Origin of the sequence: Bradyrhizobium sp. Ce-3 (genome assembly GCF_022835695.1) — a bacterium.
Lineage (GTDB): Bacteria > Pseudomonadota > Alphaproteobacteria > Rhizobiales > Xanthobacteraceae > Bradyrhizobium.
On sequence record NZ_BQUV01000016.1, the window covers coordinates 1 to 51,591 of the forward strand.

40 protein-coding genes and 1 tRNA gene are annotated in these 51,591 nt (G+C 65.5%); 21 read left to right on the forward strand and 20 right to left on the reverse strand.

What is annotated here, in order from left to right; genetic code table 11:
* Positions 1-232: 232 nt before the first annotated feature.
* Positions 233-424: a hypothetical protein gene (locus BRSPCE3_RS35300; RefSeq protein WP_244071669.1), complete on the reverse strand. Its 192-nt coding sequence runs from the start codon at positions 422-424 to the stop codon at positions 233-235.
* Positions 425-1,356: 932 nt separating this feature from the next.
* Here BRSPCE3_RS35300 and BRSPCE3_RS35305 point away from each other — a divergent pair.
* Positions 1,357-3,486, forward strand: a complete 2,130-nt coding sequence (locus tag BRSPCE3_RS35305; protein WP_244071671.1) for an RDD family protein — start codon at positions 1,357-1,359, stop codon at positions 3,484-3,486.
* 108 nt (positions 3,487-3,594) lie between these two features.
* Here BRSPCE3_RS35305 and rpmB read toward each other — a convergent pair whose 3' ends face one another.
* Positions 3,595-3,903: a 50S ribosomal protein L28 gene (gene rpmB / locus BRSPCE3_RS35310; RefSeq protein WP_095731635.1), complete on the reverse strand. Its 309-nt coding sequence runs from the start codon at positions 3,901-3,903 to the stop codon at positions 3,595-3,597.
* A 355-nt stretch (positions 3,904-4,258) separates the two neighbouring features.
* Between rpmB and BRSPCE3_RS35315 the strand changes: the two genes are divergently transcribed.
* The 5 genes from BRSPCE3_RS35315 to BRSPCE3_RS35335 all read left to right on the forward strand — a co-directional run bounded on the left by BRSPCE3_RS35315 (position 4,259) and on the right by BRSPCE3_RS35335 (position 11,220).
* On the forward strand, positions 4,259-5,089 hold the full coding sequence (locus tag BRSPCE3_RS35315; RefSeq protein WP_375710009.1) for a DUF3108 domain-containing protein: 831 nt from the start codon (positions 4,259-4,261) through the stop codon (positions 5,087-5,089).
* Positions 5,090-5,691: 602 nt separating this feature from the next.
* Positions 5,692-9,246, forward strand: a complete 3,555-nt coding sequence (locus BRSPCE3_RS35320) for a helicase-related protein (RefSeq protein ID WP_244071673.1) — start codon at positions 5,692-5,694, stop codon at positions 9,244-9,246.
* A 71-nt stretch (positions 9,247-9,317) separates the two neighbouring features.
* Positions 9,318-9,587 (forward strand): RNA-binding S4 domain-containing protein, encoded by a 270-nt coding sequence (locus BRSPCE3_RS35325; RefSeq protein WP_244071675.1) that lies wholly within the window; start codon positions 9,318-9,320, stop codon positions 9,585-9,587.
* 84 nt (positions 9,588-9,671) lie between these two features.
* Positions 9,672-10,010 carry a ferredoxin FdxA gene (fdxA, locus tag BRSPCE3_RS35330; protein ID WP_016844914.1) on the forward strand — a complete coding sequence of 113 codons (339 nt, stop codon included), beginning with the start codon at positions 9,672-9,674 and terminating at the stop codon, positions 10,008-10,010.
* Positions 10,011-10,431: 421 nt separating this feature from the next.
* Positions 10,432-11,220, forward strand: coding sequence for a CarD family transcriptional regulator (locus BRSPCE3_RS35335; RefSeq protein WP_375710006.1), 789 nt, complete (start codon positions 10,432-10,434; stop codon positions 11,218-11,220).
* 446 nt (positions 11,221-11,666) lie between these two features.
* Here the strand turns inward: BRSPCE3_RS35335 and BRSPCE3_RS35340 are convergent, their stop codons facing one another.
* The 7 genes from BRSPCE3_RS35340 to cyoA are packed head-to-tail and all read right to left on the reverse strand — an operon-like array spanning position 11,667 to position 18,590.
* Positions 11,667-12,203 carry a response regulator transcription factor gene (locus tag BRSPCE3_RS35340; RefSeq protein WP_244071679.1) on the reverse strand — a complete coding sequence of 179 codons (537 nt, stop codon included), beginning with the start codon at positions 12,201-12,203 and terminating at the stop codon, positions 11,667-11,669.
* Positions 12,193-13,575 carry an ATP-binding protein gene (locus BRSPCE3_RS35345; protein ID WP_375710007.1) on the reverse strand — a complete coding sequence of 461 codons (1,383 nt, stop codon included), beginning with the start codon at positions 13,573-13,575 and terminating at the stop codon, positions 12,193-12,195. The genes BRSPCE3_RS35340 and BRSPCE3_RS35345 overlap by 11 nt, the downstream gene beginning before the upstream one ends.
* Positions 13,547-14,377 carry an SURF1 family protein gene (locus tag BRSPCE3_RS35350; RefSeq protein ID WP_244071735.1) on the reverse strand — a complete coding sequence of 277 codons (831 nt, stop codon included), beginning with the start codon at positions 14,375-14,377 and terminating at the stop codon, positions 13,547-13,549. The genes BRSPCE3_RS35345 and BRSPCE3_RS35350 overlap by 29 nt, the downstream gene beginning before the upstream one ends.
* A 2-nt stretch (positions 14,378-14,379) precedes the next feature.
* The gene (cyoD, locus tag BRSPCE3_RS35355; protein ID WP_244071681.1) at positions 14,380-14,784 is read right to left on the reverse strand and encodes a cytochrome o ubiquinol oxidase subunit IV; all 405 of its coding nucleotides are present in this window, start codon (positions 14,782-14,784) and stop codon (positions 14,380-14,382) included.
* Positions 14,781-15,413: a cytochrome o ubiquinol oxidase subunit III gene (gene cyoC / locus BRSPCE3_RS35360; protein ID WP_244071682.1), complete on the reverse strand. Its 633-nt coding sequence runs from the start codon at positions 15,411-15,413 to the stop codon at positions 14,781-14,783. The genes cyoD and cyoC overlap by 4 nt, the downstream gene beginning before the upstream one ends.
* Positions 15,410-17,413: a cytochrome o ubiquinol oxidase subunit I gene (cyoB, locus tag BRSPCE3_RS35365; RefSeq protein WP_244071684.1), complete on the reverse strand. Its 2,004-nt coding sequence runs from the start codon at positions 17,411-17,413 to the stop codon at positions 15,410-15,412. The genes cyoC and cyoB overlap by 4 nt, the downstream gene beginning before the upstream one ends.
* Before the next feature lie 10 nt (positions 17,414-17,423).
* On the reverse strand, positions 17,424-18,590 hold the full coding sequence (cyoA, locus tag BRSPCE3_RS35370; RefSeq protein WP_244071686.1) for a ubiquinol oxidase subunit II: 1,167 nt from the start codon (positions 18,588-18,590) through the stop codon (positions 17,424-17,426).
* Between the two features lie 242 nt (positions 18,591-18,832).
* Between cyoA and BRSPCE3_RS35375 the strand changes: the two genes are divergently transcribed.
* Positions 18,833-20,125, forward strand: coding sequence for an MFS transporter (locus BRSPCE3_RS35375; RefSeq protein ID WP_244071688.1), 1,293 nt, complete (start codon positions 18,833-18,835; stop codon positions 20,123-20,125).
* 111 nt (positions 20,126-20,236) lie between these two features.
* Here BRSPCE3_RS35375 and BRSPCE3_RS35380 read toward each other — a convergent pair whose 3' ends face one another.
* Positions 20,237-20,995 (reverse strand): transporter, encoded by a 759-nt coding sequence (locus tag BRSPCE3_RS35380; protein WP_244071690.1) that lies wholly within the window; start codon positions 20,993-20,995, stop codon positions 20,237-20,239.
* 277 nt (positions 20,996-21,272) lie between these two features.
* Between BRSPCE3_RS35380 and BRSPCE3_RS35385 the strand changes: the two genes are divergently transcribed.
* Positions 21,273-21,674, forward strand: a complete 402-nt coding sequence (locus BRSPCE3_RS35385) for a cytochrome c family protein (RefSeq protein WP_244071692.1) — start codon at positions 21,273-21,275, stop codon at positions 21,672-21,674.
* Between the two features lie 232 nt (positions 21,675-21,906).
* Here the strand turns inward: BRSPCE3_RS35385 and BRSPCE3_RS35390 are convergent, their stop codons facing one another.
* Complete coding sequence (locus BRSPCE3_RS35390) at positions 21,907-23,400, reverse strand: M48 family metalloprotease (protein WP_244071694.1); 1,494 nt, start codon at positions 23,398-23,400, stop codon at positions 21,907-21,909.
* 56 nt (positions 23,401-23,456) lie between these two features.
* Positions 23,457-24,251, reverse strand: coding sequence for a thermonuclease family protein (locus BRSPCE3_RS35395; RefSeq protein WP_244071696.1), 795 nt, complete (start codon positions 24,249-24,251; stop codon positions 23,457-23,459).
* Between the two features lie 433 nt (positions 24,252-24,684).
* Between BRSPCE3_RS35395 and BRSPCE3_RS36100 the strand changes: the two genes are divergently transcribed.
* The 5 genes from BRSPCE3_RS36100 (at position 24,685) to BRSPCE3_RS35440 (ending at position 37,565) form a co-directional block, all read left to right on the forward strand.
* Positions 24,685-32,181 carry an Ig-like domain-containing protein gene (locus BRSPCE3_RS36100; protein WP_283843192.1) on the forward strand — a complete coding sequence of 2,499 codons (7,497 nt, stop codon included), beginning with the start codon at positions 24,685-24,687 and terminating at the stop codon, positions 32,179-32,181.
* Between the two features lie 137 nt (positions 32,182-32,318).
* The gene (locus tag BRSPCE3_RS35425) at positions 32,319-33,524 is read left to right on the forward strand and encodes an ABC transporter substrate-binding protein (protein ID WP_244071698.1); all 1,206 of its coding nucleotides are present in this window, start codon (positions 32,319-32,321) and stop codon (positions 33,522-33,524) included.
* Positions 33,525-33,661: 137 nt separating this feature from the next.
* Positions 33,662-34,456, forward strand: coding sequence for an enoyl-CoA hydratase (locus BRSPCE3_RS35430; RefSeq protein WP_244071700.1), 795 nt, complete (start codon positions 33,662-33,664; stop codon positions 34,454-34,456).
* A 16-nt stretch (positions 34,457-34,472) separates the two neighbouring features.
* Entirely contained in the window at positions 34,473-35,228 is a 756-nt protein-coding gene (locus BRSPCE3_RS35435) for a hypothetical protein (protein WP_244071738.1), read from the forward strand.
* Positions 35,229-35,450: 222 nt separating this feature from the next.
* Positions 35,451-37,565, forward strand: coding sequence for an acetate--CoA ligase family protein (locus BRSPCE3_RS35440; RefSeq protein WP_244071702.1), 2,115 nt, complete (start codon positions 35,451-35,453; stop codon positions 37,563-37,565).
* A 162-nt stretch (positions 37,566-37,727) separates the two neighbouring features.
* Here the strand turns inward: BRSPCE3_RS35440 and BRSPCE3_RS35445 are convergent, their stop codons facing one another.
* From BRSPCE3_RS35445 to BRSPCE3_RS35455, 3 genes are read right to left on the reverse strand one after another with little or no spacing between them, the layout of a single operon-like run.
* Positions 37,728-38,528, reverse strand: a complete 801-nt coding sequence (locus tag BRSPCE3_RS35445; RefSeq protein ID WP_244071704.1) for an enoyl-CoA hydratase/isomerase family protein — start codon at positions 38,526-38,528, stop codon at positions 37,728-37,730.
* Between the two features lie 18 nt (positions 38,529-38,546).
* Positions 38,547-39,707 (reverse strand): acyl-CoA dehydrogenase family protein, encoded by a 1,161-nt coding sequence (locus BRSPCE3_RS35450; protein WP_244071706.1) that lies wholly within the window; start codon positions 39,705-39,707, stop codon positions 38,547-38,549.
* A 30-nt stretch (positions 39,708-39,737) separates the two neighbouring features.
* Positions 39,738-40,805, reverse strand: coding sequence for an acyl-CoA dehydrogenase family protein (locus BRSPCE3_RS35455; protein ID WP_244071708.1), 1,068 nt, complete (start codon positions 40,803-40,805; stop codon positions 39,738-39,740).
* A gap of 385 nt (positions 40,806-41,190) precedes the next feature.
* Between BRSPCE3_RS35455 and BRSPCE3_RS35460 the strand changes: the two genes are divergently transcribed.
* Positions 41,191-41,952 (forward strand): N-acyl homoserine lactonase family protein, encoded by a 762-nt coding sequence (locus BRSPCE3_RS35460; protein WP_244071710.1) that lies wholly within the window; start codon positions 41,191-41,193, stop codon positions 41,950-41,952.
* A gap of 104 nt (positions 41,953-42,056) precedes the next feature.
* On the forward strand, positions 42,057-42,839 hold the full coding sequence (locus BRSPCE3_RS35465; RefSeq protein ID WP_244071712.1) for an SDR family NAD(P)-dependent oxidoreductase: 783 nt from the start codon (positions 42,057-42,059) through the stop codon (positions 42,837-42,839).
* A 92-nt stretch (positions 42,840-42,931) separates the two neighbouring features.
* On the opposite strand, the gene BRSPCE3_RS35470 is transcribed toward BRSPCE3_RS35465, so the two are convergent.
* Both BRSPCE3_RS35470 and BRSPCE3_RS35475 read right to left on the reverse strand, forming a co-directional pair.
* A complete protein-coding gene (locus BRSPCE3_RS35470) occupies positions 42,932-43,210 on the reverse strand; it encodes a GlsB/YeaQ/YmgE family stress response membrane protein (protein ID WP_244071714.1) in 279 nt (92 codons plus the stop codon).
* 36 nt (positions 43,211-43,246) lie between these two features.
* Positions 43,247-43,852 (reverse strand): YidB family protein, encoded by a 606-nt coding sequence (locus BRSPCE3_RS35475; RefSeq protein ID WP_244071716.1) that lies wholly within the window; start codon positions 43,850-43,852, stop codon positions 43,247-43,249.
* 175 nt (positions 43,853-44,027) lie between these two features.
* On the opposite strand from BRSPCE3_RS35475, the gene BRSPCE3_RS35480 reads away from it, so the two are divergent.
* The 3 genes from BRSPCE3_RS35480 to BRSPCE3_RS35490 are packed head-to-tail and all read left to right on the forward strand — an operon-like array spanning position 44,028 to position 45,704.
* A complete protein-coding gene (locus tag BRSPCE3_RS35480; protein WP_244071718.1) occupies positions 44,028-45,053 on the forward strand; it encodes a 2-dehydropantoate 2-reductase in 1,026 nt (341 codons plus the stop codon).
* Entirely contained in the window at positions 45,050-45,259 is a 210-nt protein-coding gene (locus tag BRSPCE3_RS35485) for a hypothetical protein (protein ID WP_244071720.1), read from the forward strand. The genes BRSPCE3_RS35480 and BRSPCE3_RS35485 overlap by 4 nt, the downstream gene beginning before the upstream one ends.
* Before the next feature lie 22 nt (positions 45,260-45,281).
* Positions 45,282-45,704 (forward strand): CAP domain-containing protein, encoded by a 423-nt coding sequence (locus tag BRSPCE3_RS35490; RefSeq protein WP_244071722.1) that lies wholly within the window; start codon positions 45,282-45,284, stop codon positions 45,702-45,704.
* Between the two features lie 71 nt (positions 45,705-45,775).
* On the opposite strand, the gene BRSPCE3_RS35495 is transcribed toward BRSPCE3_RS35490, so the two are convergent.
* From BRSPCE3_RS35495 to BRSPCE3_RS35505, 3 genes are all read right to left on the reverse strand, one after another.
* A complete protein-coding gene (locus BRSPCE3_RS35495) occupies positions 45,776-46,417 on the reverse strand; it encodes a hypothetical protein (RefSeq protein WP_375710008.1) in 642 nt (213 codons plus the stop codon).
* 207 nt (positions 46,418-46,624) lie between these two features.
* Entirely contained in the window at positions 46,625-47,695 is a 1,071-nt protein-coding gene (locus BRSPCE3_RS35500) for a hypothetical protein (protein WP_244071724.1), read from the reverse strand.
* A gap of 222 nt (positions 47,696-47,917) precedes the next feature.
* Complete coding sequence (locus tag BRSPCE3_RS35505; RefSeq protein ID WP_244071726.1) at positions 47,918-48,568, reverse strand: TetR/AcrR family transcriptional regulator; 651 nt, start codon at positions 48,566-48,568, stop codon at positions 47,918-47,920.
* Positions 48,569-48,653: 85 nt separating this feature from the next.
* Here BRSPCE3_RS35505 and BRSPCE3_RS35510 point away from each other — a divergent pair, with 85 nt between their 5' ends.
* The 3 genes from BRSPCE3_RS35510 (at position 48,654) to BRSPCE3_RS35520 (ending at position 51,337) form a co-directional block, all read left to right on the forward strand.
* A complete protein-coding gene (locus tag BRSPCE3_RS35510) occupies positions 48,654-50,159 on the forward strand; it encodes an NAD(P)/FAD-dependent oxidoreductase (protein WP_244071728.1) in 1,506 nt (501 codons plus the stop codon).
* A gap of 96 nt (positions 50,160-50,255) precedes the next feature.
* Positions 50,256-50,332: transfer RNA gene (locus BRSPCE3_RS35515), tRNA-Arg, on the forward strand.
* A gap of 246 nt (positions 50,333-50,578) precedes the next feature.
* Complete coding sequence (locus BRSPCE3_RS35520) at positions 50,579-51,337, forward strand: lipopolysaccharide assembly protein LapB (RefSeq protein ID WP_244071730.1); 759 nt, start codon at positions 50,579-50,581, stop codon at positions 51,335-51,337.
* Positions 51,338-51,591: the final 254 nt, after the last annotated feature.

The following is a 51,591-nucleotide window of genomic DNA, read 5'->3' on the forward strand; positions in this document are numbered from 1 at the left end:
GGCGGGAGACCGAGCCGGCTCACGGCGTCAAGCGCCAAGGACCCAACGGCTTCCCGCCCACCCCATCATGACAGACTTTCCAGACACAGGGACCCATAACCACTAAAATGTGCCGTTACATGGAATGTTGCCCCAGCGCTCTAACCGATAAATAGCCGGGGTAATGGGTCCCGGCCCCCGTGCGCAACTGCGCACTCCGCCGGGACGACGATGATGGGATAGAGCTCCGGCCTTACCGGTACCGCACGCTGCCGGTCGTGACCGGATCGGTCGGCAGCACCGTGGCGCCGGCGCGGCTGGCGGCGGCTGAGGTGATCATGCCGGGCTGTCCCGCCGCCTGCACATTGCGGGGCGGGCTGAATTCGAGGACGACGAGGGCCGCCGTCGCGAGCACCGCCACGGTGGCGGTTGCAATCGCAGGCACCAGTCTTCCGCGCGTAGCGGCTGCGCGAACTTGCATTGACGTATTCCTTTATCGGGGTCGTTCTTTGGACGTGATGTAGGAACGGCCAGGCTTCTTCCCAAGAGTGCGGCGCACATGCCTCACAATCAGTTGTACCCGCCGTGACGTCCGTCACGGTGATCGAGACGATGCAGGCTTGGCCACATCGAATCGCATTCGTGTCGGACGGCTTGTTTGCACACTAATAGTTGGAAGAGATCGTGGCGTTTTGCATGCGCCTCATGCGCTCGTGATGATGCGCGTGATGTTGTGATTAACGGCGCTACGACAAGCGGTTTTTGCCGTGATTTAGAGGCTTTCTTCGCAGTGCGCCGTGCACGCGTTAAGGCTTTCTTCATGCGCTTTCGACGCATCACGCAATGATTCGCGCGGGATGGAAGCGATGACACCGCTGTCATTGGCAGCAGCTGTCATCGGGTGTGCAAAGAGATCGGCGCGGTAGCTTCAGCGAACGCGGAGAGCAATCTATCTCTCGCTGCGCGAGACGGTGGACGATTTTACTTCACGTGTCATTGCGCGAAGAAGAATCCATTCGGCCTCACTCGCGCGCGCATGGTGATCGGATCAATTCATCTGTCTGGCAGAGGGAGCGTGCGCTCCTGGTCTTGCGGCGCGCCCATCTCGCGCGCCCTCGTGTCCACCCGCAGCCAACGTCTGCGATGATCCCTATGCGCCCCGCTCAGGGGAGGCGGGACGGGCTGTTCGGGCCGTTTTCAGAGATCAGGAATATTTTCTTGGCAAGGGTGCAGTTGATGTATCATATTGAAGATACTAGTTAAATTGCTTCCTTGGCGCATTCGGCCCTAAGGCGGCCACCGCTAAACTACGGGCAGTTGTGACAACTTGCCACGGCAACCGAATTTCGGCACCATGCTGTCGCTGCGTGTCCGGGCATGTTGTGGGATGCGGGCAGGCCCTGCTGGGCCGGTTTTCTTTGGCAGTTTGACTTGAGTGATCCTGCAACCGATCCCTCCCTTGAATTTGCAAAGGGTGTGGCGTGCGAACGCGGTGGCGTCTGGCGCCGCGTGGCGGCGTTCACGATCGATCTCGCCATCGCAACGCTGTTGCTTCAGGTGCTGGCGTTTGCGTTGTATCCCGCGACCGGCGGGCGCGTGCAGTTTGCTGGCGGCTTCATGCTGCTCTATTGCGACAAGCTCGCGGCTCTCCCCGAAGGCTTCACGGTCCCAACCGATTTCGTCCCCACCACGATCGCGGATTGCCGGCAGGGTTTGTTTCAGCTGACTTCGGCGCGCGTGCTGAACGTGATGCAGGTCAGGCAGAACGGCGCTCTCACGACGACGAAGCAGATCACGTTCCTGCGGGATGTCGCGGGCAAGCCGGTCGCGCAACCGATCCTCGGATTGTTGTGGCTGCCGTTGTTGTTCGTGCTGCGTCTGTTGTTCGATCGCCGGAATGGCACGCCCGGACGTCGGCTGCTCGGCGTCCGTCTCGCGGAGGCTGCAACCGGGCGCTATCCACCGGCACCGCCCGACGTGATTAAGCGCTATCTGCTGCAGGCGCTGCCGCTCGGACCCTTCGTCATCCTGCCGGTGCTGCTGAATCTGCTTGACGTCGAGATCAATCCGTTCGGCACTGCCTGGTGGATCATGATGACCGTGCCCGCGATCTGCGCCGGCGTCGGCCTCCTGATTGCGCTTCACGCGGTCATCTATCGCCGCGAGGCGTTCTACGATTCCCGTGCGGGGACAGGTGTGGTGCGGGTCGGCGAACGCAGCATGACGGGGCCGTCAGCGCAGCAGGTGCCGCCGCCGCCGTCACTCGTCGCGGGGGAGCAAGCCGTTGCCGATGCGCTCGGCATTTTGCCCGCCGATCTTCCCGCATCATCGTCCATTGTATTGCCGCCGCCTCTCCCACGGCGAGCCAATTACCTCGTGCGGCACTGGCGCGGCGAGCTGTCGCTGCCGGTCTCCTATTGGGTCAACGGCACCGTGCTCGGCGCCGGCCTCGGCGTTGTGATCGGCGTGCTCGGCCACGTGCTCAACGAGCGCGGCAGCGAGTATCTGGTGTTGTGGCTGGTCTCGGTGATCGCGATCTGGGCGTCGATCGTGCTGCTGCGGATCTGGGTGACTGTCGGCGTCTGGCGTGCGGCCTCGCACTACCAGGCGAGCGGCAAGTCGTTCTGGGGCGGCGCAGCCAAGGTCGTCACCACGCTCGGTGTGGCGTACGTCGCCTATAGCTGCCTGTTCGTGGCGGCCCCACAGATCGCTGGCGTCTATGAGATCGTTACCGGGGATACGCGTGTCGGGCCGCACCAATTTCGCGTGCTGGCAAACGGCAGGGGGCTGGAATTCTCCGGTGGCATCACCTTCGGTGTCGCCCACGAGCTTGAGACCCTTCTCGACGCGATGAGTAGTGTCAGGACGGTGCAGCTCAACTCGATCGGCGGGCGCATGCGCGAGGCGCAAAAGATGGCCGACCTGATCAAAGCACGCGGACTTAACACCTACGTCGCACTGAGCTGCCTCTCAGCCTGCACGGTGGTGTTTCTCGGCGGCAAGGAGCGCGTGCTGCTCGCGAGAAGTGGCAAGCTGGGCTTTCACCAGACCTCGTTTCGCGGCATGACGGCCCTCGACCGCCAGGCTGCGATCGAGACGGAGATCGCGCGGCTGCGGGGCTTCGGCCTCAGCCGCGCATTCGCCGAGCACGTCACCGCGACGCCGCCCAGCAGCATGTGGTATCCCGATCAGAATGAACTGCTGCGCGAAAAGGTAGCCACGCGGCTCTATGTCCCGGCGCCGAGCAAGCCTGCGGGCGGAAGCACGCCGCCGGCGACCGCAGCGCCCGAACCGTCTGCTGCGGAGGGCGGCGCGACACCTGCGGCAGCGGCAAATCCGACCACTCCGTCCTCAACCGGTGCAGATCCTGCGACGCCGGGCCAGCCGACGCAGATACAATCCGGCACATATCAGACTGGTCGTGCGTTTATTCCGGCTGAGCTGATGAAGCGACTGACGGCGAAGCCAGTTGCAAAGGCAACCACGACTGAGACGCCGAAAAACTGAAGGGCCGCGCGTGACTGTGGCTTCACTCGCTCAAAACAAAAACAGCCGGGTCATCGACCCGGCCGTTCAAAACTCTCTTCCCGCGAAATTCCGCTCTCGCGGTCGCGCTCAGCTCGCCTTCTTCACCGGGGCCGGCTTGCCGATCTTCTTCTCGATCGCGCGCTTCAGATCGAGCGCGCGGGGCGAGAGCACGTCGGCCTTGGCCTTGAGCAAATAGGCGTCGAGGCCGCCATTGTGGTCGACGCTCTTCAGCGCGTTGGTCGAGACGCGCAGGCGCACGTTGCGGCCGAGCGCATCCGAGATGAAGGTCACGTTGGCCAGGTTCGGCAGGAAGCGCCGCTTGGTCTTGATGTTGGAGTGGCTCACCTTGTGGCCCGTCTGGGGGCCCTTGGCCGTCAGTTCGCAGCGCCGGGACATCTTACAAAATCCTTATTGCATCCCCGCCTCTCTGCCAGGCGTGCAATCACACGGCCCGCGCGGGGGTTTTGAATTCGCGTCCATTTTCCAGGAACCGCGGGTGTATAGGGGCAGAATGAGAGAGCGTCAAGATTATATCGCCGCATGGGGGTACCGGGAAACGGGTGGTTCATAAGCCGTTCCAGCCACTTAACGGCAGATATGGCAACCATATAAAGGGCGTATTCGGCTGCAAGTCTTGGTTCCATAAGAGATGCGCGCGTTGTCCGGCCGATGTGATTGCCCAAATGGACGACGAACAGAGCGCCGATAGCAGGACCGTCAGGTAGGTTAAGTGACCACCGCAATTGCCATTTTGCCCCCGCTCGGCCGGCTCCTCGGCCTGTGCGCGGGCGCATTGCTGCTGTTCTGTGCCGAGCGTGCCAGCGCGCAGGGTCGGCTCGACGCCCACTATGAGGCGACCTTGGCCGGTATCCCGGTCGGCAAGGGCACCTGGACCATCGAAATCGGCGACGACACCTTCTCGGCCACGGCCCAGGGCGGCACCGCAGGGCTCCTGAAGGCGTTTTCCGGCGGAAGCGGCTCGGGCGCCTCGCAGGGCCGCGTCGTCAACGGGACGCTGGCGGCCTCCTCCTACACCGCGACCACCACCACTTCGAAGAAATCCGAGACGATCCGGATGGTGCTCGCCAATGGCGGCATCAAGGACTCCGCGATCGAGCCGGAGCCGCCTGTCGATGCCGACCGCCTGCCGGTGACCGAGGCGCAGAAGAAGAACGTGTTCGATCCGATGACCGGCTCGTTCCTGCGCGCGCCCGGCAATGCCGAATTGATGAGCCCGGATGTCTGCCGCACCGGCGCCGGCGTGTTCGACGGCCGCATGCGCTACGACCTCAAGCTCGATTTCAAGCGGGTCGAGATCGTCAAGGCCGAGCGCGGCTATCACGGCCCGGCGCTGGTCTGCGCGCTCTATTTCGTGCCGATCTCCGGCTACATCCCGGATCGCCCCGTGATCAAATATCTCGCCGCCCAGCGCAACATCGAGATCGCCTTCGTGCCGATCGCCGGCACCCGTTTGCTGGTGCCGTTCCGCATGACGATCCCGACCCCGCTCGGCCAGGCCATGCTGGAAGCGACCTCCTTCGTCACCACCGCCGCGCCGCCGCGCGTGGCGAAGACGCAGTAGCCTCTCTACCTTCTCCCCTTGTGGGAGAAGGTGGCGTGGACGCAGTCCACGCCGGATGAGGGGTCTCTATCCGCGGAGACAGACCCCTCACCCGGCGCCTGCGGCGCCACCCTCTCCCACAAGGGGAGAGGGTACTTCGGAGGCGCTGCGCGAGCACCAAGGCATGCAACAAACGTCACCGGAATCCAGTTGACTCTTGGTCGCTTCTGATTCGACTCGCCCGCCCCTGGAACTTAAGGAATTCAGTCCGCATATCCCGTGCTTGTGGAGCCCTCTCAAACTTGATCTAGTGCCGCCGCCATGAAGCCTACCCGAGATGTTGCGGTGAACGTTTCAGGCCCGGAATGGAGTCAGCGATTCGGCCGCGATTCGTTCTAGAGTCGTTCCGAAGCTTAAGGGCGGCGCGGAAAGCGTCGCATTGTGAGACAGATTTTGCCGCAGATGGCGTCGATGATCGATCAGTTTCCGGATTTCAGCGTCATTGCGAGGAGCGAAGCGACGAAGCAATCCACTATCGCGGCAAGCGGTCCGAATGGATTGCTTCGCTTCGCTCGCAATGACGGCTGACAGTCAGCTGCCGTAACAAGAAACACCTGCAAAAAATGGTTTTCTCAACTTCGTTCGGAAATGACCGCGTGCCCGGTGCGGGCGTCACTGCGGTGCTGGGGCCGACCAACACCGGCAAGACGCATCTTGCGATCGAGCGCATGCTGGCGCATTCGTCGGGCCTGATCGGGCTGCCGCTGCGGCTGCTCGCGCGCGAGGTCTACAACAAGATCGTCGATCGCGCCGGCGTCGACAACGTCGCCCTGGTCACCGGCGAGGAGAAGATCAAGCCGAAGGCGCCGCGCTTCTGGGTCTCGACCGTGGAAGCGATGCCGCGCGATCTCGACGTCTCGTTCCTCGCGGTCGACGAGATCCAGATCGCCGCCGATCTCGAGCGCGGGCATGTGTTCACCGATCGCATCCTCAACCGCCGCGGCCGCGACGAGACGCTGCTGCTGGGCGCTGCGACGATGCGGCCGATGATCGAGCGGCTGCTGCCTGGCGCCTCGATCGTCACGCGGCCCAGATTGTCGCAGCTCGAATTCGCCGGCGACCGCAAGATCACGCGGCAGCCGCGCAGGACGGCGATCGTCGCGTTCTCGGCGGACGAGGTCTACGCGATCGCCGAATTGATCCGCCGCCAGCATGGCGGGGCGGCCGTGGTGCTGGGCTCGCTGTCGCCCCGCACGCGCAATGCGCAGGTTGCGATGTTCCAGAACGGCGACGTCGATTACCTCGTCGCCACCGATGCGGTCGGCATGGGGCTCAATCTCGACGTCGATCACGTCGCCTTTGCCTCCGACCGCAAATACGACGGCTACCAGTTCCGCCGGCTGACGCCAGCCGAGTTCGCGCAGATCGCCGGCCGCGCCGGGCGCGCCACGCGCAACGGCACCTTCGGCACCACGGGCCGCTGCGCGCCGTTCGAGCCGGAGCTCGTCAACGCGCTGCAGAACCACACCTTCGACAGCGTCAAGATGCTGCAATGGCGCAACGCCAAGCTCGATTTCGCATCGCTCGGCGCGTTGCAGGTGTCGCTGGCGCTGACGCCCAATCATGAGGCACTGACGCGGGCCCCGGTGGCCGAGGATGTGCGGGTGCTCGAACATGTCGCACGCGACGCCGAGGTGCGCGAATGGGCGCATGGCGCCAAGGCCGTGGAGCGGCTGTGGGAGGCCTGCCAGGTTCCGGACTACCGGAAGCTATCGCCGGCGGCCCATGCCGAACTCGTGACCACGCTGTATGGCTTCCTGATGCAAAAGGGGCGTATCCCTGACGCATGGTTTGCCGCCCAGGTCGACCAGGCCAACCGGACCGACGGCGATATCGACACGCTATCGGGCCGGATCGCGCAGATCCGGACCTGGACCTTTGTTGCCAACCGGCCCGACTGGCTCTACGACCCGGACCACTGGCAGGGGATCACGCGCGAGCTCGAAAATAAATTATCCGATGCGCTGCATGAACGGCTCACGGAGCGTTTCGTTGACAGGCGGACCAGTGTATTGATGCGCCGCCTGCGGGAGAACTCAGTTTTGAATACGGAAATTGGCAAGACCGGCGAAGTGATCGTGGAAGGCCACGTGATTGGCCGGCTCGATGGTTTCACCTTTGCACCTGATGCGGCCGAGGCCGGCAGCGACGCCAAGGCGCTGCAAGCCGCCGCCCAGCAGGTGCTGGCGCGCGAGATCGATACGCGTGCCGAGAAGCTGGGCGCCGCCCCCGACGAGCAGTTCGTGCTGACCTCCGACGGCACCATCCGCTGGACCGGCGATGCGGTGGCGAAGCTCGTCGCCGCCGACGCCGCGCTGCATCCGCGGCTGCGCATCATTTCCGACGAGCGGCTGACCGGCGCCTCGCGCGAAGCTGTCCAGACCAGGCTCGATCTCTGGCTCAAGACGCACATCGAGAAGCTGCTCGGGCCGCTGTTCGAACTGTCCAAGGCCGAGGATCTCCAGGGCATCGCGCGCGGCATCGCCTTCCAGCTGGTCGAGGCGCTCGGCGTGCTCGAGCGCAGCAAGATCGCGGCCGAGATGAAGGATCTCGACCAGCCCTCGCGCGCGGCGCTGCGCAAATACGGCGTGCGGTTCGGCGCCTATCACATCTATTTCCCGCAGCTCCTGAAGCCCGCGGCGCGTTCGCTGGCCTCGCTGCTGTGGGCCGAGAAGCAGAGCAATGTCGACATGGCTGCGCTCTCGAATGTGCAGCATCTGGCGTCGAGCGGCCGCACCTCGTTCCCGGTCGACAAGACCTTGCCGCGCGACGGCTATCGCGTGCTCGGCTATCGCCAGTGCGGCGAGCGCGCGGTGCGCGTCGACATCCTGGAGCGGCTCGCCGACCTGATCCGCCCCGCTTTGGCCTGGCGCGAGACCTCACCGGGCGAGAAGCCCGCAGGCGCGTTCGACGGCCGCGGCTTTGTCGTGACGCAAGCGATGACCTCGCTGACCGGCTCCGCCGGCGAGGACTTTGCCTCGATCCTGCGCGCGCTCGGCTACCGCATGGACCGCCGTCCGCCGCTGCCGCCGAAGCCCGTGGAGGCCACACCGGCGGAGACCACGGAGGCCGTGGCCGAGAGCACCGAGACGGTCGCTGCCGAGACGCCGCCGGTCGAGGCGACGTCCGACGCCGCCGTGGATGCGCCGGTGGATGCCGCTGCCGAGGTCACCGCCGACGCGCCGGAGGCCGCCACCGATCAGCCGGTGTCCGGCGATCCCGCGCCGTCGGCTGCCCTATTGCCCGATGTCGGCTTTGCCGAGGTGGTGTCCAGCGAAGCGACCCCGGTCGTGATCGAGACCCATCAGGATGCGGTGGCCGAGCGTGTCGCGCCGGTCGACGCGCCCGCTGTTGCCGAAACGCCCGTCGTTGAGGCCGCTTCTGCTGAAGCTCCTGCTGCTGAAGCTCTCGCCGAGCCCGTGCCGGCCGTGGAAGCCGCTGCCGAGACGCCGGCTGACGCCGCAGAGGCACCGTCAGAGCCCGTTGCCGAAGCGCCTGCGGAGACCGCGATCGCTGACGCCGCGCCCACCGAGGCCGCTCCTGCCGCCGCTGAGGCGCCGGCCGAGCCTCAGATGGTCGAAGTCTGGCGGCCCGGTGGCCGCTCCGACGAGCGCCGTCCGCATCATCGTGGTCACGACCGCAACCGCGGCCGCCATCAGAACAAGCCCGCCGAGGGCGCGCAGGCCGCCGAAGGCGGCGCTGAGGGCGAGAACAAGCGCGAGCAGCATCGCCGTCCGCGCCGTCACCAGGATTTCCGTGTCCCGCGTCCAGGCGCGCCGGCGGATCCGTCGGCTGCGCCCGCTGAGGGCGCGCAGGCCCGCGACAATCGTGACGACAAGGGCCCGCGCCGCGAGCGCTTCGAAGGCAAGGGTCGCGATCGCGACAATGAGCGTCGCCGCGACAACAAGGTCGGTGGCGATCGCAAGGGCGAGCGCGGCGATCGTGACCGCGGCGGCCGCGATTTCGGCAAGGGCGGCCGCGACAAGCGCGAGGGCGGCCCGTCGCATCGGCCCTACGCCTCGAGCGCACCGCGCGAGCGCGACCGTCCGATCGATCCGAATTCGCCGTTTGCCAAGCTCGCTGCGCTGAAAGAGCAGCTCGCGGGCCGGAAGGAATAATCCAACACTGCGTTTTCGAGCGAAGCGGGCACCGCGTCGCGTGAAGACAGCGCGTCAGACATAGAAGTCCTTTGGACAGACAGCGCCTCGACAAATGGCTGTGGCATGCGCGCGTGGTGAAGGCCCGCACCAGCGCGGCCGAGCTCGTCGCATCGGGGCATGTCCGCATCAACGGCACGCGCGAGAAATCGCCGGGCCATGCGGTGAAGGCGGGCGACGTCGTCACCGTCGCGCTCGACAACAGCGTCCGCGTGCTGAAGGTCACGGGCTTTGCCGAGCGGCGCGGCGACGCCGCCTCGGCGCGCGTGCTTTACGAGGATTTGCAAGGAGGCAAGGAATAGCTATTTAGGGCCAGCAATTCCTTGCGGGCCAGGTATTCCTGCGCTACCCAACCCCAGAAAAACTGGATCGTTTCGGAGTTTTGGATGACCTACGTCGTCACTGAAGCCTGCATCAAGTGCAAATATACCGACTGCGTCGAGGTCTGCCCCGTCGATTGCTTCTACGAGGGCGAGAACATGCTGGTCATCCATCCCGACGAATGCATCGATTGCGGCGTGTGCGAGCCGGAATGCCCGGCTGACGCCATCAAGCCGGACACCGAGCCGGGCCTGGAAAAGTGGCTCGAGGTCAACCGCGACTACGCCAAGAGCTGGCCGAACATCACCCAGAAGAAGGACTCGCCCGAGGACGCCAAGGAGTGGGAAGGCAAGGAAGGCAAGTTCGAGAAATATTTTTCTCCGAATCCGGGCAGCGGCGACTGATTCGTCAGTTCCGGCCGGGACTACCCCGATAGGGGCGGGCCTGGGCCCGCCGCGGCTCTGCGTTCGGGCCGCGATTTAACCCTAATGACGGACATATGACCTGAGGATGCCCTGTTATGCCCGGAATCGGGCGTAAACCATTGATTTTTGCGGAAAATGTGCTATATCTGCACCATTACAGGCCAAGAACCCCCTGCCATGCGTACCTTGTGGCTTCGAGGTTCCCGCAAACATCGAACAGGGGCGTGGCAGTTTCCGCGCGCAGGCTGTGTCACAGAAAACGCGTAAAAAGAGTGCTTCAAAGACGACGAAAAAAGCCGCTGTCGTTGCCCGCAGCGCAACCAAGGGCCGTGCCAAGGCGTCCGTGAAGGGGGCCAAGAAGGCGGCGGCTGCAAAGTCCTCAAAGAACAAAAGAAGCGTGATGCCAGAAAAGACTGCCAAGACTGCCGCGAAAGTGGCAGCTGCGAAGCCCGCTGCTGCGAAGGTCGCCCCGAAGACTGTTGCTGCGCCGAAGCCGGCCGCCCCGAAGGCTGCCGTCCCCGCCGCTGCTCCGAAGGTTGCCGCCAAGCCGGCCGCCGCGCCGCCCCCGGCAGAGAAGAAGGTCGTGACCCAGCGCCAGGGCTTCAAGGCCAATGAATTCGTGGTCTATCCCGCCCACGGCGTCGGCCAGATCCTGGCGATCGAGGAGCAGGAGATCGCGGGCGCCAAGCTCGAGCTGTTCGTGATCAACTTCATGAAGGACAAGATGACGCTGCGCGTCCCGACGGCGAAGGTCGCCAATGTCGGCATGCGCAAGCTGTCGGAGCCGGCGCTGGTCAAGAAGGCGCTGGAGACGCTGAAGGGCCGCGCCCGCGTCAAGCGCACCATGTGGTCGCGCCGCGCCCAGGAATACGAAGCGAAGATCAACTCGGGCGACATCGTCGCGATCGCCGAGGTGGTCCGCGACCTCTACCGCTCGGAATCGCAGCCCGAGCAGTCCTACTCTGAACGCCAGCTCTATGAAGCGGCGCTCGACCGCCTGTCGCGCGAGATCGCGGTCGTGCAGCACTCGACCGAGACCGAGGCGATCAAGGAGATCGAAGGCCAGCTCGCCAAGAGCCCGCGCCGCGGCGCCAAGGCCGAAGCCGAGGGTGAAGGCGAGGGCGATGCCGACGGCGAGGATGCCGACAGCGAAGGCGACGACACCTCCGTTGAGGACGAAGCCGCCTGAAAGAGTTCGACGGATTGAAAACAAAAGCCCGGTCGCAAGACCGGGCTTTTTGTTTGTGGCTGCGACTGGATGCAGGCGGCCTTGCCGCGCCGTGCGCTCAGTACGAGCGCTGCTTGATGCCCCAGCGGCCGTTCTCTGACGTCACGATCCACAGATTGCGGTGGCGGCGCGCTTCAATACACCGGCGATGATAGCAGCAGCAACGGCGCGTCGGATCCGTACCCCGTTGCGCTGCGCTTCATCCGGGCTACAGGAGCTATTGTATCCGTCTGAGGTGCGAGCCTTGCAGCGCATTTGCGCTGCTGGGCGAGCCTCGAAGGATGCACGGCCCGGATGTCTCCAAGCGCACGCGGACATAGCGGGCCCGTCGCCCTTCGAGACGCGCTGCACGCTCCTCAGGGTGACGGTGAGGTACTTTCCGGGGCCGGCAATCTCCGTCAGAGCAGCTACTTCACCCGCTGCTTCTCGAGCTTCCTTGCCAGCGTGCGGCGGTGCATGCCGAGGCGGCGGGCGGCCTCTGAGATGTTGAAATCGGTCTCGATCAGGGTCTGGTGGATGCGCTCCCATTCCAGCGTCTTGATCGAGGTCGGCCGCGCGCCGACCTCGATGGCGGCGTTGCCTTGCGCTTTAAGGAATGCGGCCTCGATGTCGTCGGTGTTCGACGGTTTTGCGAGGTAATGGCAGGCCCCGAGCTTGATCGCCTCCACTGCGGTCGCGATGCTGGCGAACCCGGTCAGCACCACGATCAGCATCTCCGGATCGTGCGCATGAAGCGCCTCGACGCAGGCAAGGCCGGAGGCGCCGCCGGCGAGCTTGAGGTCGACGACGGCATAGCCGGGCGATTGCTGCTCCAGCAGCTCACGGACCTCGTCGAGCGAGGCCGACACCGCGACGCCATAGCCGCGGCGCTCGAACGAGCGCTTCAGCGTGCGGGCAAAGCCTGCATCGTCCTCGACGATCAGGAGCTGGCGTTCATCCGTCAAGCGGGTCTCCAATCGCGAGCATCGAGAGCGGCAGCTCGAGCTTGACCGCGGCGCCGATGTCCGGCCGGTTGCGCGCGATCACAACGCCACCCAGCTTGCGCACCACGTTGACCACCAGGAACAGGCCGAGGCCGCTGCCGGGGCTGCCCTTGGTCGATTGATACGGCTTGCCGACATGCGCCAGCATCTCGCGCGAGAAGCCCGGGCCGCGATCGGTCACCGACAGCACGAGCTTGTCGGCATTGCGCTCGGCCATCAGCTCGATCCAGTCGCGCGAGACCTCGGCGGCATTGTCGAGCACGTTGAAGATCGCCTGCTTGAGCGCGACGTCGGAGACGATGGCAAGATCGGTGCCGAACGCGTTGCGGAAATACAGCGTGGCCGACGGCCGCGTCGTCCGCCACTCCTCCACCAGCGCAGTCAGGAACGCCGCCACCGTGGTCGGCGAGGAGCCTTCGCCGCGGGCTTCGCCGGCCGACAGCAGGATGCCTGTCACGATCGACTTGCAGCGCTGCACCGAGATCTCCATCTCGCCGAGGTCCTGTGACATTTCAGGGTCGGAGGCGAGCGCCGGCATCCGCCGCCAGTCGCCCAGGATCACCGAGAGTGAGGCGAGCGGAGTGCCGAGCTCATGCGCGGCGCCGGAGGCCAAGAGGCCGATGCGGACGATGTGGTCCTGCTCGGTGGCGTGCTGGCGCAGGGCGGCTAGGCGGAGGTCGCGGTCGCGCAGGTTGCGGTTGATCCGGGTCATGAACACCACCAGCAGCACGGCGTCGAGCACGAGGCCGATGAAGGTGCCGGCGATATAGAGATTGAAGGCCTCGGCAAAGCCCTGCGGCAGCTCCAGCGGCCGGTAGTAGCTGGTCAGCCAGGCGAAGTTCATGCAGACCAGCGCCACCAGCGACCAGGTCGAGGGCGCATCGAGCAGCACCGCGCCCAGCGTCACCTGCAGCAGATAGAGCGAGGTGAAGGGGTTGGTGGCGCCGCCGCTGAGATAGAGCAGGACGGTGAGCGCCGCGACGTCGAGCGCCAGCGCGACCAGCAGCTCGCGGTTGTTGATGTCGGCGCGGTAGCGCAGCCACAGCAGGCTGACGAGGTTGAGCGCCACAAGCCCCGAGATCACGGCGGCCATCGCCAGCAGCGGCAGCGCGACGCCCATCCAGAACTGGACGAAGCCGATGGTGACGATCTGGCCGATCACCGCGATCCAGCGCAGCTGGACCAATAGGGCCATGTTCTTGCGATTGGTCGCGATGTCGGCGGGGGCTGCGAGATCGAACGGCATGCCGGCAGCCGCGCTCACGGCGGACGGCATCACGGCCGTTCCGGTCGCGGCTTTCTCCTCATGCAGATCCGACGTGCGTTCGAGCATCTGGGCCTGTGTCGCGGGATAAATTGTGGGCTGCGCCGATCAGGCGGCGCACGGCGGCGCGTCGTGGATCCCACCTTGAACTGGAGGCGCCGGCGCGGCCCCTGCCGTTGACGATGCGCAGGAGCGCGCCGGCCAGCATAAAGGCCAGCGCGAACCATGTCAGCGCGTAAATCAGGTGGTTGTTCGGAAACCGCACGATCGTGAGCCCGCCGAGCGGAGTGCCGCCTGGGTTGGGCGTCGCATCGGCGTCGACGAAGAACGGGGCCACCTGCGACAATCCGTGCGTGGCGGCGATCGCGGCGACATCGCGGGAATACCAGCGGCCCGCCGCGGGATCGTTGCTGCGCAGGAAGCCGCCCTCGGGCTCCGAGATCCGCAGCAGTCCGGTGACGCTGACGGCGCCTGACGGGTTGCCATCGCGCCGCGTCGCCGGATCGCGCCGGTCAGGTGGAACGAAGCCGCGGTTGACCAGCACCGTGGTTCCGCCGGCCATTTGCAGCGGGGTCAGCACCCAGAAGCCGGGACCGTCCGTCGTGACGGCCTGCACCAGCGTCTCTTCGGTATTGAGGAAGGTGCCGTGCACGGTGACGCGGCGGTATTCGTCGCTCGCTGCCGTCACCGCCGGCCATGACGCTTGCGGCGGGGGCGCTGTTGGCGCCGCATGCATGCGCTGCTCGACCCGTTCGATCAGCGCCAGCTTCCAGGTTCGGCGTTCGATCTGCCAGATGCCGAGCGCGCTCAGCAGCACCACGCCCAGCATGCCGAGCGTAAGCAGCGCAAGCGATGGTCTGGCAGACCGCATCGTCACGGCATCTGGCTCATGTCGTGGACCGGCATCATGTTGATGTTGAGGTGATGCATGACCCACAGCGAGCCGGTCAGCGCGATCACCACCATGATCACGGTGAAGATCATCGCCATCATGGTCCAGCCGTTCTCGGACCGCGTGTTCATGTGCAGGAAGTAGATCATGTGGACCACGATCTGCACCGCCGCCAGCACCAGCACGATCAGCGCGGTGACCGCCTTGTCGGCGATCGCACCGGTCATCACCAGCCAGAACGGCACCGCAGTGAGGATCACCGAGAGGCCGAAGCCGATCAGATAGCTCTTCAGCGAGCCGTGGGCCGCGCCGCCATGGTCATCATGGCCGTGGCCGCCGGCATTGGCGTCGAGGGTATGAGCGTCGGCGTGAGAATTTGTTGTCATCGCAGCATTCCCAGGAGGTAGACGAAGGTGAAGACGCCGATCCAGACCACGTCGAGGAAGTGCCAGAACATCGACAGGCACATCAGCCGGCGCCGGTTGGCCGTGGTGAGGCCGAAGCGCGCAGTCTGCACCATCAGCGTCACCAGCCAGACCAGGCCGAAGGTGACGTGCAGGCCGTGGGTGCCGACCAGCGTGAAGAACGACGACAGGAAGGCGCTGCGCTGCGGCGTCGCGCCCTCATGGATCATGTGGGCGAACTCGGTGAGCTCGATGCCGAGGAAGGCGAGGCCGAACAGCCCCGTGATCGCGAGCCAGAGCTGCGTCTGTCCGATCCTCGATTTCTCCATCGTCAGCATGGCAAAGCCATAGGTGATCGAGGACAGCAGCAGCATCGTGGTGTTGAGCGCCACCAGCTTGAGGTCGAACAGGTCTTTCGGCGCCGGGCCGGCGGCGTAGTTGCCTCCAAGCACGCCATAGGTCGCAAACAGCATCGCGAAGATGAGGCAGTCGCTCATCAGGTAGATCCAGAAGCCCAGCATGGTGCTGGCGCCTTCCGGATGATCGTGCTCGTCGACGACGTGGAAGACCGGCTCGGAGTCTTGAGTGGTTATGGTTGTCGCTACGCTCATGTCTGGGCTCCCGCGGCGAGAACGCGTGTCCGCGCGTCTTCAGCCCGCACCACCGCATCCGCCGGGATGTGGAAGTCGCGGTGATAGTTGAAGGTGTGGCCGATCGCGACCGCGAGCAGCGCAACGAAGCTGACGGCGGCGAGCCACCAGATGTACCAGATCAGCGCGAACCCCATCACCGTCGCGAAGCCCGCGAGGATGATGCCGGTGCCGGTGTTGGACGGCATGTGGATCGGCCTGAAGCCGGTCAGCGGCCGCTTGTAGCCGCGGCGCTTCATGTCCCACCAGGCGTCGTTGTCGTAGACCACGGGCGTGAACGCGAAATTGTAGTCCGGCGGTGGCGACGAGGTGGCCCATTCCAGCGTGCGCGCGTTCCAGGGATCGCCGGTGGTGTCCTTCAGCTGCTCGCGTCTGAGGATGCTGACCGCGAACTGCATCAGCATCGCGCCGATACCGAGCAGGATCAGGAAGGCGCCGAAAGCCGCGATCACGAACCAGATCTGCAAGGACGGATCGTCGAACACGCGGAGCCGGCGGGTCACGCCCATCAGGCCGAGCACGTAGAGCGGCATGAAGGCGAAGTAGAAGCCGGAGACCCAGAACCAGAACGACAGCTTGCCCCAGAACGGATCGAGCCTGAAGCCGAACGCCTTCGGGAACCAGTAGTTGATGCCGGCGAACAGGCCGAACAACACGCCGCCGATGATCACGTTGTGGAAATGCGCGATCAGGAACAGGCTGTTATGCAGCACGAAATCGGCCGGCGGCACCGCGAGCAGCACGCCGGTCATGCCGCCGATCACGAAGGTCAGCATGAACGCCACCGTCCACATCATCGGCAGCTCGAAGCGGATGCGGCCGCGATACATCGTGAACAGCCAGTTGAACATCTTCGCGCCCGTCGGGATCGAGATGATCATCGTGGTGATGCCGAAGAACGAGTTGACGCTGGCGCCGGAGCCCATCGTGAAGAAGTGATGCAGCCAGACCAGGTAGGACAGGATGGTGATGACGACGGTGGCGTAGACCATCGAGGTGTAGCCGAACAGCCGCTTGCCGGAGAACGTCGCGGTCACCTCGGAAAAGATGCCGAACGCGGGCAGCACCAGGATGTAGACCTCGGGATGGCCCCAGATCCAGATCAGGTTCACGTACATCATCGGGTTGCCGCCGAAGTCGTTCGTGAAGAAGTTGGTGCCGACGTAACGGTCGAGCGACAGCAGCGCCAGCACCGCGGTCAACACCGGGAAAGAGGCGACGATCAGGACGTTGGTGCAGAGCGAGGTCCAGGTGAACACCGGCATCTTCATCATCGTCATGCCCGGCGCGCGCAGCTTGACGATGGTGCAGACCAGGTTGATGCCCGATAGCGTCGTGCCGACGCCGGCGACCTGGAGTCCCCATATGTAATAATCGACGCCGACGTCAGGACTGTAGCCGATGTTGGACAGCGGCGGGTAGGCGAGCCAGCCGGTGCGGGCGAATTCGCCGACGAACAGCGACATCATCACCAGCACGGCGCCGCCGACCGTCATCCAGAAGCTGAAATTGTTGAGGAAGGGGAAGGAGACGTCGCGGGCGCCGATCTGCAGCGGCACCACGTAGTTCATCAGGCCGGTGACCAGCGGCATCGCCACGAAGAAGATCATGATCACGCCGTGGGCGGTGAACACCTGGTCGTAGTGATGGGCGGGGAGATAACCGTCGGAGCCGTTGAAGGCGATCGCCTGCTGCAGGCGCATCATCAGCGCGTCCGCGAAGCCGCGCAGCAGCATCACGATGCCGAGGATCATGTACATGATGCCGATGCGCTTGTGGTCCACGGTGGTGAACCATTCGCGCCACAGATAGCCCCAGAGCCGGAAGTAGGTGACGAGGGCGAACAGCGCGAGGCCGCCGGTCGCGACCACCGCGAAGGTGCCGACCAGGATCGGCTCGTGCAGGGGCAGCGCGTCCAGATTGAGACGGCCGAAGATCATCTTGACGAGATCGGGGTTCATGCGGTCCTCCTCAGGACTCTGATTTCGGACGCTGGCCGAGCAGCAAGGATGTCGATGACGGATGCGCCGGCGAGAACGGCGGGCGCTTCAGCCCGACACCACGCAGCGGCGTCAGGTCGAGCGGCGCGAGAACGTCGCGCGACGGCGCGTCCTTGATCTCGTCCATCGAGCAGATGCCGGCGACGAAGGTCGGCTCCGTGCCGAGCGGCGCGCCGCGGCGGGCGTATTTGTCGTAAGTGAGCGGCAGCGTGTTGTTGAGGCCTTCGCGGCCGAGGCCGCCCTTGGCGTCGATCGCCATCATCTCGCTCATGCACATCTTGCCGGGCTCGACGCACATGTTGAGGATCGCCTTGTAGAGATCGCGATCGACGGTGCCGTAGAGCCGGACCGGATCGTTCTGGCTCGGGCGCTCGAGCTGCAGATAGTCGGTGCGGCCGAGCATGTTGGTGCTCGCCTTGGCATTGGCGACCCATTTGTCGAAGCCCGTGGCCGACAGGCTCTTGAAGTCGAAATGCATGCCGGAGAAGCCGGCGCCGCTGTAATTGGCGGAGAAGCCGCGATAGGTGCCTGCCTTGTTGGAGACCGCGTGCAGCTTGGTCTCCATGCCGGGCATGGCGTAGATCTGGCCGGCCAGCGCAGGGATGTAGAACGAGTTCATCACCGACGACGCCGTGATGCGGAAGCGGATCGGGCGATCGACGGGAGCCGCGAGTTCGTTGACGGCGGCGACGCCGTAATCCGGGTAGATGAACAGCCACTTCCAGTCGAGCGCGACCACCTCGACATTGAGCGGGGCGTCCTTGCTCTCGATCGGCTTGTCGGCGGCGATGCGGCCGAGCGAGCGGTAGGGATCGAGCAGGTGGGTGCCCATCCAGGTCAGCGCGCCGAGGCAGATGATGATCAGCAGCGGCGCCGACCAGATCACGAGCTCGAGCTGGGTGGAGTGATCCCAGTCCGGCTCGTAGGGGGCCGCGGTGTTGGACTGGCGGTAGCGCCAGGCGAAGAACACGGTCAGCGCCATCACCGGAAGCACGATGATCAGCATCAGGATGGTGGAGATCACGACGAGGTCGCGCTGCTGGATGGCGACGTCGCCGGCGGGGGCAAGGACGACGAAATCGCACCCGCCAAGGAGCGCCGCGAACGGCAATAAGGCCAATAATTTCAAGGCGCGCACGGCTCACCCCACTTGAATTTTATGAGTTCGGCCAAGGGGTAGCTGCGATGCAGCAATGTTGACATTGGACAATTTGTCCAATGTTGCACTGCGGGATAGGAGGTCAGAAGGTGAGGTGGACCGCGTGGCAAAACCTGCCCGTGGCCTCATCGAGTTCGAGCACGGTCGGTTCGGAAAACCGGTTTCCACGTTTCCGGATCATGCTCCAAAGGACGGTTCTCCGGATGGCACAGGCCCCAGCAATGGCTCACGGCACCCCGACGGCTTCAGGTCGCGGGCACGCGAAACCCGGCGAAATCGCCATCGGCGTCATCATCGGGCGCACCTCGGAATTCTTCGACTTCTTCGTCTACGCGATCGCCTCGGTGATCGTGTTTCCGAAGCTGGTGTTTCCGTTCGTCAACGAGCTGACCGGCACGCTCTATTCATTCGGCATCTTTGCGCTGGCCTTCGCCGCGCGGCCGCTCGGCACCGTGATCTTCATGGCGGTCGACCGCCGCCACGGCAAGGGCGCCAAGCTCGTCATCGCGCTGTTCCTGCTCGGCACCGCCACGGTCGCGCTCGCCTTCCTGCCCGGCTACGACACGATCGGCGCCGCGGCGATCTGGCTCCTGGCCGCCGCGCGCGTCGTGCAGGGCATCGCCTGGGGCGGTGCGTGGGATGGTCTCGCCTCGCTGCTCGCGATGAACGCGCCGGCCAATCGCCGCGGCTGGTACGCGATGGTGCCGCAGCTCGGCGCGCCGCTCGGGTTGATCGTGGCGAGCGCGCTGTTCGCGTTCTTCGCCGGCAACCTGTCGGCGGATGATTTCTTCGATTGGGGCTGGCGCTATCCGTTCTTCGTTGCCTTCGCCATCAACGTGGTGGCGCTGTTCGCGCGGCTGCGCATGGTGGCGACCGATGAATATTCCGAGCTGTTCGAAAGCCGCGACCTCGAGCCGGCGCCGGTCGGCGAGACCGTCGCGCAGGAGGGCCGCAACATCCTGCTCGGCGCCTTCGCACCGCTGGCGAGCTTTGCCCTGTTCCACATGGTCACGGTGTTTCCGCTGTCCTGGGTGTTCCTGTTCACCAAGGAAAGCCCGGTGCGCTTCCTGATCATCGAGATGATCGGCGCCATGGTCGGCGTCGTCGCGATCATCGCCTCCGGCATGATCGCCGATCGCGTCGGCCGCAAGCCGCTGCTCTTGGGCTCGGCGGTCGCGATCGCGGTCTATAGCGGCTTTGCCCCGCAGCTGCTCGATGCCGGCGCGTTTGGTGAGACGGTCTACATGGTGCTCGGCTTCGTGCTGCTCGGCCTCTCGTTCGGCCAGTCGTCGGGCGCGATCGCCTCGAACTTCGCGCGCAGCTATCGCTACACGGCTTCCGCGCTGACCTCGGACTTCGCCTGGCTGTTCGGCGCCGGCTTCGCGCCGCTCGCGGCGCTGTTGCTGGCGACGCATTTCGGCCTGATCTCGGCCGGTGCGTATCTGTTGTCGGGTGCGGTGTGGACGCTCTTGGCGCTGTGGCTGAGCGGCCTGCGCGAAGCGGAAGTCAATTAGATCCTGTAGCCCGGATGCAGCGAAGCGAAATCCGGGACCAGTGCAGCCGCTGATAGTTCTGTCCCGGATTGCGCTGCGCTCCATCCGGGCTACGAAGCGTGATTGGATCGACTAGCGAAACAGCCCGTCGACGCGAAATGAATACCCCAGGCCCACGATATAGTTCGGCGAATTGCGGTTGAGCCCGAACGCGACGTGAATGTCGAGCTGCTGGGTCGGTGTCAGATGGTACATGCCGCCGGAATTGATCAGCTGGGTCGGCCGCGCACCGTCGGGATAGTCGCCGACATATTCGGTGAACACGCTGATCCGTTCGGTCAGCTTCCGCTCGATCACGAAGGTTGCTTCCGACATGTGCTGGCCGGTCAGCTCGGCGGGACGGAAGAATTCCGTGAACATGCCGCTGACGCCCCAGCCGTCATGCAGCTCCCATGACCATGGCAGCTGGATGTAGGGCTGCGCGCCGCGCCCGGCGATGGCGGCCGCGCCGGTCGGCAGCGCGACGCCGGCGGTGATCGAGAGGTCGATCTTCCCGGGCACCGGGCTGATCTGCCATTTGATGGCAGGCGCGACGTCGGAGAAGCCCGAGGCGCCCGGCGACTTCAGCGTGCCGGCATAGCTCGGCAGGTCGACCAGCACTTCGAGGCAGGGCGCGATGCCGAGCCGCCAGCGGCTGTTGCTGCCGTCGATGCTGCGGCCACTGTTGCGGCCGGTCAGGTTGACGCCGTTCTCGTTCTGCAGGCTCCCGACCGGCACGACGATACTCGAATTGGTGACGTCGGGCCGATCGGTCGCAATTTCGTCGCTCGGCTTGGGACAGCCGTCCGCGCGCGCGGCGGTGGCTGCTGCGAGTGTGAGCGCAGCAAGCACGCACCCGAGTTCGGCAAGTCGAGCGACGGCGCCGTGCCGATTGTGAAACACTGGGGATGCTCCAAAAATCCGGCGCCGCTGCGGAGGTGGCAGCCTAGTCGTAGATCGGCTGACGATGCGGATATTCCTCGCGGGCGGCAAAAAACTTCAACAACGAGTGCGATTGTCGGCGATTGATGCGGCCGGCGTCCAGCGCAAATACGGCCGGCGGAATTTCCGGGAATAGAACGGCGGCCCGGCTGCTCCTGTTGTGGTGGCAAACAGGAGACTCCCGGGAATGACCATTCGTTCGATCGCAGGCGTGCTGGCGCCGCGGCAGGCCAAAATCGCCGCGATGGCGGCCATCGCGATCTTGCTCGCCCTGAATAGTGCCCGCGCGGCGGGCGATCCGGCGCGTGGCGCCACGCTGTACCAGGGTTGCGGCGATTGTCATTCGATCGAGAAGAACGACGTCGGTCCGATGCATAAGGGGGTCGTCGGCCGCCTTGCCGGCTCGGTCGCGGGCTACAATTACTCGCCGGCGCTGAAGAATTCGAAGATCGTGTGGACCGAGGCCAATCTCGACAAATGGCTGACCGGTCCGGACGCGATGGTTCCGGGCACCAAGATGTTTTACGAGGTGCAGGATCCGAAGGATCGCGCCGACATTATCGCCTTCCTCAAGGAGAAGGCGAAGTAGGGTTTCTCGTAGCCCGGATGCAGCGAAGCGAAATCCGGGACTTTCCTCCACGGATGCATTTCCCCGGATTACGCTTCGCTGCATCCGGGCTACGGCTGCGAAAGCAGGGACCCATCACCACAGGATCATGTTGTTGGGGCGCGCTGTGGCCCCGGCTTTTTCCATCAATCGATAACGGTGGTTATGGGTCCCGGCCTTCGCCGGGACGACGGTGGTGAGGGGGCGCGCCGCCTCAATCCACCACGATCTTGACGCGGTCGCGCGGTTTCACCTGGGCGTGGGCGTCGAGGCCGTTGAGCACGCGGAAGCGCTCGGCCGGGTGATCGACGCCGGCCATGCGGTGCGACAGCGATTCCACGGTGTCGCCGGGCTGCACGTTGATGACCTTGATGCGCAGCGGGCGCGCGGCCTGGATCTCATCGAGGGTCAGGCGGCGGAACGAATTGACGGTCTCGCGCGCGTTGCGTTCGCTCTCGGTGCTCTTCTGCTTGGCGGCGAAGATGAAGCGGTAGACGTCGCTGCCGAAGCGCAGCGCGTAGACCTTGAACTGCCACTGGTCGCCATGCGCGGTGGCCGACGCCGCCGGAAAGCCGTTGATGTTGATGTCCTCGGTCGAGGATTTCTCGACGCCTTCCATCCAGCCGGAATTCAGATAATCGCCGAGCGACTGTTCGGCCGGCACCCGCACGACGTCGAAGCGCATCGCCTGGCTGCCGCCCTCGCGCACGCCGATCACCGCCTGCGCGGTGTTGTCGAGCGTGAAATTGTCCGGCGCGGTGAAGGTGAAGCCGAGCTTGGGATGCAGGAAGCGGCGGCCGCGCACGAAGCCTTCGCTGGGGTCCTCGCCATAGACGATGTTGTCGATCGCGGCGAGATAGGTCTCGCGGTCGCGGTCGTTGTTCTCGGGCGATGAGTATTGCCGCGCGGTGGTCTGCGCATTGTTGATGCGCTCCGGTGTTGCCGGATGCGACGAGGTGAAATCCTGCGCCCGCGGATCGAGCGCGGTCTTGCCGATCTTGAGCGCGGCATTGCGCTCCATCGCGGTCAGGAAGCGCGCCGCGCCGTAGGGATCGAAATGCGCGCGCGCCGCAATGCCGACGCCGATGCCGTCGGCTTCGAACTCCTGCTGCCGCGAGAAGCTCGCCATCGTCAGCTTGGTCTTGGCGAGCGCCAGCGCCGTGAGATCGGGATCGGTGCTCATGTCGGTGACGACGCGCGTCACCACCGCCGCCTGGCGCGCCTGGTCCTCGCGCATCGCGGCATGCTTGGCCAGCACATGCGCCATCTCGTGGCTCAGCACCGAAGAGAGCTCGGAGGTGTCGCTGGCGAGCGCGATCAGGCCGCGGGTGACGTAAAGCTGGCCGGTCGGCAGCGCGAAGGCGTTCACCGCGCCGGAATTGAGGATCGTCACCTTGTAGGCCTGGTCGGGCCGCTCGGAGGCGGCGACCAGCCGCTCGACGGTCTTGCTGATCAGCGCCTCGAGCCTCGGGTCGTCATAGGCGCCGCCATAGGACGACAGGATGCGCTCATGCTCGCGCTCGCTATTGGGCGTCTGCTGCACCACCCGGTTCGGCTTCACCGGCGCCGCCGCCGCGGTCGGCGTGGGTTGCTCGAAGCGGCCGATGTTGCCGCAGGCCGACAGCGTCAGGGCCGCGCAGACGAGTACAGGCGCTGCCAAAAGGCTGCGGCCAGTCCCATCTTCACGCCGTCCAGCGCGTTCAATCACGTCAAAAACTCACAAATTGTCCCGCGAAGCGGCTGGGCCGTGGCCTGAAGGCCCCCCTAGTTCCCGCCGAGCACTTCAATCTGCCCCACCCGGAGCAACTCGATTCGTGGCCCACGTCGTGCTTCCACCCAGCCTCGCACACGAATCCTACGATTTTCCAGAGACTTGGGCGAAAGCCCGGCCGCCTCGAACGCAGGGACTATGCGCCTTGAAATAGTCAGAGCAAAGTCCCGTGTCCAGTTTCGGCCGAAATTCAGGTAGGTCGTCGCCCCCGCCTGACGCACGGTCAAAACCCGGCCCTCGACCACTGTAAAGCGCCCGATCCCGGCCAAAATATCGTCGGGACTTTCGGCGTTTTTTATGACCGTGGCCTCGGCCCAGGTTCCCGATCGGGCGGTCCGCGCCGCGCCCTCCGCCGTCATCAGCGCCGTGGCGCAGTCCTTGTCGGCGATCTCGGACGACACCAATGCGAGGCCCTGGCGCAGCAACTCACCCTGCACGGGCAGCTCTTGGCCTTCGAGGAACGCGTAGGCCTGCTGCCGGCCGTAGCGGTCCGGCGTGTCGTCCTGGCCGCGCAGCGTCACGTCACGGCCGACCAGCAGGGCCGTCAGAGCTGCCGTGGCTTTTGTCCGGTCCGCGACCTCGATGCCGGCGAGCTTGACCTCGCGACCATCGTCGAGCCGAAAGCTGCGCGCATCGACCACCGCGGCCACGCGACCCTCGCCCTGAATCTCGAAATTGCATCCGGCGGCTTCGGCGCGTCCGATGCATGCGCCGATCGCGAGCGCGCAGGCTGTCGTTGTCACCGCTCGCAGGCGGCAACGCCATGCTCTATCGCGTGGTGGCGTCATGCTGCACTCGTCGCTCCGGCACGCTCCGGTCGGAGCGTCCTTGCCGAGACAGTCTGACGGAAAGATCGCCTCTGAGCCACAAGCGAAGCGAGGCCGCATCAGCGGGGCCGACCGTGATGCGGCGACGCATGGCCGATCGATTCCTTGCGGCGCTTCTCATCGCGCGCAGCCACCAGAGCCCTGTTTCACATCGATGCATGGCCGCTGCGGGACCAACGCGTCTCGTATGTCCCTTGTCGTGCCGAAAATTGCGGTCCGAGTCGCGTAAGCGCGGCCTTCGCGCGCATCAACCTTACCTTTTGACCATCGCGACTCCGTGCGCGGAATGAGAATTCGTTATTGTTGCCAATGACTTGCGATGAGAGGTAACTAATCAGCAATTTTTTGAAACAGCGACCCATCGTGATCGCTCATTGATATTGCCGAGGGCTTTGTGTCGGACCCCGTTGTTCTCACGCTGTCGATCAGCAATACGCTCGACGAGTATCTCCAGCTCTACGGTGCGATCCACGCCATCAGCGTCGGCGGAAGTTTCGCTGCTGCCGACACCGACTACATCATCAAATTCTCGCTCACGTCAGGCTCGCGCACGGTATCGCTGCTGGACGATCTGCCGGCCATCAACCTGATGAGCGGCTCGACGCTCACCTTCGACGGCAGCAACGACTACAACAACCAGCTCGGCGGACAGGACTATAGCGACGTCATCGACGCGCGCGGCTACCAGGGCTTCGTCGTCACATCCGGCACGGTCACGTTCAAGAATCTCTCGATCATCAACGCGGTTGCGAGCGGCGGCAATGGCGGGGTCGGTGGTGGCGGCGGCGGCGCAGGCCTCGGCGGTGGCCTGTTCGTTGGGCAGAACGCCGACGTCACGCTCAACAACGTCAACTTCGGCAGCAATACCGCCAAAGGCGGCAACGGTGGCGCGGTCGATCCGGCAGGCGGCGGCGGTGGCGGCGGCGGCATCGGCGCCGACGGCGGCAGCGGCAATGGCGGCGGCGGCGGTGGTGGCGGCTTCGGTGGCCAGGACTACTACGGCTACCATGGCATTGGCGGCAACGGGTACAGCGAGGCCGGCTATGACTCGCAGCATCCTTCGCCCGGTTCGCAGACCTCCGGCGGCACACCGGCAACCGTCGTCGGTCCGGGCGGCGGGCAGAGCGCCGATAATTACGGCGGCATCGGCTTCGGCGCGCACGCCGCCGGCGGCGCAGACGGCGGCGGTGGCGCCGGCGGTGTCGGTGGTGGCGGCGGCGGCATTGGCGGTGGCAACTCGGTCGGCGGCGGCCCTTCTGGCAACGTCATCGGCTATGGCGGCGCCGGCGGCATGGGCGGCGGTGGCGGCGGCGGCATCTATGGCGGCGGCAATGGCGGTTTCGCCGGTGGTGGTGGTGGCTCCGGCAACGGCAGCGGATACGCGCATACCGGCGGCAATGGCGGCTTCGGCGGCGGCGGCGGCGGTTCGAACGGCGCGCCCGGCACCGGCGGCTTTGGCGCGGGCAGCGGCTCGCTCGCCGGCGGCGGTGGTGGTGGGTTAGGCGCCGGCGGCAACATCTTCGTTCAGCAGGGCGGCAAGCTCACCGTCATCGGCGGCACGTTGTCGGGCGCGACCGAGACCGGCGGCACCGGCGCCAACGGCGCAGGCGACGGTTCGGCCTACGGCGATATCTTCATCCAGGGCACGATGGTCGTCACCCCGACGCACACCGTCTCCTCCCCATTCGCCGGCGGGCCGACGATATCGACGACGCTGACGATCGCCGATTCGATCGCTGACGAACGAGGCATCAGCGGCAGCGGCACGACCGGCAAACTGGTCGTCTCTGGAGGCGGCACCCTGACGTTGACAGGTGCGAGCAGCTATGTCGGCGGCACGCAGATCGACAGTGGCAACGTCCTGTCGATCACGGCCGACAACAACATCGGCGGCTCGGCCGGCGCGCTGATCCTCAACGGCGGCATGCTGACCACGACCGGCGGCTACACCTTCACGCACGACATTCAGGTCACCGCCAATGGCGGCACCTTCGATATTTCGTCGGGCACAATCGCCGACACCGGCTCGATCAGCGGCTCCGGCACGTTCATTCTGTCCGGTGCAGGCACCTTGCAGCTCGGGATGGGTCAGCTCGCAGGTTTGACCGGGACGTTCGGACTGAGCAGCGCGCATCTGTCGCTGACATCGAACGGCACGTTCGACGACACGCTTTCGCTCAGCGGCAATTCGATCCTGTCGATCGCGAACGGCAAGACCGTCACCGACACCGCCCTCGTAACCGGCAGCGGCAATCTCGGCATCGACGGCGGCGGCACGCTGGTGCTTGGCCATGCCGCCAATAGCTACGGCAGCACGACGATCTATTCCGGCACGGTGTGGCTTACCGCGGCCGGCGCTGCCGGAACCGGCAACATCTCGTTCACGTCAGGCATTGTCGGTACGCTGAAGATCGACAACGCTGCGCTGACCGGCAATGCGTTCACCAACACGATTGTGAACTTCAATCCGGGCCAGTTCATCGACCTGACCGGGTTGCAGTACAACACTCAGACTCCGTCGCTCAACACGGTCAGCCTGTCCGGCAATACGCTCTCGATCTCGAACGGCACCACGACCGATACGCTGACCCTTGCCGGGGTCGGCGCCGGCACCAGTTTTCAGCTCTCGCAGGATGCGAACGGTGGAACGATCGTTCAGGTCGTGTCGACCCGCGTCTTCAATGTCTCCAACGTCGCCGAACTCAACGCCGCCATCCTGCAGATGGATTCCGGCGGGGTTAACGCCGCGGCGAATGCCAACTACACGATCAACATCACCGCGAATTTCAACCTGACGTCGGAGTTGTATGCGCTCAATCTCTTGAGCGGATCGAGCGTCACGGTCAACGGCAGCGATGGCCACGGCGGCACGCACACGATCGACGGCCTCAATGCACAGCGCGGCTTCTTCGTCTATGCCGGCAGCGTCAATCTCGAGAACCTGACCATCCAGAACACGGTGGCTGCCGGTGGCGGCGTCATCCAGGGCGGCGGCGGCGGCGGCGCCGGGCTCGGCGGCGGGCTGTTCGTCTCGTCGAACGGCAGCGTCACGATCGACAATGTCGTGTTTCACAACAGTGCCGCGATCGGCGGTAACGGCGGAACCGGTAGCACCGCGAGCAACGCCAACATCGACGGCTTCGGCGGCGGTGGCGGCATGGGGGGCCAAGGCGGAAACAGCAGCGGTGGCGGCATCGGTCTTCACGCGCAGGGTGCGAACTCCGCCGCATTTCAGAACGGGTCCGCCGGCATCGTCCCCGGCGCCGCGGGGGGCGGCAAGGGAGTCGATGGCTACCTGATCCCATACGGAAGCGGGACCCTTCTTTACTGGTATGGCGGAACGGGCGGCGCCAACGGCGGCGGCGGCGGCGCGGGTGGCTTCTTCGGCAACAATAACCGCGCGCACGGCACCGGCGGCGGCGTCGGCGGCGGTAACGCAATCGACGGCGGCAATGGTGGCTACGGCGGTGGCGGCGGGGCGTTCGGCAATGGTGGTTTCGGTGGCGGCGGCGGCTATGGCGGCAATGGCGGCTTCGGCGGCGGTGGTGGCGTCAGTGGGCTCGGCGGCTTCGGCGGCGGTGATGGCACGGCGGGCGGCGGTGGCGGCCTTGGCGCTGGCGGCACGGTCTTCGTCGAGCAAGGCGGCTCGCTGACCATCAAGGGCGGCTCGCTCTCCAACGATTCCGGCTTCAATGCCGTCAAGGGCGGCACCAATGGCATCGGCCAAGCCAGCGGCTCGGGCATCGGGTCCGGCATCTTCATCCAGGGCAACAACACTCTCAGCTTTGCACCTGGCAGCGGCCAGACGCTGACGGTCGCCAACGACATCGCGGACCAGAGCGGCAATGGCGGCACCGCTGCGAATGCAGGGATGGGCGGCCTCGCGATCAGCGGCGGCGGCACCGTCGTTCTCGGCGGCAACAACAGCTACACCGGCAACACAACCGTCAGCGGCACCGGCACAAGGGTGTCGATTTCGTCCAACGTCAATCTCGGCGCGGTGACCAACGTGCTGAAGCTGGGCGACGGCACCGGCATCAGCTTCACCGACGGCTTCACGCAGACCCGCAACATCACCGTTGCGGGTGATCCGGTCTTCAACGTCGCGGCCGGCGAGACCGTGACCCAAAGCGGCGTGATCTCGGACGGCGCGACGCCGGGCGACGTCGAGGTGACCGGCGGCGGCCGGCTGGTGCTGTCGGCGCACAACACCTATTCGGGCGGCACCGTCATCAAGGGCTCGATCCTCGAACTCGCGGCGAACGGCGCGGCGGGAACGGGATCGATCGCCTTCACCGACGGCTCTACCGAGAAACTCGTGCTCGATGCCGCGGCATTCTCCGGCGCCTCGTTCGGCACGTCGATCACCGGCTTTGCCGGCGGCGATACCATCGACTTCGGCAATCTCGCCTATGACGCGACGGCCACGCTGTCCTATGCGAACGGCGTGCTGCTGGTGAAGAGCGGCAGTGGCACGACGCTCGCCTCGCTGACCCTGAGTTTTGGAACCGGCGCCTCGTTCGGCTCGCTGATGCTGGCGTCCGACGGCTCGGCCTCGCCGCATCTGGAGATCCGGTCGCAGGCGAGCATCGCCTCGGTCACGGCTGACACCACCGGTCATCTCACGACGCTGAACACCGGCAAGGTGGTCACCATATCAGTCAATTTTAGCAACATTGTGAGCGTGGCCGGCGCGCCCGAGTTGCTGCTCAACGACGGCAAGGTCGCGACCTATGTCAGCGGCAGCGGCTCGCAGGTGCTGGTGTTCAGCTACACCGTGCAGGCCGGCGACAGCACGTCGGATCTGCAGGTGCAGAGCCTTTCGCTCAACAGCGGCAGCATCAAGGATCCCGGTGGCCAGGACGCCGACGTCACCCATGCGGCGACCGACCTCCATCTCGTGATCGACGCGGTCGCCCCGACCGTGTCGGTTGCCGCGAGTCAGACCTCGCTGCTGGCCGGGCAGACCTCGACCGTCACTTTCACCTTCTCCGAGGCAGTCACCGGCTTCGCGCTGTCGGACACGACGGTGAGCGGCGGCACGCTGAGCAATCTCGTCCATGTCGGCGTCAATGCCTCGCACCAGGACATCTACACGGCGACCTTCACGCCCGATGTGACCAACACCGAGGCAGGTTCGGTGCAGGTCAACGCATCGAGCTATACCGACACGGCCGGCAACGCCGGTGCGGCGAGCAGCGCGATCAATTTCACCGGCGACACCAAGGCGCCGACGGTGCAGGTCACTGCCGATCATACTGCGCTGACCGCCGGAGATAGCGCGCTCGTCACCTTCACCTTCTCCGAGGCGGTCACCGGCTTCGGGCTCGGCGATGTCACGGTCAGCGGCGGTACGTTGGGCAACCTCACCCATGTCGGCATCGACGGCTCCGGCCATGATGTCTACACCGCAACCTTCACGCCCGACGTGACCAACGCCGAAGCGGGCTCGGTCCAGGTCAACGCCTCAAGCTATGCCGACGTCGCCGGCAATACCGGCGCGTCGAGCAACACGATCAACTTCACCGGCGACACCAAGGCGCCGACGGTGTCGGTCTCGGCCGACCACAGCACGTTGCTGGCCGGCCAGACCGCAGTCGTGACCTTCACCTTCTCCGAGGCCGTGGCGGGCTTCGCGCTCGGCGATGTCAGCGTCAGCGGCGGCACGCTGGGCAGCCTTGTCCATGTCGGCGTCAACGGCGCCGGCCAGGACATCTACACGGCAACCTTCACGCCCGACGTCACCAACGCCGAGGCCGGCTCGGTGCAGGTCAATGCTTCGAGTTACAGCGACACGGCCGGCAATGCCGGTGGGGTCAGCAATACGGTGAGCTTCACCGGCGATACCAAGGCGCCGACGGTCTCCGTCACGCTCAATCCAGACGCGGTGCTGGCCGGCGATGTCTCGGTCGCGACCTTCACCTTCTCCGAGGCCGTCTCCGGCTTCACTCTTGGCGGCACCACCGTTCACGGCGGCGCGCTGAGCAATCTGGTGCATGTCGGGCTCAATGGCGCGGGTCAGGATGTCTACACCGCGACCTTCACGCCCGATGTCAGCGACACCGAAACCGGCTCGGTGAAGGTCAATGCATCGAGCTACACCGATCTGTCCGGCAACGCAGGTGCGGCGAGCAACGCCGCGACGATCGGCGGCGATACGCTGGCGCCGACGGTGTCGATCGCGGCTGACCGTAATGCGCTGCTGGCGGGCCAGACTGCGCTGGTGACATTCACCTTCTCCGAAGAGGTCGCAAGCTTCGCGCTCGGTGACGTCGCCGTACATGGTGGCGCGCTGGGCAATCTGGTCCATGTCGGCGTCAATGGATCGGGCCAGGACGTCTTCACCGCGATCTTCACGCCGGACGAAAGCAACACCGAGGCAGGCTCGGTGCAGGTCGCGGCGTCAAGCTATACCGACGTTGCCGGCAACGCCGGTGCGGCAAGCAACGCCGTCAATTTCACCGGCGACACCAAGGCTCCGACGGTGTCGGTCGTGGCGAGCCCGAGCAGGGTGCTGGCCGGGCAGACGTCGGTTGTCACCTTCACCTTCTCCGAGCACGTCGCGGGCTTTGCGCTCGGCGATACCGCCGTCGCCGGCGGGGCGCTGAGCAGCCTGGTCCATGTCGGGCTCAACGGGTCGGGCCAGGACGTCTACACGGCGCTGTTCACGCCAGATATCAACGATGTGTTGGCGGGCTCGATCCGGATCACGGCCTCCAGTTATACCGATGATGCCGGCAATGTCGGCGCGGCGAGCAACACCGCGACGATCGGCGGCGACACCCATGCGCCGACGGTGTCGGTGGCGGCCGACCATAGCGTGCTGCACGCGGGCGACGCGGCGCTGATGACCTTCACCTTCTCGGAGGCGGTCGCGGGCTTCGGGCTCGGCGATGTCACCGTGCACGGCGGCCTGCTCGGCAGCCTGGTCCATGTCGGCCTCAACGGCGCCGGCCAGGATGTCTACACTGCGATCTTCACGCCTGACGTCACCAACCATCTGTCGGCCAGTTTGTCGGTCACCGGCGCGAGCTACACCGACATCGCCGGCAATGTCGGTGCGGCAAGCAGCTCGGTCAATTTCAGCGGCGACACGAAGGCGCCCTCGGTGCCGGCGCTGTTTCTGCACCAGGACACCGGCTTCTCGGGTGCCGATCACATCACCGGCAATACGCTGATCGACTATTACAAGGCCGATGCGGCCGACACGCTCCGCTTCAAGGCCGACGGTGCGTCGGGCTTCTCGACGGTGGCGCCGACATTCACGACGGATGGCGTCCACTCCGTGACGGTGCAGGAGGTCGATGCCGCCGGCAATGTCAGCGCGTCGTCCAGCCTGACCTTCACCCTCGATACGACCGCACCGCATCTCACCGGGATCACGGCGACGCCGTCAGGCGGCGTTGCGGCGCCGGGCACGCTGGTGCAACTGACGGTCGGCTTCAGCGAGGCGGTTCGCGTCAATGGCGGCACGCCGACACTGACGCTGAACGACGGCGGCAGCGCGATCTACGATGCCGCCGCCACGACGCTGCTCGGCGATCCCTCGAAGCTGGTGTTCGATCACATCGTGTCGTCGACCGATCGCGCATCCTCGCTGGCGGTGACCGGCTTCGCCGCCAACGGCGCAAGCGTGGTCGACCTGGCCGGCAATGCGGCCTCGCTGTCGGCCGTGTCCGCCGCCTTCGATGCGCTGCACGTCAACGAGACCGTGGTGCCGGCCTATACGATCGGCGCCATCACGAGGCCAGAACTGCATCTCGATCTGGGCGGCCACGTCATCATGGACGCGACCGCCACCGCGTTCGCCGGACACTATGGCATGCAGTACCTGTTCCTCGGGCTGCCGGCCGGAACGCCCTGGCAGACCGTGCCCGATTTTCATCTCTAATCGCATCGCGTCATTCCGGCTAGCGGAAAACAGATTGCTGCCGCTGCGGCTTGCTGCACTGCGGGCCATGCGGCATGATCCGGCCCTCGAAACGGACCTTGTGGAACGAGGTCCGCATCTCAAGGGGAGGATTTTGAATGAGACGGGTTTTGGCCGGCGTGTTGGCCTGTGTGTTTGCGATCTCGGCGAATGCGTCGCTGGCGCAGGACAAGCCTCCGCTGAAGCTCGGCGGCATCCTCGACATGTCGAGCCTCTACGCCGACATCACCGGCTCGGGCAGCGAAACCGCGGCCAAGATGGCGGCGGAGGACTTCGGCGGCACGGTGCTCGGCCGCAAGATCGAGATCGTGGTCGGCGACCATCTCAACAAGGCCGACCTTGCCGCCAACATCGCCCGCGACATGATCGACAACCAGGGCGTCGAGATGATTTTTGACGTCGCTGCTTCGGCGACTGCGCTGGCCGCCGGCGAGATCGCCAAGGCACGCGGCAAGATCATCATGTTCAACGGCCCGGGCTCGATCCGGCTCTCCAACGAGGCCTGCGGCCCCTATACCGTGCACTACGTGTTCGACACCTTCGCGCAGGCCAATGTGACCGGCCTTGCCGCGGTGAAATCCGGCCTCGACACCTGGTTCTTCCTGACCGCGGACTATGCGTTTGGCCAGGACCTGGAAAAGGACACCAGCAATGTCGTGGTGAAGTCGGGCGGCAAGGTGCTCGGCAGCGTGCGGCATCCGATCAACACCTCGGATTTCTCCTCCTTCCTGCTGCAGGCGCAGGCCTCGAAAGCCAAGGTGATCGGGCTCGCCAATGCCGGCGGCGACACCATCAACGCGATCAAGCAGGGCGCCGAGTTCGGCATCACCAAGGGCGGCCAGAAGATCTCGCCGCTGCTGGCTTTCGTGACCGACATCGACAGCGTCGGGCTCGAGACCGCGCAGGGGCTGCTGCTCGCGGAGGCGTTCTATTGGGACCTCAATGACGACACCCGCGCCTTCACCAAGCGCTTCATGGAGCGCACCAAGCGGGTGCCGACCTCGGCCCAGGCCGGCGTCTACTCCTCCGTGCTGCACTATCTGCAGGCGGTGAAAGCCGCCGGCACCACGGACGCGGCCGCCGTCATGAAGGTGATGAAGGAGACCCCGATCAACGACATGTTCGCCAAGAACGGCCGGATCCGCGAGGACGGCCGCATGGTGCACGACATGTATTTGTTCGAGGTCAAGAAGCCCTCGGAATCCAAGGGACGCTGGGACGACTACAAGCTGCTCGCGACCGTGCCCGGCGACCAGGCGTTCCAGCCGCTGTCGGAATCGCGCTGCCCGCTCGTGAAAAAATAGGACGATCGGTGTCCCGTCATTGCGAGCGAAGCGAAGCAATCCATCTCGCCAAACCGGAGGCATGGATTGCTTCGTCGCTTCGCTCCTCGCAATGACGACGTAAAGGTCTAACCAACAACAACGAAAGGCAAAATGCCATGAGCGATAATCAGATGGTTCTCCAATCCCTCGAGCAGGGCCTGCTCACCATCACCATGAACCGTCCGGATCGGCGCAATGCGCTCAATCCCGACATGACGCGCGGCCTCGTCGAGGCGGCGCGGCGCGCGCAGGATGATACCGAGGTGCGGGCAGTGCTGATCCGTGGCGCCGGCGGCACCTTCTGCGTCGGCGGCGACGTCAAGTCGATGGCGGAAGGCCGCGCGCCGCTGCCGTTCGAGGCCAAGATGGCCAACCTCCGCCGCGGCATGGAGGTCTCGCGGATCCTGCACACGATGCCGAAGCCGGTGGTGGCGCAGCTCGATGGTGCGGCGGCCGGGGCGGGCCTCTCGATCGCGCTGTCCTGCGACCTGCGCGTCGCCAGCGCCTCCTGCAAGATCACCACCGCGTTTGCCAAGGTCGGCTTCTCCGGCGACTACGGCGGCACCTATTTCCTGACCAAGATGCTCGGCAGCGCCAAGGCGCGCGAGCTCTACATGATGTCGCCGGTGCTGTCGGCGCAGGAAGCCTACAATCTCGGCATGGTCTCCAAGGTGGTGCCCGATGCCGATGTCGAGGCCGAGGCGCTGGAACTGGCGCGCTCGCTGGCGCAGGGACCGTCGGTGGCGCTCGGTTACATCAAGCGCAACATCAACAATGCCGAGACCATGACGCTGGAAGCCTGCTTCGACGGCGAGGCGATCCACCATACCCGCGCCGGCGAGACCACTGACCACAAGGAAGCGGCGAAGGCCTTCGTCGAGAAGCGCAAGCCCACCTTCCAGGGGCAGTAAAGCCGTGACCAATCACATGGCCGAGTACATGCGGTTGCGGCAGATCTGCCTGGTGGCGCCGCAGCTCGCGCCCGTGATCGCTGACATCTCTGCGATCATGGGCCTCGATGTCTGCTACCGCGACGGCAACGTCGCCAAGTACGGGCTGGAGAACGCGCTGCTGCCGGTCGATATCATTCTGCTGGAAGTGGTCGCTCCGTTCCAGCCGGGGCCCGGCACCGCGGCCGGCCGCTTCATCGAGAAGACCGGCGGCCGCGGCGGCTACATGGCGATCTTCGCTTGCGAGGATCCCGACGCGCGCGGCGCCAGGGCCAATGCGATCGGCGTGCGCACTGCCAACGTGATCACCCACGCGCCGTATCACGGCGTGCAACTGCACCCGCGCGACTGCCGCGCCGCCTTCATCGAGTTCAACCACACCGACGGCAGCGACGATGTGCTGGGGCCGTACCCGCCGGCCGGCCCGGACTGGCAGAAGTCGATCCGCAAGGACACGACTTTGGCGCTGACCGAGGTCGAGATGCAGAGCCCCGAGCCGGAGGGGTTGGCGGCGCATTGGGGCAGGATCGTCGGCATTCCCGCCGACGGCACCGTGGTGAAGCTGCCGAATGCGATCTTCCGCTTCGCCAAGGGCGACAGCGAGATCATGGGCGGTCTGACGTTCAAGGTCGCGGACAAAGCCAAGGTGCTGGAGGCCGCGAAAGCAAGGGGCTGTGCTGTTGATGGCGATCAGTTCCAGCTTTGCGGCGTGACGTTCAAGCTGACAGCGTGATCTTCGTAGCCCGGATGAAGCGAAGCGAAATCCGGGACCGCACTCTCCGCGGTTAGAGCGGCCCCGGATTGCGCTGCGCTCCATCCGGGCTACGGCATCTATCAGACCCGTCATCCTTCGAGACGACCGCGTTGCGGCCTCCTCAGGATGACGGACGCAGGATTGAGCCGGCGGCTGCGATCCAATATCGTGGCTCTCAACAAGAACAATTGGAACGCCCCCATGCCGCATCCGCTCGATTCCTTCTTCGCCCCAGAGAGCATCGCGCTGATCGGCGCCTCGCGTGATCACGAGAAGATTCCCGGCCGGCTGCTCGCGATGCTGCGCAAGAACGGCTATCCCGGCGCGCTCTATCCGATCAATCCGAACTATGACGAGATCGACGGCTTGAGATGCTTCAAGTCGATCGCCGAGATCGGCGCGCCGATCGATCTTGCCGTCATCGTGATTCCCGCGCGTGCCGCGCTGCCGGCACTGGAGCAGTGTGCGGCCGCCGGCGTCAGGAACGCGGTCATCATCTCCTCGGGCTTTGCCGAGGAGGGCGGCGACAGCGCAGCGATGCAGGACGCGATCGTGGCGCTGGCAAGGCGAACGGGGATGCGGATCTCCGGTCCGAACGCCGAGGGTTTCTACAGCCAGGTGCAGAAGGTCGCCGCGACCTTCAGCCCGACTGTCGACGTCAAGCCGGATGCGCCTGATCTGGTCGCCAGCCAGCGGCGGATCGGCATCGTCGCGCAGAGCGGCGGCATCGGCTTTGCGATCTATCATCGCGCCAGGGCGCTTGGTGTCGCGCTCAGCTACGTCGTCAGCGCCGGCAATGAGAGCGATCTCGGTGCCGGCGAGTTCCTCGACTACATGGTGCAGGATGCCTCGACCGACGTGATCCTGCTGTTCATCGAGGGCATCCGCGACGTCGACAAGTTCCTGGCGGCGGCGAAGCGCGCGGCGCAGCTCAAGAAGCCCGTCATCGTCACCAAAGTGGGCCGCTCCGGCGCCGGCGAGCGCGCGGCGGCCTCGCACACCGCGAGCATGGCGGGCTGGTCGGCGGCCTATGACGCGGTGTTCGCCAAATACGGCTTCATCGTCTCCAACGATCTCGACGAGGCGGTGACCATCGCCGCGGTTCTCACCACCAACCCGCTGCCGAAGGGCGACCGCGTCGCGGTGCTGACGGTGTCCGGCGGTGCCGGCATCTGGGGCGCCGACACCGTGTCGATGCAGGGCATGCGCGTGCCCGAGCTTTCGGCCGATATTCAGGGCCAGATCAGGCAATGGATGCCGTCCTACGGCGCGGCGGGCAATCCGGTCGACGTGACGGCGCAGGGTGTCTCCTCCGGCGGCCTGCAGAAGAGCATCGAGCTGTTCGACGCGTCCGATGAAGTGGATGCGACGCTGGTCGTGCTGTCGCTGTCGAGCGAGACGCGGATGCCGTTCAAGGAAGCCGAGCTGAAGCCTCTGATCTCGGCGCAGAACAAGCCGGTGGTGTTCTATTCCTACACGCTGCCGTCGCAGTTCGCGCGGCAGGAGCTGGCGAAATCGGGCGTGGTGGTGCTCTCGGGGCTGACCCATGTCGGTGTCGCGATGCGACGGCTGGCGGATTACGCAGCCTTCAAACCCGCGCCTGGCGTGACGGCGTCGGCGGCGCCGGCGCACGATCTCTCCGCCCATCTGAAAGCGAAGACGCTCTCGGAACATGACAGCAAGTCGCTGCTGCGCGCCGCCGGCATCGCGTTGCCGGGCGAGGTGCTGGTGACCGATCGTGACGGGCTCGACGCCGCGATCGAGCGCGCCGGGTTTCCGCTGGTCATGAAGATCCAGTCGCCCGCGATCGCGCACAAGAGCGAGGTCGGCGGCGTCCGCGTCAACATCGCCGCCAAGGGTGCGGCGTTCACCGCCTATCGCGACATGCTGGAGAGCGTGCAGAAGGCGCGGCCGGATGCTGCGATCCAGGGCGTGCTGGTCGGGCCGATGGCGAAGAAGGGCGTGGAAATCATCGTCGGCACCATGACGGATGCGACCTTCGGGCCGATGGTGATGGTGGGGCTCGGCGGCGTCACCACGGAGTTGTTCAAGGACGTGGTCTATCGCCCGGCGCCGGTCAGCCCGGCCGAGGCGACCACGATGCTGGAGACGCTGAAGGCCGCGCCGCTGCTGCACGGTTTTCGCGGTGCGCCGAAGGCGGATGTCGCGGCGCTGGCGCGGCTGATCTCGCAGATTTCGGTGCTGGCGGCGCAGCATGCAAACGAGATCGCCGAGATCGAGGTCAACCCGGTGCTGGTGCACCCGGAGGGGCAGGGCGTCACGATCGTCGATGCGCTGGTGGTGCCGAGGGATTAGCGAGCTATCTCCCGACGTCGTCCCGGCGAAGGCCGGGACCCATACGCCGCGGCCCGCGGAAAGGGCACAAGGGGAGACGGCTTCTCTTCCAACTCAGTTCGGTGGTTATGGGTCCCGGCTTTCGCCGGGACGACCCGTGTTGAGAGAGACGTGCGCGAGAGCTCACCGCCCCTTGAAGTTGGCGACGCGGCGCTCGGCGGTGGCCTTGACGCCTTCCTTGAAGTCTTCGGTCGCGCGCAGCTTGGTCTGCTCTTCCAGCTCGTGGTTCGTCGCGGCGAGCACGCGGTCGGCGAGGCCGGCGCGCATGGTGGCGCGGGTCGAGACCAGGCCGAGCGGCGAGCATTCGGCGATCTCCTGCGCGAGCTTCATCGCTTCAGCCCGCACCTGGTCCTGCGGCACCAGCACGTTGGCGAGGCCCCAGCGATAGGCCTCTTCGCCGGTGACGCGGCGGCTGGTGTAGAACATCAGCTCGGCATTGTTCTTGCCGATCAGCTCCGGCAGCGTCGTGGTCAGGCCGAAGCCCGGGTGGAAGCCGAGCTTGGTGAAATTCGCCGCGAAGCGCGCCTCGGGGCAGGCGACGCGGAAGTCGGCGGAGACCGCAAGGCCGAGCCCGCCGCCGATCGCGGCGCCGTGGATCGCCGCGACGATCGGCTTCTTGTTGCGGAAGATGCGCACCGCCTGGACGTAAAGATGGTTGATCGGCAGGTTGGAGGCCGGGTCGCTCTTGGCGCGCTCCTCCTGCTCCTGGCGGGCCGGATCGCCGAAATTGGCGCCGGCGCAGAACGCCTTGCCCTGGGCTGCGAGCACCGAGGCGCGGATCTCGATGTTGTTGTCGATCTCTTCAAGCGCGTCGGCGATCTGGTTGATCAGCGCGACGTCGAAGAAATTCAGCGGCGGCTTGCGGATTTCGATCAGGCCGACATGGCCGTGGGTCTCGACGCCGATATCCGTGTACTTGGTCATTGATCTGTCCTCGTTGAATTAGCGCAAGCCCAAACCGCGGGCGATGATGCCGCGCAGCACTTCGGTGGTGCCGCCCTGGATCGTCAGCTTGGGCGCGGTCTTGATGGCGAAATCGAGCTGCTTTTCCAGCGTCTCGCGGTTGGTCGCGGTCTCCTCGACGAACGCTGCGAGATCGCGGACGCGATGCGGCAGCTGCTGCTCCCACACCGTGCCGATGTCTTTCACGATCGAGGCCTCCACCACCGGCTCCTTGCCGGCCTGCAACATGCCTGCAACCGACACCGACATGCGGCGCATGGTGTGGACCTGTGCCACCAGCCGGCCGATGCCCTCGGCGCTGCGGGTGTCCGGGTTGTTGCCGACCGCGCGCACCAGTTCAGTGAGCACGTAATAGGTCTCGAGAAAGCGCTCGGGACCGGAGCGCTCATAGGCGAGTTCGGAGGTCGCCTGCTTCCAGGCGCCGTCGACCTCGCCCAGCACGTGATCGTCGGGCACGAAGTAATCGGTGAACACCACCTCGTTGAATTCGAACTGGCCGGTGATCTGACCGATCGGATTCACCTGGATGCCCGGCTGCTTCATCTTGACCAGGAACTGGGTCAGGCCGTGGCGGCGGTTCTCCTTGGTCGGCGGTGACGTCCGGAAGATCGCGATCATGTAGTCGGCGATATGCGCCGACGAGGTCCAGATCTTGGTGCCGTTGATCAGATAGCCGCCGTCGGTCTTGGTGGCGCGGGTTTTCGCCGCGAACAAATCGGAGCCCGAGTTCGGCTCGCTCATCCCGATCGCGAAGCAGACCTCGCCGCGGCAGATGCGCGGCAGGATGTCCATCTTGATGTGCTCGGGCGCGTATTTCAGCAGCACCGGGCCGCTCTGGCGGTCGGCGACGAAGAAGCGCCGGGTCGGCGCGTTCGCCACCCGCATCTCCTCGGTCACGACGTAGCGCTCGAGGAACGAGCGCTCCTGGCCGCCATATTTCTTCGGCCAGGTCATGCCGAGCCAGCCCTTGGCGCCGACGCGGCGAGAGAATTCCGGCGCGTCATTGTCCTCGCGGTTCGGCGCGTGGGGATCGAAGGTGCCGGCGGCGATCTCCTCGGCGAGGAAGGCACGCACCTCCTTGCGGAGCTGCTCGCATTTCTCCGGCAGGCGGATCGGATCGAAACGAAGGGCTGCAGTCATGATGTCCAGTCCTGATCTTTCTGCCTGGTCTCAGCGCGAAGCCACCAGCGGCCACAATTCATCGGCGCCACGATTCGCAACGAGTTTGCCGAGCTCGACCGCCCAGTAGCTCTCCGAGCCGAAATCGTCGCGCCAGGCGAGTGCGCGCAGTGAATAGCGGTGCAGGATGTGCTCGATGGTGAAGCCGATCGCGCCGTGCACCTGATGAGCGATGCCGCTGCCTTTCTCGGCCGCTTCCGAGCAACGGATTTTCGCCGAGGCCGCTTCGAGGAACACCGCGTCATTGTCGAGCGTCTTGGCGTTGGCGATGGTATCGGCCGCGGAAGTCGCAGCGGCCAGCGCCGCGGCGTTTTCACCGGCGAGACGGGCGAGGTTGTGCTGCACCGCCTGGAATTTCGAGATCTTCTTCTCGAACGCGACGCGCTCGTTGGAATAGCGCACGGAGATGTCGAGCATCGCTTCCAGGGAGCCTGCGATCTGGAGTGAGCGCACCACGCCGCCCATCAGCATCAGCGTGGTCTGGTCAAAGCCCTTGGGCGCCGGCTTGATGGTGACCGGCTGCACCTTGTCGAGCGTGACGGTGTCGTTGTGATCGCCGCCAAGCCCGGTGCCGGATTCGATCCGGCACTTCGCGGAATCGACCAGCGCAATCGAGATGCCGTCCTTGCCGCTTGCCAGCACGGCGAAGTGCTTTGCGTCCTTGGCAAACGGCACACCCCGCGCGCGGCCCGAGAGCGAACCGTCGGCGCCAACCGTGACGCGATCCTTCGGGCTTGCAGGGACAACCGTCATCTCGCCTTCCGGTGAGGCGATCCTGGCCTGCGTCAGCAGCCAGCCGGCCAGCATTGTTTCGGCCAGCGGAACAGCGATCGCGTGCCGCCCGGCAACGTTGAGGACGCTGAACCCTTCCGCGAGGCTGGCGCCGGAACCGCCGAGATCGTCGGGCACCCAGGACAACGGCAGGCCGGCTTCGGTCAGCGCCCGCCACAACGGCGCCTTCCATGCGCCCTGTCTGTCGTGGTTGATGGTCTGGGCATCCGCGAGATCGGCGAAAATCTTTTCCGCGGTCTCGGCGACGATGTTTTCACTCTCCGCCACAGCGTTCCTCGTGTTGATTGGCTTGGGCTGGCCGTTCGGCCATGCCCTGCTTGCGATGTTGTCTTGCGCTCAATGATGCGGAAAAGCCATAGCCGTGACAAGCGTTGCCCGCAGGGCCACTTGCGCAGATGGCATGAAGCTGGGCGCGACGCATGAATTCCGCATTGTGAACTTTCGATTGTCCCTGCTTGCATGCCACGCCTGGAGCGAATGGGGAGCAAATGGGCTGGCGGCGCCTGTTCAGTCCGCCAGATGAAACTCGACTGCCGCGACCGGCGATGGGGCATGGCGGCGGCGCTTGCACAGGCGCGACCAGCCTCGCGAGAAGGCATATGCGTTTCCATGACCTCATGGTTAGCTTGCGGCTGAAATGGGAGGTAACGAGATGAAGATGCACATGTTGTCGGGCGGCCGTCTGCAGATGTCGAAGCGGACCTATCTGCCCGATGCGCCGCGCGGCGAGACGATCGACCTTCCGGTGTCCTGCGTGCTGCTGCGGCATACCCAGGGCAATGTGCTGTTCGACACCGGATGCCATCCCGATGTCGCGACCGATCCCGAAGGGCGGCTCGGCACGCTCGCCAAATACATGCGACCGATCATGCCGGCCGACGACCACGTGCTGACCAGCCTGAAGGCGGTCGGCCTTGGCCCCGATGACATCGACGTCGTGATCTGCTCCCACCTGCACACCGATCATTGCGGCTGCAATGCCTTCTTCAAGAAGGCGACGATCTTCGTCCATGCGCTCGAGGTCGAGGCCGCGAACGCCGACAACGCGCTCGATCGCGGATACATCAGGGCTGACTGGGATCATCCGCTGAAGATGGAGATCTTCGACCGGCAGATGGATGTGTTCGGCGACGGCAGGCTGACGCTGGTGCCGCTGCCGGGACACTCCAAGGGAACGACCGGCGCGCTGGTCAAGCTCGACCGCAGCGGCGAATTTTTGCTGGCGTCCGACTCGCTCAGCGTGCGTGCCAATCTCGATCAGCGGACCTCACCGCGGAACAGCCTCGATGTCGACCAGTTCCTGAGATCGCTCGACGAGATCGCGAAGCTCGAGGCATCCGGCGTCAAGATCATCTGCGGCCATGACGCGGCGCAGTGGGCCGGCCTGCAAAAGGGCCCGAACGCATATACGTGAGGAGGTGCATCTGAGGACCCGGCGCGGCTTGCAGATACCGTTCCGCGCGATATGGTGTGCCGCCGCCGGAGTTCATCTGGCTCACAACAACAAGGAAAATGCAGATGTCCAAGGATGGTTTGTGCGCGATCGTGACGGGATCGGCATCGGGACTCGGCGCCGCCACCGCGCAAATCCTCGCCACGCCGGGCGCGCGCCTCGTCATCAACTATTCCAACAGCAAGGCGGAAGCCGAAGCGACCGCGGAAGCCTGCCGCAAGCAGGGCGCCGAGGTGCTGGTGGTGCAGGGCGACGTCTCGCGCGATGAAGACTGCAAGACAATCGCAGCCGCCGCGCAGGGCTGGGGGCGGCTCGACGTGCTCGTCAACAATGCCGGCACCACCAAGCATGTGCCGCATCACGATCTCGACGGCCTGACCGCGGAGGATTTCCAGCGCATCTACGCCGTCAACACCATCGGTCCGTTCCAGATGGTTCGTGCCGCGCGCGCTTTGCTCGAAGCCGGAGCGAAGGCATCCGGCCGTCCGTCGGCGGTGGTCAACGTGTCCTCGGTTGCCGGCATTTCCGGCGGCGGTTCGTCGGTCGCCTATGCCGCGAGCAAGGGCGCGCTCAACACCATGACGCAGTCGCTGGCGCGCGCGCTGGCGCCGCTGATCCGCGTCAACACCGTGTGCCCGGGCTATATCGATACGCCCTGGTTCACCAAGGGCCGCGGCGAGGCGGGCGCAAAGCAGGTGCGCGATGCCGTGGTCGCGCGCGTGCCGCTGAAGGTCGCGTCGACCGCCGAGGATATCGCCAACCTGGTTTGCTTCCTGGCGAGCCCGGCGTCGAGCAACATGACCGGCGAGTTCGTCCGCATGGACGCCGGCATGCATCTGATTCAGTGACATAGCTGTCCGCGTCTTCAACTGTCGCAGAAAACGAAAATGCCCGGGCCAGGCCCGGGCATTTTGATTTTGAGCCGGTTACGGCTTGGCCGTCACTTGTTTCCGATATCCGGGATCACGCGCGCGGCGACCAGCCTGTTCCAGATGAACAGCACCACCAGCGCGCCGATCGTGGCGGTGATGAAGCCGGCGCCTTGTTCAGGACCGTAATGGCCGATCGCCTGGCCGATGAAGGTCGCGAGAAACGCGCCGACGATGCCGAGCACGGTGGTGAGAATGAAGCCGCTTGGATTGTTCGGTCCCGGTGACAGGAACCGCGCGATGATCCCCGCGACAAAGCCGACGATGATGACCCAGATGATGCCGCCCATGACTGTCGTCCTCCTCAGATGGAATCAACGCCGCCGCTACAGCCTGCGGTGCAGCTCGTCGCCGCTCGGCAGCCGCCCGTCGGGCGTCAGGTGATTGATCGCGTCGGGCAGATACTGGCTCAAGCCCTGCAGTAGTTGGTCGCGCGACATGCCGCTCTGCGACGCCAGCGAGTCGATCTGGTCGGCGCCGAGCGCGTTGGCGAGATCGCCGGGCGCGATTTGCTTGTTGGGCCCGTTGCTGACCCAGGAATTGGCCGCATCGCCATGACCCTTCTGCTGCAACTGGTTGAGCAGATCGCCGAGGCCGCCGCTCAGCACGCTGCCGGCTGCGCCGCCGGCCAGCAGTCCGCCAAGACCGCCCTTCAAGAGATCGCCGAGCCCGCCGCCACCGGCGCCGCCGGGCAGGCCTGCGGTGACGTTGCCGGGAGGAAGCGGCGGCGCTTGCGCCGGCTTCGGCTCAGGGGCGTTCGCATCGGCCTGGCCGCCCGAGAAATGCTTGACCGCCTTCCAGGCGAGCAGCGCCAGGATGGCCATCGTCATCGGCGACATTCCGCCGCCGCTGGAGCTGTCGGATTGTGTGCTTGGCGCGCTCGGTCCGCGCGGGCCGTTCTGCATGCCGTTGAGTACGTCGAGTAGACCCATGATCGTCTCCTGCCGCAACCGTGCCCCGAGCGGGAAACATAGCTTCGGCCCATGACGGTTACAAGGCGGGCCGCCCGGCGGCGGTGCGTCGAAATAGGCAGGCAACTCCAGGTCTGCTATCGAGGTCTGCTATCGAAGTCCGCTATCGAACCCTGATGAATGGACGTTTAGCCAGATGAACGAGGACCGGCCGATCGGGATCGCAGGCGCCGGAAGCATCGGCTGCTTCGTCGGCGGCATGCTGGCTGCGTCCGGTCGCCGCGTCGCGCTGCTGGCGCGGCCGCGGCTGATCCAGGAGGTCACCGCGCATGGCTTGCGGCTCTCCAGTTTCGACGGCTCGCAACAGACGGTATCCGCGGACAGGCTGGTGCTGTCGGATGATCCGTCGATGCTGCGCGCCGTTCAGACGCTGCTGGTGACGGTGAAGAGCGCCGACACCGGCGAGATCGCCGAATTGATCGGGCGTCATGCACCGGCCGATGCCGTGGTGATCAGCCTGCAGAACGGCGTCGGCAATGTGCCTGTTCTGCGCGACCGCTTGCCGCGCCGCACGGTGCTCGGCGGCATGGTGCCGTTCAACGTGGTCGCGCTCGGCGACGGCCGCTTCCATCGCTCGACCTCGGGCGACATCGTGATCGCGCAGGATGATTCCGGTACCGCGGCGCGGCTCTCGGCACCTGGCCTTGCGATCGAGGCCACCTCCAATATCGACGGCGTGCAGTGGGGCAAGCTGATCGTCAATCTCAACAACGCGCTCAACGCGCTGTCCAACATTCCGTTGCGGCAACAACTGGCACAGCGGGGCTGGCGCCAACTGCTCGCCGACCAGATGGCCGAAGGTCTGGCCGCGGTGCGCGCCGAAGCCATCGCACCGGTGTTGCCGACGCCGCTGCCTTCGAGCTGGATGCCGGCCCTGTTGCGGCTGCCGGATGCGCTGTTCGACATGCTGCTCGGCCGCACCATGAAGATCGATCCTGAAGCGCGCTCCTCGATGTGGGAGGATCTGCAGCGCGGCCGCCGCACCGAGATCGACTATCTGCAGGGCGTGATTGTCGCGATCGCGGATCGCCGCGGCCTCAAGGCTCCGCTGTCGCGCCGCGTCATCGCGCTGATCCGGCAGGCGGAGGCCGACGGCAAGGGATCGCCGGGGCTGACGGCTGAGCAGATTCGCGATGGACAACCGAGGAGGTCAACATCATGAAACGATCCTGCATCACGCTGCTCACGCTTGTTGTGCTGGGCTTGGGGCCGGTTCGCGCGGCGCCGCCGACCGTCACGCCATCGCCGGGCTACGATGCGCGCCTGCAGGAGCAGCGCGCGGCGATGTCCGGGAGGTCGAGCCAATCGGCCGTGTCGGCGCACAAGCCGGCCGCGCATCGCCACCACACGCGCGGTCGCGCGCGCTGATCAATCGCAAAGAAGACCTCAGATGAAGCGGCTCGTTCTCGCGCTCACCCTTCTGCTTGGCCCGGTTGCGGCTGCCAGCGCCGCCGACTATGCCGGTTCGATCAGTGCCTACCGGCACGCCAACCGCATGCCGGCGGTGAAGCTCGACGCGAAGCTGAATGCGATGGCCTTGAGGCAGGCGCAGGCGATGTCGGCGAGCGGATCGGTCAGCCATTCAGCGGGCGGCAGCTTCTTCACGCGCATCGCGCCGCTGAAGAAACAGCGGGCCGCCGAAAATATCGGCGCAGGGTTCATCGCCTTTGCCGAGATGCTGAAGCAGTGGGAGAACTCACCGGGGCATCGCGAGAACCTGCTGATGCCGGGCGCCAAGCGCGTCGGTGTGGCCTATGTCGACAATCCGAAGTCGCCGTACCGCAGGTTCTGGGCGATGGTGATTACCGATTGACGCAACGTCGCGTTTTCGAGCGGAAGTGGATCCTGTTCGCTTGAAGAAAACGCGTCAACGATAAAGCGGCGCTAGTTGCGCTTCGCGACCTTGGTCGGCGGCGGCGAGGCCGGCGTGAACAGTTTCTTCAGGCCGTCCAGTCCGTCGGAGAGTCGCGGCCAGTCGCACGAGAACGTGCCCTTCACGCAACTCGCCGCCTGTGGCCGCACCCTGGGAAGCGGGGCGGCGGCGCGTGGCTTGACCGGGCGTGCGACCGGGCCTCTTGCCGGTTCGCTGTGCAGTGACGCCTGCTGGATCTGCGGCGGCCGCTCCTGCGGCTTCTCCTGCCGCTCGAGCTGCTTGGCATTGAACGCGGCGACGATGCGCGAGCGGCGCTGCTGCTCGAGATAGCCGGTATATTCCTGGTCGATCTGCTTCTGCTCGTCCGGCGTCGGATTGGGACCTGCGATGTCGAAGCTGCGGTCCTGCATGAAGTCGTAATAGGTGTAGCCGCCGCCTGCCTTGCGGCGTCCGGCGAACTTGGCGTTGCAATCGGCGAGTTGCGCGGTCCGGTCTTCCTTGATCTTCGCCTTCTCGGCGAGGTCGGCGCAATCCTCAAAATCCTTCGGCCCGCTGCGCCACCATTGCGCATGCGCGCTCATCGGCACCAGCGCGAGCGCGGCAACGAAAACGGCAACAGCCAACGTCGATGATCGTGACGGCATCACGGACATTGCAAGCAAACCCGAACGACACAGAGTGAGCGGATTGTCGCCATTTTAGTGACGCTTGTCACCCCGGAACCGAACGATTTCCCTGACCAATTAAGTCGCAGATCAGCCGTTTGGCCCGATCAAGTAATCGCTCTACGCAATTGCAATATTTAAAGAATTTTTGCGGCAATGGCGTGCCGGCAACTGGAACAATTCGCCTTGAATCGTTCACTTCACCCGATGCAGCAGGGCTACGAGTTCCGCCTGCCGGTGCGTGCCGGTCTTCTGGAAGATCGTCTTGAGCTGATTGCGCGCGGTGGCCAGGGCGACGCCGGCCTCCTGCGCGGCGGCTTCGACTGAATCGCCGCGCGCAAGCCGCGCCGCGAGGCGCGCCTGCGCCGGCGTCAGCTCGAAGGTCGCCGCCAGCAGTGCCTGGTCGAATGCGGCGCTGCCTTCGAGATCGCGGATCAACAGGATCGCGCGCGCGCCCAGGAACGGCGATCGCGCCGCGGGCGGCACCGGCTGCAGCTGGATCACGATCGGCCGCTTGTCGATCCTGCGCATCACGATCGGCGGCGACGGTAGCGGGTGCAGGTCCGAGCTGTGCGCCAGCTGGTCGATCAGCCGCGTCAGGTCGGCATTGGCCTGCCGGTCGAGCAGGCTGAGGCGGTTGTTGCGGATCGCAAGCTCATGGCCGAGGCAGGCTTCGGCCTGGCTGTTCATGCCGATGATGGCGCCGAAGCGGCCGACCGCAATCGCGGCGACCTGGATCAGATCGAGCGCGCCGGTGATGCCGGTAAGCGCAGTGCGGCCGACCACGGTGGACAACGTCGCGGCTTCGGTGAGCCGCGCCGACACGCGCGACAGCGCCTTGACCTCGTCGGCATCGAACATGCCTTCCTTCGGTGAGCGCTGGATGCTCAGCGCCCACAATGCCGGACCGGCGTGGAAGCCGATCGCGGCAAACCATTTCAGCCCGAACTCACCGAGCGTTGCGTAAAGCGGATCGCGCAGCATCTCGGCTTCGGACTCGAACAGGTTCGCATCGGTGATGACGTCGACGCCGGCATGCATCAGCGGCACGCCGCGTGCCGCGCGGATGTCGGTCAGATGAAGATTGTGCGGGAAATAGGTCTTGGTGAAGTAATCGCTGATCGATTCCGAGCGCGGAATGTCTTCGGTGCGGATATCGCTCTGAAGCATCGCAGCCCCGGTCGCGCCGACGGCGGCGCAGACCTCGTCCATGAAGGACGGCCAGGTCGCCGGATCGAGCACCACGTCGCCGAGGCGCGCGGTCACATCGTCAAGCCTGTGCAGGTCGACCAAAGGTTCAGCTCCGCCCTATGCAGAGTTCCGTTGTTTCGTAGGGCGAAACAGGTTGCGTCTGTCTCCGCCCGGTACCGTGCATAAGAGTACCCGGCACGCCGCACTTGCAAGTGAAATCGACGGCGCAGCCCGGCGCCGGCCGGCAAACCCTGGCGAAACATCATCGAAAATCGGCGGGTCCGGCCGATCCGGCCGCTACACGGAATGCAAATCCCGGCGGCGATCGGCCTCGGCCAGTGCCACGCGGCAGAAGCTGGCGGCGATCGCGGCCACCTCCTCGAGCGGCTGCGGATAGTGCTTCGACACCCAGCGCCGGGCGATCGAGATCACGGCGCCGACCATGCCGGTCGAAAGCAGCGTGGCCGTAGTACCCTTGTCGCTGCGTTTCGGATCGCGTGCCGGCGGCACCAGGATGTCGCTGAATGCGCGCGATGCGTCGAGCGTGACCGCATCGACCGCCGGGCTGATCCCGGTGATCTCCAGCAGAAACACCCGCGCCGGCTTCGGATGCTCCTTCAACCGCGTGAAATACAGCGTCAGCGCGGCGCGCAGCCGCAGCTCGGCATCGTCGCCGCCGGAAGCGGCGGCCGCTGCCATTTCCTCGTGCAGATGGTCGACGACATGGTTGTAGGCCGCGATCAGCAGCGCCTCGCTGTTGGCGAAGGATTCGTAGAAATAGCGCTCGGTCAGCTCGGCCGCTTCGCAGATCGCCTTCACGGTCGCGGCGCGATAGCCGACCTCGCCGTAGACCTCGATCGCCGCGTCGATCAGCTTCAGCCGCCGCTCGGCGCGGCGTTCCTCGGCGTCCATACCGCCATAGAGGCGGGCTTTCCGGCTGCTTGCCATGGAAAGAGTATTGACACGAGGCATTGTCAGATGTCAAGTTATCTGACAAGATGGATTGTCAAAACGGCCACGGGAGGGTCAGGGCATGTCCGCTCATTTCGACGTGTTGATCGTGGGCGCGGGGCTGTCGGGCATCGGCGCCGGCTACCATTTGCAGAAGAATTGCCCGGATCGCAGCTACGCCATTCTCGAAGGCCGCGACTGCATCGGCGGTACCTGGGATCTGTTCCGCTATCCCGGCATCCGCTCCGACTCCGACATGTACACACTCGGCTATTCGTTCCGGCCGTGGACCGAGCCGAAGGCGATCGCCGACGGCCCGTCGATCCTGAACTATGTGCGCGAGACCGCGCGCGTCTATGGCATCGACAAGAACATCCGCTTCAACCATCGCGTCATCAGCGCCGACTGGTCATCCGCCGACTCGCAATGGACGGTCGAGGTCGAGCGCGGGGCGGAGAAGACGATCGAGCGCTTCACCTGCAACTTCCTGTTCATGTGCAGCGGCTACTACAAATACGAGCACGGCTACACGCCTGACTTCCCCGGCATCGCCGATTTCGCCGGCCGCGTCGTCCATCCGCAGAAATGGACCGACGACATCGACTACGCCGGCAAGAAGGTGGTGGTAATCGGCAGCGGCGCGACTGCGGTGACGCTGGTGCCGGAAATGGCCAAGACCGCTGCCCATGTCACGATGCTGCAGCGTTCGCCGACCTACGTCGTGGCGCGGCCGGACGAGGACAAGGTCGCCAACTGGCTGCGGGCGCGGCTGCCCGCAAAACTCGCCTACGGTCTCACGCGCTGGAAGAACGTGCTGTTCGGCATGTATTTCTACCGGCTCTGCAAGCGCGATCCGGAGCGCGTCAAGAAGCTGATCCTCGGCGGCGTGCGCCACGCGCTCGGCCCCGACTACGACGTCGCCACCCATTTCACGCCGAGCTACAATCCGTGGGACCAGCGGCTCTGCCTGGTGCCGAACGGCGATCTGTTCCAGTCGCTGCGCAACGGCGGCTCGTCCGTCGTCACCGACCAGATCGAGACCTTCACGCAAGGGGGCATCAAGCTCAAGAGCGGCAATGTGCTCGACGCCGATGTGGTGGTGACCGCGACCGGCCTCGATCTCCAGGTGCTCGGCGGCCTCGACATCATGGTCGACGGCGCGCCGGTCGATCTGTCGCAGACCATGAACTACAAGGGGCTGATGTATTCGGGCGTGCCGAACCTCGCCGCCGCGTTCGGCTACACCAACGCGTCCTGGACGCTGAAATGCGACCTGACCTGCGAATATGTCTGCCGCATGCTCAACCACATGAAGGCGAATGGTTACGCGCAGGTGACGCCGCGGCGGAACGATCCGACCGTGACCGAACTGCCCTGGGTGGATTTTTCCTCCGGCTATATCCAGCGCGCCGCCGCCAGGTTCCCCAAGCAGGGCTCGCGCCGGCCGTGGCGGCTGTACCAGAACTATGCGCTCGACATCATGACGCTGCGCTTCGGCTCGCTGAAGGATGAAGCGATCGAGTTTCTGCCGGCACGCCGGGCCAGCGCCGCCGATGCAAGCTCGAAGCCGGCCCGCCAGGTGGCGTAACGGTGACACGCGCGCCCGCCGTGGCCGGGCTGGCGATCACCCGGCGGCTCTGCTATGGGATGGCGGCGCCCGCATGCTTCGCGCTGCGGGCCGTGCGGTCCCGTAGCTCAGCCGGATAGAGCGACGGTTTCCTAAACCGTAGGTCGGAAGTTCGAGTCTTCCCGGGATCGCCATTTTCCGCCTGGACGGAGTTTGCTTGCACCCATCGATGGCTGATTTCCGGGATTGCGGCCGGCGCAGCACTGCGATGTCCCAAGCGTGTGCCGCCCGGATGCGACTTTCGCTGGAGCTCTGTCGGCGGCAGTGATAACGGCTGACCGGATCATCTCACGACGGGCCGCATGCCGAAACCTCCGCCTCCTTCCCATCGCGGGCCCAGCCCATCCCCGGCTCTGCAACGCGCCGTGATGGCGTTGCAGATGGGGCAGGTCGTCGAAGCCGAGCGGCTGGCGGCCGAGGTGTTGAAGGCAAACCGCAACGATGTCGGCGCGGCCTCGATCCTGGCACGGGCGCTGATGGCCCAGCGGCGCAACGAGGAGGCGATCGCGCCGCTCGAGCGCGCCACGCGCCGCGTCGAGGATCCCGGCCTCGAAACCCTGCTCGGCGCGGCACTCGCCGGCGCCGGTCGCCGCAACGAGGCGATCGATCTGTTGCGGCGAACCACCGCGCGGCGGCCGCCGTTCCTTCCGGCATTTCAGGAACTGGCGGGACAACTGGCCTCGGCCAGCCGTTTCGATGAGGCGGTTGCCGTCGCCGAGAGCGCGCTTGCCCTCGTGCCCGCGAGCCTCGAGTTGCAGCTTTTGCTCGCGCAGATCTTGCCCCATCGCAACGAGCGCGGCCGCGCGCGCGAAATTCTGGAGAAGCTGCGCACCGCGGTGCCGGGGCATCCCGACATTCTGGCCGCGCTCGCGCGGGTGCTGCTGCTCGACGGCGAATATGCGGCCGCAGCAGAGCTCTACCGTCAGGTGCTGGCGCAGCGCCCCGACGATCCGCTGACGCGCACCAGCTTCTCCGCCTGCCTGCTGGAAATGGGCGACCGCGCCGCCGGCGAAGCCAATCTGCGTCTGGCGTTGCGCGGCCGGCCGCAAATGATCGGCCGCACCACGTCCGCGCTGACCATGTCATCGCACGGCCGCTTCTTCTTCCGTCCCAGCGCAGTTGTGAAGTTCTTGAGCTAGGCAAAGCTCGGGCAAATCACGTCGTGTGGACCTGCGTCGACATTCTCAGCTGTCATCGCCCGGCCTGTGCGCAATTGCGCGCATGGACCGGGCGATCCAGTACGCCGGGGCCTCTCGGCTCAAGCACAGGCGTCTCTGGAATACTGGATCACCCGCTTTCTGTTTAGTCCGGAGACATGGCTGACACTTGTTCGGACACATCACTGACAGGTTGGCGGTTGGTCAAGTCGATTGATGCGACCTGCCAGCTGGCG

Excerpts from the sequence above, each read along its gene's own strand:
- BRSPCE3_RS35305 (WP_244071671.1), top strand. The coding sequence starts at position 1,357 with ATGTTGTGGGATGCGGGCAGGCCCTGCTGGGCCGGTTTTCTTTGGCAG.
- rpmB (WP_095731635.1), bottom strand. The coding sequence starts at position 3,903 with ATGTCCCGGCGCTGCGAACTGACGGCCAAGGGCCCCCAGACGGGCCAC.
- BRSPCE3_RS35320 (WP_244071673.1), top strand. The coding sequence starts at position 5,692 with ATGGTTTTCTCAACTTCGTTCGGAAATGACCGCGTGCCCGGTGCGGGC.
- fdxA (WP_016844914.1), top strand. The coding sequence starts at position 9,672 with ATGACCTACGTCGTCACTGAAGCCTGCATCAAGTGCAAATATACCGAC.
- BRSPCE3_RS35335 (WP_375710006.1), top strand. The coding sequence starts at position 10,432 with ATGCCAGAAAAGACTGCCAAGACTGCCGCGAAAGTGGCAGCTGCGAAG.
- BRSPCE3_RS35345 (WP_375710007.1), bottom strand. The coding sequence starts at position 13,575 with ATGCTCGAACGCACGTCGGATCTGCATGAGGAGAAAGCCGCGACCGGA.
- BRSPCE3_RS35350 (WP_244071735.1), bottom strand. The coding sequence starts at position 14,377 with ATGCGGTCTGCCAGACCATCGCTTGCGCTGCTTACGCTCGGCATGCTG.
- cyoD (WP_244071681.1), bottom strand. The coding sequence starts at position 14,784 with ATGACAACAAATTCTCACGCCGACGCTCATACCCTCGACGCCAATGCC.
- cyoC (WP_244071682.1), bottom strand. The coding sequence starts at position 15,413 with ATGAGCGTAGCGACAACCATAACCACTCAAGACTCCGAGCCGGTCTTC.
- cyoB (WP_244071684.1), bottom strand. The coding sequence starts at position 17,413 with ATGAACCCCGATCTCGTCAAGATGATCTTCGGCCGTCTCAATCTGGAC.
- BRSPCE3_RS35375 (WP_244071688.1), top strand. The coding sequence starts at position 18,833 with ATGGCTCACGGCACCCCGACGGCTTCAGGTCGCGGGCACGCGAAACCC.
- BRSPCE3_RS35385 (WP_244071692.1), top strand. The coding sequence starts at position 21,273 with ATGACCATTCGTTCGATCGCAGGCGTGCTGGCGCCGCGGCAGGCCAAA.
- BRSPCE3_RS35395 (WP_244071696.1), bottom strand. The coding sequence starts at position 24,251 with ATGACGCCACCACGCGATAGAGCATGGCGTTGCCGCCTGCGAGCGGTG.
- BRSPCE3_RS35425 (WP_244071698.1), top strand. The coding sequence starts at position 32,319 with ATGAGACGGGTTTTGGCCGGCGTGTTGGCCTGTGTGTTTGCGATCTCG.
- BRSPCE3_RS35430 (WP_244071700.1), top strand. The coding sequence starts at position 33,662 with ATGAGCGATAATCAGATGGTTCTCCAATCCCTCGAGCAGGGCCTGCTC.
- BRSPCE3_RS35435 (WP_244071738.1), top strand. The coding sequence starts at position 34,473 with ATGGCCGAGTACATGCGGTTGCGGCAGATCTGCCTGGTGGCGCCGCAG.
- BRSPCE3_RS35440 (WP_244071702.1), top strand. The coding sequence starts at position 35,451 with ATGCCGCATCCGCTCGATTCCTTCTTCGCCCCAGAGAGCATCGCGCTG.
- BRSPCE3_RS35445 (WP_244071704.1), bottom strand. The coding sequence starts at position 38,528 with ATGACCAAGTACACGGATATCGGCGTCGAGACCCACGGCCATGTCGGC.
- BRSPCE3_RS35450 (WP_244071706.1), bottom strand. The coding sequence starts at position 39,707 with ATGACTGCAGCCCTTCGTTTCGATCCGATCCGCCTGCCGGAGAAATGC.
- BRSPCE3_RS35460 (WP_244071710.1), top strand. The coding sequence starts at position 41,191 with ATGAAGATGCACATGTTGTCGGGCGGCCGTCTGCAGATGTCGAAGCGG.
- BRSPCE3_RS35465 (WP_244071712.1), top strand. The coding sequence starts at position 42,057 with ATGTCCAAGGATGGTTTGTGCGCGATCGTGACGGGATCGGCATCGGGA.
- BRSPCE3_RS35470 (WP_244071714.1), bottom strand. The coding sequence starts at position 43,210 with ATGGGCGGCATCATCTGGGTCATCATCGTCGGCTTTGTCGCGGGGATC.
- BRSPCE3_RS35475 (WP_244071716.1), bottom strand. The coding sequence starts at position 43,852 with ATGGGTCTACTCGACGTACTCAACGGCATGCAGAACGGCCCGCGCGGA.
- BRSPCE3_RS35480 (WP_244071718.1), top strand. The coding sequence starts at position 44,028 with ATGAACGAGGACCGGCCGATCGGGATCGCAGGCGCCGGAAGCATCGGC.
- BRSPCE3_RS35485 (WP_244071720.1), top strand. The coding sequence starts at position 45,050 with ATGAAACGATCCTGCATCACGCTGCTCACGCTTGTTGTGCTGGGCTTG.
- BRSPCE3_RS35490 (WP_244071722.1), top strand. The coding sequence starts at position 45,282 with ATGAAGCGGCTCGTTCTCGCGCTCACCCTTCTGCTTGGCCCGGTTGCG.
- BRSPCE3_RS35495 (WP_375710008.1), bottom strand. The coding sequence starts at position 46,417 with ATGTCCGTGATGCCGTCACGATCATCGACGTTGGCTGTTGCCGTTTTC.
- BRSPCE3_RS35505 (WP_244071726.1), bottom strand. The coding sequence starts at position 48,568 with ATGGCAAGCAGCCGGAAAGCCCGCCTCTATGGCGGTATGGACGCCGAG.
- BRSPCE3_RS35510 (WP_244071728.1), top strand. The coding sequence starts at position 48,654 with ATGTCCGCTCATTTCGACGTGTTGATCGTGGGCGCGGGGCTGTCGGGC.
- BRSPCE3_RS35520 (WP_244071730.1), top strand. The coding sequence starts at position 50,579 with ATGGGGCAGGTCGTCGAAGCCGAGCGGCTGGCGGCCGAGGTGTTGAAG.